This window comes from Nocardioides bruguierae (assembly GCF_023554635.1).
Taxonomy (GTDB): domain Bacteria; phylum Actinomycetota; class Actinomycetes; order Propionibacteriales; family Nocardioidaceae; genus Nocardioides; species Nocardioides bruguierae.
In genome coordinates, this window is the sequence record NZ_JAMJPH010000009.1 from 1 (window position 1) to 53,918 (window position 53,918).

At 73.5% G+C, this 53,918-nt stretch carries 47 protein-coding genes and 1 riboswitch; of the genes, 24 read left to right on the forward strand and 23 right to left on the reverse strand.

Features of this window, described 5'->3' with window-relative positions; genetic code table 11:
- Positions 1-185: 185 nt before the first annotated feature.
- The 4 genes from M8316_RS06300 to M8316_RS06315 all read right to left on the reverse strand — a co-directional run bounded on the left by M8316_RS06300 (position 186) and on the right by M8316_RS06315 (position 3,691).
- On the reverse strand, positions 186-1,079 hold the full coding sequence (locus M8316_RS06300) for an amino acid ABC transporter permease (protein ID WP_250053005.1): 894 nt from the start codon (positions 1,077-1,079) through the stop codon (positions 186-188).
- Positions 1,076-1,726 carry an amino acid ABC transporter permease gene (locus tag M8316_RS06305; RefSeq protein ID WP_250053007.1) on the reverse strand — a complete coding sequence of 217 codons (651 nt, stop codon included), beginning with the start codon at positions 1,724-1,726 and terminating at the stop codon, positions 1,076-1,078. The genes M8316_RS06300 and M8316_RS06305 overlap by 4 nt, the downstream gene beginning before the upstream one ends.
- A 217-nt stretch (positions 1,727-1,943) precedes the next feature.
- On the reverse strand, positions 1,944-2,822 hold the full coding sequence (locus tag M8316_RS06310) for a glutamate ABC transporter substrate-binding protein (protein ID WP_250053009.1): 879 nt from the start codon (positions 2,820-2,822) through the stop codon (positions 1,944-1,946).
- 89 nt (positions 2,823-2,911) lie between these two features.
- Complete coding sequence (locus M8316_RS06315) at positions 2,912-3,691, reverse strand: amino acid ABC transporter ATP-binding protein (protein WP_250053011.1); 780 nt, start codon at positions 3,689-3,691, stop codon at positions 2,912-2,914.
- A gap of 235 nt (positions 3,692-3,926) precedes the next feature.
- Between M8316_RS06315 and M8316_RS06320 the strand changes: the two genes are divergently transcribed.
- From M8316_RS06320 to M8316_RS06330, 3 genes are all read left to right on the forward strand, one after another.
- A complete protein-coding gene (locus M8316_RS06320) occupies positions 3,927-4,313 on the forward strand; it encodes a hypothetical protein (RefSeq protein WP_250053013.1) in 387 nt (128 codons plus the stop codon).
- Between the two features lie 49 nt (positions 4,314-4,362).
- Positions 4,363-5,862, forward strand: coding sequence for a tRNA (N6-isopentenyl adenosine(37)-C2)-methylthiotransferase MiaB (gene miaB / locus M8316_RS06325; RefSeq protein WP_250053015.1), 1,500 nt, complete (start codon positions 4,363-4,365; stop codon positions 5,860-5,862).
- Between the two features lie 156 nt (positions 5,863-6,018).
- On the forward strand, positions 6,019-6,744 hold the full coding sequence (locus M8316_RS06330) for a Type 1 glutamine amidotransferase-like domain-containing protein (protein WP_250053017.1): 726 nt from the start codon (positions 6,019-6,021) through the stop codon (positions 6,742-6,744).
- Between the two features lie 914 nt (positions 6,745-7,658).
- Here the strand turns inward: M8316_RS06330 and M8316_RS06335 are convergent.
- Genes M8316_RS06335 through M8316_RS06350 form a run of 4 tightly spaced genes read right to left on the reverse strand, consistent with a single transcriptional unit; the run spans position 7,659 to position 8,900 of the window.
- Entirely contained in the window at positions 7,659-7,931 is a 273-nt protein-coding gene (locus tag M8316_RS06335; protein ID WP_250053018.1) for a hypothetical protein, read from the reverse strand.
- 5 nt (positions 7,932-7,936) lie between these two features.
- Positions 7,937-8,434 (reverse strand): NUDIX domain-containing protein, encoded by a 498-nt coding sequence (locus M8316_RS06340; protein WP_250053020.1) that lies wholly within the window; start codon positions 8,432-8,434, stop codon positions 7,937-7,939.
- Entirely contained in the window at positions 8,431-8,610 is a 180-nt protein-coding gene (locus M8316_RS06345) for a hypothetical protein (RefSeq protein ID WP_250053023.1), read from the reverse strand. The genes M8316_RS06340 and M8316_RS06345 overlap by 4 nt, the downstream gene beginning before the upstream one ends.
- Entirely contained in the window at positions 8,607-8,900 is a 294-nt protein-coding gene (locus M8316_RS06350; protein ID WP_250053025.1) for an antitoxin, read from the reverse strand. Before M8316_RS06350 ends, M8316_RS06345 begins: the two co-directional genes overlap by 4 nt.
- Before the next feature lie 47 nt (positions 8,901-8,947).
- On the opposite strand from M8316_RS06350, the gene miaA reads away from it, so the two are divergent.
- Positions 8,948-9,913, forward strand: coding sequence for a tRNA (adenosine(37)-N6)-dimethylallyltransferase MiaA (gene miaA, locus M8316_RS06355; protein ID WP_250053027.1), 966 nt, complete (start codon positions 8,948-8,950; stop codon positions 9,911-9,913).
- 104 nt (positions 9,914-10,017) lie between these two features.
- Here miaA and M8316_RS20470 read toward each other — a convergent pair whose 3' ends face one another.
- Entirely contained in the window at positions 10,018-12,735 is a 2,718-nt protein-coding gene (locus M8316_RS20470; RefSeq protein WP_272494832.1) for a hypothetical protein, read from the reverse strand.
- 266 nt (positions 12,736-13,001) lie between these two features.
- Between M8316_RS20470 and dapF the strand changes: the two genes are divergently transcribed.
- Positions 13,002-13,853 carry a diaminopimelate epimerase gene (dapF, locus tag M8316_RS06370; protein ID WP_250053028.1) on the forward strand — a complete coding sequence of 284 codons (852 nt, stop codon included), beginning with the start codon at positions 13,002-13,004 and terminating at the stop codon, positions 13,851-13,853.
- A gap of 27 nt (positions 13,854-13,880) precedes the next feature.
- Here the strand turns inward: dapF and M8316_RS06375 are convergent, their stop codons facing one another.
- The 3 genes from M8316_RS06375 to mprF form a co-directional block, all read right to left on the reverse strand.
- On the reverse strand, positions 13,881-14,249 hold the full coding sequence (locus M8316_RS06375) for a DUF202 domain-containing protein (protein WP_250053029.1): 369 nt from the start codon (positions 14,247-14,249) through the stop codon (positions 13,881-13,883).
- An 8-nt stretch (positions 14,250-14,257) separates the two neighbouring features.
- Positions 14,258-14,617 (reverse strand): YidH family protein, encoded by a 360-nt coding sequence (locus M8316_RS06380; protein WP_250053030.1) that lies wholly within the window; start codon positions 14,615-14,617, stop codon positions 14,258-14,260.
- 91 nt (positions 14,618-14,708) lie between these two features.
- Complete coding sequence (gene mprF / locus M8316_RS06385) at positions 14,709-17,258, reverse strand: bifunctional lysylphosphatidylglycerol flippase/synthetase MprF (RefSeq protein ID WP_250053031.1); 2,550 nt, start codon at positions 17,256-17,258, stop codon at positions 14,709-14,711.
- Positions 17,259-17,526: 268 nt separating this feature from the next.
- Between mprF and hflX the strand changes: the two genes are divergently transcribed.
- Together hflX and M8316_RS06395 are read left to right on the forward strand one after the other, a co-directional pair.
- A complete protein-coding gene (gene hflX, locus M8316_RS06390) occupies positions 17,527-19,104 on the forward strand; it encodes a GTPase HflX (protein WP_250053032.1) in 1,578 nt (525 codons plus the stop codon).
- Positions 19,105-19,269: 165 nt separating this feature from the next.
- Positions 19,270-20,025, forward strand: coding sequence for an SGNH/GDSL hydrolase family protein (locus M8316_RS06395; protein ID WP_250053033.1), 756 nt, complete (start codon positions 19,270-19,272; stop codon positions 20,023-20,025).
- A gap of 86 nt (positions 20,026-20,111) precedes the next feature.
- On the opposite strand, the gene M8316_RS06400 is transcribed toward M8316_RS06395, so the two are convergent.
- From M8316_RS06400 to M8316_RS06420, 5 genes are read right to left on the reverse strand one after another with little or no spacing between them, the layout of a single operon-like run.
- Positions 20,112-20,363 carry a ferredoxin gene (locus M8316_RS06400; protein WP_250053034.1) on the reverse strand — a complete coding sequence of 84 codons (252 nt, stop codon included), beginning with the start codon at positions 20,361-20,363 and terminating at the stop codon, positions 20,112-20,114.
- On the reverse strand, positions 20,351-21,739 hold the full coding sequence (locus M8316_RS06405; protein WP_250053035.1) for an NADH-ubiquinone oxidoreductase-F iron-sulfur binding region domain-containing protein: 1,389 nt from the start codon (positions 21,737-21,739) through the stop codon (positions 20,351-20,353). The genes M8316_RS06400 and M8316_RS06405 overlap by 13 nt, the downstream gene beginning before the upstream one ends.
- Complete coding sequence (locus M8316_RS06410; RefSeq protein WP_250053036.1) at positions 21,736-22,626, reverse strand: hypothetical protein; 891 nt, start codon at positions 22,624-22,626, stop codon at positions 21,736-21,738. Before M8316_RS06410 ends, M8316_RS06405 begins: the two co-directional genes overlap by 4 nt.
- Positions 22,623-23,630 (reverse strand): FAD:protein FMN transferase, encoded by a 1,008-nt coding sequence (locus tag M8316_RS06415; RefSeq protein ID WP_250053038.1) that lies wholly within the window; start codon positions 23,628-23,630, stop codon positions 22,623-22,625. Before M8316_RS06415 ends, M8316_RS06410 begins: the two co-directional genes overlap by 4 nt.
- Entirely contained in the window at positions 23,627-24,265 is a 639-nt protein-coding gene (locus tag M8316_RS06420; protein ID WP_250053039.1) for a hypothetical protein, read from the reverse strand. The genes M8316_RS06415 and M8316_RS06420 overlap by 4 nt, the downstream gene beginning before the upstream one ends.
- Before the next feature lie 120 nt (positions 24,266-24,385).
- On the opposite strand from M8316_RS06420, the gene M8316_RS06425 reads away from it, so the two are divergent.
- Together M8316_RS06425 and M8316_RS06430 are read left to right on the forward strand one after the other, a co-directional pair.
- On the forward strand, positions 24,386-25,027 hold the full coding sequence (locus M8316_RS06425) for a hypothetical protein (protein ID WP_250053040.1): 642 nt from the start codon (positions 24,386-24,388) through the stop codon (positions 25,025-25,027).
- A gap of 235 nt (positions 25,028-25,262) precedes the next feature.
- Positions 25,263-27,167, forward strand: a complete 1,905-nt coding sequence (locus M8316_RS06430; RefSeq protein ID WP_250053067.1) for an ATP-dependent DNA helicase — start codon at positions 25,263-25,265, stop codon at positions 27,165-27,167.
- Between the two features lie 124 nt (positions 27,168-27,291).
- Here the strand turns inward: M8316_RS06430 and M8316_RS06435 are convergent, their stop codons facing one another.
- The 3 genes from M8316_RS06435 to lexA form a co-directional block, all read right to left on the reverse strand.
- Positions 27,292-28,623: an alkaline phosphatase family protein gene (locus M8316_RS06435; protein ID WP_250053041.1), complete on the reverse strand. Its 1,332-nt coding sequence runs from the start codon at positions 28,621-28,623 to the stop codon at positions 27,292-27,294.
- Positions 28,623-30,392 (reverse strand): alkaline phosphatase D family protein, encoded by a 1,770-nt coding sequence (locus M8316_RS06440; protein WP_250053042.1) that lies wholly within the window; start codon positions 30,390-30,392, stop codon positions 28,623-28,625. The genes M8316_RS06435 and M8316_RS06440 overlap by 1 nt, the downstream gene beginning before the upstream one ends.
- Positions 30,393-31,104: 712 nt before the next feature.
- Positions 31,105-31,845, reverse strand: a complete 741-nt coding sequence (gene lexA / locus M8316_RS06445; RefSeq protein WP_250053044.1) for a transcriptional repressor LexA — start codon at positions 31,843-31,845, stop codon at positions 31,105-31,107.
- Between the two features lie 371 nt (positions 31,846-32,216).
- On the opposite strand from lexA, the gene M8316_RS06450 reads away from it, so the two are divergent.
- Positions 32,217-32,570 carry a LysM peptidoglycan-binding domain-containing protein gene (locus M8316_RS06450; protein WP_250053045.1) on the forward strand — a complete coding sequence of 118 codons (354 nt, stop codon included), beginning with the start codon at positions 32,217-32,219 and terminating at the stop codon, positions 32,568-32,570.
- A 147-nt stretch (positions 32,571-32,717) separates the two neighbouring features.
- On the opposite strand, the gene M8316_RS06455 is transcribed toward M8316_RS06450, so the two are convergent.
- Positions 32,718-33,044 (reverse strand): hypothetical protein, encoded by a 327-nt coding sequence (locus tag M8316_RS06455; RefSeq protein WP_250053046.1) that lies wholly within the window; start codon positions 33,042-33,044, stop codon positions 32,718-32,720.
- 271 nt (positions 33,045-33,315) lie between these two features.
- Between M8316_RS06455 and M8316_RS06460 the strand changes: the two genes are divergently transcribed.
- The 5 genes from M8316_RS06460 to M8316_RS06480 all read left to right on the forward strand — a co-directional run bounded on the left by M8316_RS06460 (position 33,316) and on the right by M8316_RS06480 (position 39,487).
- Entirely contained in the window at positions 33,316-34,314 is a 999-nt protein-coding gene (locus tag M8316_RS06460) for an ATP-binding protein (RefSeq protein WP_250053047.1), read from the forward strand.
- A gap of 408 nt (positions 34,315-34,722) precedes the next feature.
- Positions 34,723-35,211, forward strand: coding sequence for a transcriptional regulator NrdR (gene nrdR, locus M8316_RS06465; protein WP_250053048.1), 489 nt, complete (start codon positions 34,723-34,725; stop codon positions 35,209-35,211).
- Between the two features lie 177 nt (positions 35,212-35,388).
- A complete protein-coding gene (locus tag M8316_RS06470; protein ID WP_250053050.1) occupies positions 35,389-38,292 on the forward strand; it encodes a vitamin B12-dependent ribonucleotide reductase in 2,904 nt (967 codons plus the stop codon).
- A gap of 89 nt (positions 38,293-38,381) precedes the next feature.
- Positions 38,382-39,059, forward strand: coding sequence for a DNA cytosine methyltransferase (locus M8316_RS06475; RefSeq protein WP_250053051.1), 678 nt, complete (start codon positions 38,382-38,384; stop codon positions 39,057-39,059).
- On the forward strand, positions 39,056-39,487 hold the full coding sequence (locus M8316_RS06480) for an ATP-binding domain-containing protein (protein WP_250053052.1): 432 nt from the start codon (positions 39,056-39,058) through the stop codon (positions 39,485-39,487). Before M8316_RS06475 ends, M8316_RS06480 begins: the two co-directional genes overlap by 4 nt.
- A gap of 18 nt (positions 39,488-39,505) precedes the next feature.
- Here M8316_RS06480 and M8316_RS06485 read toward each other — a convergent pair whose 3' ends face one another.
- Positions 39,506-41,593 carry a nuclease-related domain-containing DEAD/DEAH box helicase gene (locus M8316_RS06485; protein ID WP_250053053.1) on the reverse strand — a complete coding sequence of 696 codons (2,088 nt, stop codon included), beginning with the start codon at positions 41,591-41,593 and terminating at the stop codon, positions 39,506-39,508.
- Between the two features lie 108 nt (positions 41,594-41,701).
- Here M8316_RS06485 and M8316_RS06490 point away from each other — a divergent pair, with 108 nt between their 5' ends.
- From M8316_RS06490 to M8316_RS06500, 3 genes are all read left to right on the forward strand, one after another.
- Entirely contained in the window at positions 41,702-42,742 is a 1,041-nt protein-coding gene (locus M8316_RS06490) for a zinc-dependent alcohol dehydrogenase (protein WP_250053054.1), read from the forward strand.
- Between the two features lie 81 nt (positions 42,743-42,823).
- A riboswitch (SAM riboswitch) is annotated at positions 42,824-42,937 on the forward strand.
- A 36-nt stretch (positions 42,938-42,973) separates the two neighbouring features.
- Positions 42,974-43,384, forward strand: coding sequence for a hypothetical protein (locus tag M8316_RS06495; RefSeq protein WP_250053055.1), 411 nt, complete (start codon positions 42,974-42,976; stop codon positions 43,382-43,384).
- Between the two features lie 118 nt (positions 43,385-43,502).
- The gene (locus M8316_RS06500; RefSeq protein WP_250053057.1) at positions 43,503-44,867 is read left to right on the forward strand and encodes a T3SS (YopN, CesT) and YbjN peptide-binding chaperone 1; all 1,365 of its coding nucleotides are present in this window, start codon (positions 43,503-43,505) and stop codon (positions 44,865-44,867) included.
- An 83-nt stretch (positions 44,868-44,950) separates the two neighbouring features.
- Here M8316_RS06500 and M8316_RS06505 read toward each other — a convergent pair whose 3' ends face one another.
- A complete protein-coding gene (locus M8316_RS06505) occupies positions 44,951-45,484 on the reverse strand; it encodes a hypothetical protein (protein WP_250053058.1) in 534 nt (177 codons plus the stop codon).
- A 226-nt stretch (positions 45,485-45,710) separates the two neighbouring features.
- Between M8316_RS06505 and M8316_RS06510 the strand changes: the two genes are divergently transcribed.
- From M8316_RS06510 to M8316_RS06535, 6 genes are all read left to right on the forward strand, one after another.
- Positions 45,711-46,763, forward strand: a complete 1,053-nt coding sequence (locus tag M8316_RS06510) for a LacI family DNA-binding transcriptional regulator (protein ID WP_250053059.1) — start codon at positions 45,711-45,713, stop codon at positions 46,761-46,763.
- Positions 46,760-48,052: a sugar ABC transporter substrate-binding protein gene (locus M8316_RS06515; protein WP_250053060.1), complete on the forward strand. Its 1,293-nt coding sequence runs from the start codon at positions 46,760-46,762 to the stop codon at positions 48,050-48,052. Before M8316_RS06510 ends, M8316_RS06515 begins: the two co-directional genes overlap by 4 nt.
- 48 nt (positions 48,053-48,100) lie before the next feature.
- A complete protein-coding gene (locus M8316_RS06520; protein WP_250053061.1) occupies positions 48,101-49,132 on the forward strand; it encodes a carbohydrate ABC transporter permease in 1,032 nt (343 codons plus the stop codon).
- A 5-nt stretch (positions 49,133-49,137) separates the two neighbouring features.
- Positions 49,138-50,043, forward strand: a complete 906-nt coding sequence (locus tag M8316_RS06525; protein ID WP_250053063.1) for a carbohydrate ABC transporter permease — start codon at positions 49,138-49,140, stop codon at positions 50,041-50,043.
- 21 nt (positions 50,044-50,064) lie between these two features.
- The gene (locus M8316_RS06530; protein ID WP_250053064.1) at positions 50,065-51,672 is read left to right on the forward strand and encodes a glucoamylase family protein; all 1,608 of its coding nucleotides are present in this window, start codon (positions 50,065-50,067) and stop codon (positions 51,670-51,672) included.
- Between the two features lie 160 nt (positions 51,673-51,832).
- Positions 51,833-53,746 (forward strand): GH39 family glycosyl hydrolase, encoded by a 1,914-nt coding sequence (locus M8316_RS06535; RefSeq protein WP_250053065.1) that lies wholly within the window; start codon positions 51,833-51,835, stop codon positions 53,744-53,746.
- Positions 53,747-53,918: the final 172 nt, after the last annotated feature.

The window sequence follows — 53,918 nt, forward strand, 5'->3', positions numbered from 1 at the left end:
GGGGGGGCGGGGCCGGGGGGGGGGGGGGCCCCCCCCCCCCCCCCGACGGCACCGTCGTCATCGAGGGCGTCATCCATCTCTGGGTGACGCCGCGCAAGAAGGACTGACCGCGCACGCAGCAGCGCCCGCCACCTCGACCGAGGTGGCGGGCGCTGCTTGCGTCGGGGCGCGTCGGGGCCGGGTGCTCAGGCGCCCGCTGTGGCGGGCTCGGGCTCCGGCTCGTCGGCGGACGACGACGCCCGGCTGAGCCGTCGCTCGAGCCAGATCGCGATCCGCGACAGCGTGTAGTTGATGACGACGTAGATCGCGCCCACGATGAACAGCGACTGGATCGGGTTGTCCAGGAACTGCGCGATCTGGTTGCCGCGGTCGAGCAGCTCCCGGTAGCCCAGACCGATGACGGCGACCAGGGACGTGTCCTTCAGGATCACGACCAGCTGGCTGACCAGGGCGGGCAGCATCGTGCGGAACGCCTGCGGCAGCTGGATGCTCCGCATCGTCTGCCACGGCGTCATGCCGATGGCCAGGCCCGCCTCGCGCTGGCCGCGGGGGAGGGAGGCGACGCCGGCACGGAGGATCTCGGCGATGATCACGGAGTTGTAGAGCGTGAGGCCGATGACCAGGTACCACAGCGCGTCGTCCCCGGGCAGCCAGTCGATCGGGACCTCGGTCTCGACGATCGCCCGCCAGACGTAGACGATCGTGATGACCACCGGCAGGCCACGGAACAGCTCGATGAACGCGACGACGGGGATCCGCAGGATCGGCGTGAACATCATGCGCGCCACGCCGACCGCGATGCCGACGACGAGCGACAGCGCGATCGCCAGGGCCGCCGCGATCACCGTGGCGAGCAGGCCCTCGCCGACGAGCCGCCAGACCTGGGCGAAGTTCTCGTCCGTGGGGTTGATCCACGGGCTCCACAGCTCGGCGTCGAACTGCCCGCGCTCGGCGAGGCGCATGCCCGCGAGCGCGACGAGGGCGAGGATCGCGAGGCCACCGACGACGGTGAGCACCTGGGCCCGGCGACGTGCCTTGGGGCCGGGGACGTCGAAGAGGACGCTGGAGGAGTCCGTCATCGGACGATCGCCACCTTCCGCTCGAGGAGGGTCAGCAGTGCCGCGGCCGTCAGGGTGATGATCAGGTAGCCGATGGCTACGCCGGTCAGCACCGGGACGTAGTCGTAGCCGCGAGCGCTGGTGAGGGTCTTGCCCACGCTGTAGAGGTCACCGCCGATGCCGAAGGCGCCGGCCACGGCCGAGTTCTTGAACATCGCGATCTGGACGCTGCCCAGCGGCGGGATCGCGCTGCGGAACGCCTGCGGCAGGATCACCTGGCGCATCGACTGTGTGAACGTGAGGCCCAGGGCGCGGGCCGCCTCGGCCTGACCGGCCGGGACCGCGTTCACGCCCGAGCGGAGCGCCTCGCACACGAACGCGCCGGTGTAGAGGATCAGGCCGAGCGCCGCGAAGAAGAAGTAGCTCTGGTTGATGCCGAGCTCGGGCAGGCCGAACGCCATGAAGAACAGCACGATGGTGAGCGGCGTGTTGCGGAAGACGTTGACGTAGGCCACCGCCAGCGCCCGCAGCGACGGCACGGGCGAGACCCGGAAGGCCGCCATCACGGTCCCCACCAGCAGGGAGCCCACCAGGCACCACAGGATGAACTCCAGCGACTGGAGGAATCCCGACCAGTACAGGTCGAGGTTGTCGATCACCGGTCCCACGGCGCGGCTCCTTCACTCGGTCCGGGACGGGGGACGGGGGGGGGGGGGGGGGGCCCCCCCCCCCCGCGGGGGGGGCCCCCCCCCCGGGGCCCGGGGGGGGGGGGGGGGGCGCGGCCCCCCCCCCGGGGGGGGGGCGGGGGGCGGGGGGGGGGGGGGGCCCCCGCCCCCGTCCTGCTGCGCGGCCCCTCGCCGGGCCGCGCGTGGTGCCTGTCGAGGCTCAGACGCACTCGTCGGGCTCGGGGAGGGTGGGGGCCTCGGTGCCCTCGACCTCGCCGGCCGTCGAGGCCCAGGCCTCGTTGTAGGCGTCCTCGTTCTCCTGCAGCGTGGTGTTGATGAACTCGCAGAACTCGGTGTCGCCCTTGGCGATGCCGATGCCGTAGGGCTCCTCGGTGAACTGCTCGCCGACGAGCTTGAACTCGCCGTCGGCCTCGGAGGAGAGGCCCAGCAGGATGACGTTGTCGGTGGTGACGACGTCGACCTGGCCGGTGCTCAGGGCGTCCGCGCACTTCTCGTAGACGTCGAACAGCACGAGCTGGTCGTCGCTGGCCAGGTACTCCTTGATCTGGTCGGCCGGGGTCGAGCCGGTGACCGAGCAGACCTTGGCGTCCGGGTTGCTCGCGAGGTCGTCGGGGCCGGTGATGGTGTCGTTGTCCGAGGCGACCATGAGCTGCTGGCCGGCGGTGTAGTACGGGCCGGCGAACGTGATGCGCTGCTTGCGCTCGTCGTTGATCGTGTACGTGGCCACGACCATGTCGACGTCGCCGTCCTCGATGACCTGCTCGCGGATGTCGGAGGGGGTCTCCGTCCACTCGATGTCCTCGGGGGCGATGCCCATGGCGCCGGCGATGATCTTGGCGACCTCGACGTCGAAGCCCTCGGGGACGTCCTCGAGGTTGGCCAGGCCGAAGCCGGGCTGGTCGAACTTCGTGCCCACGGTCATGGTGCCGGCGTCGGCGATCTCGGCCATGGTGGAGCCGGCGGGGAAGTCGGTGTCGCTCGCGACCTCGACGTCGGAACCGGAGTCGGAGCCGCACGCGGTGAGGGCGAGGGCGAGGCCTGCCGCAGCGGCGCCGGCCTTGAGTCGGTTGAGTCGCACGGGGGTCTCCTTCGATGGATGTGCGGTGCTTCCCCGCCGGTGGTCGGCGGGGAGAGGTGTGAGGGGCCGAGGGATCGGCCGGGTGCGCCTCAGTGCTTGAGGATCTTCCCGAGGAAGTCCTGCGCACGAGCGCTCTGCGGGTTGGTGAAGAACTCCTCGGGGGTGTTCTCCTCGACGATGGCGCCGTCGGCCATGAACACGACGCGATCGGCGGCGGTGCGTGCGAAGCCCATCTCGTGGGTCACCACGACCATGGTCATGCCCTGCTGCGCGAGGTCGACCATGACGTCGAGGACCTCCTTGATCATCTCGGGGTCCAGCGCCGAGGTGGGCTCGTCGAAGAGCATCACCTTCGGCTGCATCGCCAGCGCGCGGGCGATGGCGACGCGCTGCTGCTGGCCGCCGGAGAGCTGGGCGGGGTACTTGTCGGCCTGGTGCCCGACGCCCACGCGGTCCAGGAGCTCCTTGGCCAGCTTGTCGGCCTCGGACTTCTTCATCCCGCGGACCTTGATCGGGCCCAGCGTGACGTTCTCGAGGATCGTCTTGTGCGCGAACAGGTTGAAGGACTGGAAGACCATGCCGACCTCGGCGCGCAGGCGGGCGAGCGCCTTGCCCTCGGCGGGCAGCGGCTCGCCGTCGAGGGTGATGGAGCCGTCGTCGATCGTCTCGAGGCGGTTGATCGTCCGGCAGAGCGTGGACTTGCCCGAGCCGGAGGGGCCGATGACCACGACGACCTCGCCACGGTTGACCGTGAGCTCGATGTCCTGGAGCACGTGGAGGGAGCCGAAGTGCTTGTCCACGTGGTCGAGCACCACGAGGGGCTCGCCGGGGCGGGCGGCGGTCTCGGCCGCAGTCGCTTCTGCCGTCATGCGTCGGCACCCTAACCAAGTTCTCAGGTTCGGAGCCATCCCCCCCTGGCCCTGACGGGTCACGAAACAGGCCCAGTGGTGCCACGCGAGGGTCACGGCGCTGGCCGGACCGGGTCAGTCGGCGATGCCTGACAGGTGTCGGAACGAGTGGGCCAGGACGAGGCGGGGTCGGTGGTTCTCCACAGGCTGCGGCGGCGTCGGGTTCGCCGTCCCGGCCGCGGGCAGCCTCTCGGGCATGACCACCTCGCACCGCACCGACCTCCCGTCCACCCACACCCGCCCGGGGTCCGAGCGCGCCGGTCGCGCGGCCTCGGCCGGGGCGCGCCTGCGCTCCGTCCTGCTGTCCGGCTGGACCCGAGTCGCGGTCATGAGCCTGCTCGCCGGATCGTTCATGCTCTGGTTCACCGGCCTCCACCTCGTCCTGGCCCCGCTCACGGTGCTGCCGGCAGTGCTCACGTTCGGCGGCTGCTTCGTGGTGATCGAGCACGGGTGGTCGCACGCTCGGCCCATCTCGTCCTGGGTCCGGGACAGCGCCGACGGATTCGTGTTCGCGCACCCTCTCCTCGTCGAGGTGCCGACGGTGGCGATCATGCACGGGACTGCCGCGTGGGTCGTGCTCTGAGCGCTCACGATTCCCGCTCGTCACGGGAGGCTCCTACCCTGGTGAGGCCATGACCGAGACCGCCGCCCCGCTCGCGCAGCCCCGCACCTACGAGGTCAAGACCTACGGGTGCCAGATGAACGTCCACGACTCCGAGCGCCTCACAGGCCTCCTGGAGGACGCGGGCTACACGGCTGCGCCGTCGGGCGAGCAGGCGGACGTCGTCGTGTTCAACACCTGCGCCGTGCGGGAGAACGCCGACAACAAGCTCTACGGCAACCTCGGCCACCTCGCGCCGGTGAAGGCGGCCAAGCCGGGCATGCAGATCGCCGTCGGCGGCTGCCTCGCGCAGAAGGACCGCGACACCATCACGGCCAAGGCGCCGTACGTGGACGTCGTCTTCGGCACCCACAACATCGGCTCTCTGCCCGCTCTGCTGGAGCGCGCCCGGGCCAACGAGGAGGCCCAGGTCGAGATCCTGGAGAGCCTCGAGGTCTTCCCGTCGACGCTGCCCACCAAGCGCGACTCGGCCTACGCGGCCTGGGTCTCGATCAGCGTCGGCTGCAACAACACCTGCACGTTCTGCATCGTCCCGAGCCTGCGCGGCAAGGAGAAGGACCGCCGCCCCGGCGAGATCCTCGCCGAGATCGAGGCGCTGGTCGCCGAGGGCGTCACCGAGGTGACCCTGCTCGGCCAGAACGTGAACGCCTACGGCGTCGAGTTCGGCGACCGCCAGGCCTTCTCCAAGCTGCTGCGCGCCTGCGGCGACATCGAGGGCCTCGAGCGGGTGCGCTTCACCAGCCCGCACCCGGCCGAGTTCACCGACGACGTCATCGACGCGATGGCCGAGACCCCGAACGTGATGCCCAGCCTGCACATGCCGCTGCAGTCCGGCTCCGACCGCGTCCTCAAGGCGATGCGCCGCTCGTACCGCTCGTCGAAGTTCCTGGGCATCATCGAGCGCGTCCGCGAGCAGATCCCGCACGCCGCGATCACCACCGACATCATCGTCGGCTTCCCCGGCGAGACCGAGGAGGACTTCGCCGAGACGCTGCGCGTGGTCGCGGAGTCGAAGTTCTCCAGCGCCTTCACCTTCCAGTACTCCATCCGCCCCGGCACGCCGGCGGCCACGATGGACGACCAGGTGCCGGCGTCCGTCGTGAAGGACCGCTACCAGCGCCTCGTCGCGCTCCAGGAGGAGATCTCCTGGGAGCAGAACAAGCTCCAGGTCGGCCGCACCTTCGAGGTGATGGTCGCCGAGGGGGAGGGGCGCAAGGACGCCGAGACCCGCCGGCTCTCCGGCCGCGCTCCCGACAACCGGCTCGTGCACTTCGCCGTGCCAGACGCCTCGCTCGGCGAGCCGCGCCCGGGCGACATGGTCACCGTCGAGGTCACCTACGCCGCCCCGCACCACCTCGTCGCCGACACCGTGCACGCGGTGCGCCGCACCCGCTCGGGCGACGCCTGGGAGCGCCGCCACGCCGCCCCGCCGGCACCGGCGGGTGTCGGCCTGGGCATGCCCACCGTCGGCGTCCCGGCCCCGCTGCCGGACGCCCCGGCCTGCCGCTGACGCACCGACGCTCGCCCCGGTGCAGCGCGCGGCCGGGCCGAGGTGGCAGCATCGGGGCACCCCCCGGCCCCTCGCGGGCGCGCCCCGCGCATCGTCGCGCGCGGACGCTCCGCTACGGTCAGGGATCCTTGACGAACCTCTCTCGGAAGGTCCGCCGTGCCCGCTGACGCCCCCACCATCCTCGCGACCTCTGGCGGTGCCGTCATGGGCACCCGCACGAGGTTCGAGCCCGGCCCGCTCACCGAGCTGGCCGTCGACCTGGCCGGGGTCACCGGCCGTGCTCCCAAGGTCTGCTTCCTCGGCACCGCCTGCGGCGACTCGCCGGGCCTGATCCGCGACTTCTACGACGCGGTGCAGACCCGCGGCTGGACCGGCTCGCACCTGCAGCTGTTCACGATGCCCAACGTCGAGGACGTGACCGCCCACCTCCTCGACGCCGACGTGGTGTGGGTCTGGGGCGGCTCCGTGGCCGGCCTGCTCGCCATGTGGCGCCTGCACGGCGTGGACGAGGCGATGCGCTCCGCCTGGGAGGCCGGCGTCGTGCTCACCGGTGTCTCGGCCGGCTCCATCTGCTGGCACACCGGCGGCACCACCGACTCCTTCGGCCCCGAGCTGCGCCCGGTCACCAACGGCCTCGGCCTGGTGCCCTTCAGCAACGGCGTCCACTACGACAGCGAGCCGCAGCGGCGCCCGCTGTTCCAGTCGCTGGTGGCCGACGGCACCCTGCCCGCCGGGTACGCCACCGACGACGGCGCCGGGGTGCTCTACCGCGGCACCGAGATGGTGGGCGCGTACGCCGAGACCGACGCCGCCGGCGCCTACTTCGTCGAGGCCGGTGCGGACGGCGTCGTCGAGACCCCGCTGGACGTCACCCGGCTCTGAGCTTGTCGGATTTCTCGTCGGCGGACCGGAAGAACGGTCGGCCCCTGGTGGTGACGACGCGCTGACCGGCGGGTTCGCACAGCCACCGGCCTGCGGTCGTGCGTCGTTCCGGTCCCGCGACGTCCCTGTGGAGAGCCGCGTGCACGTGCGGCCCGGCCGCGCCCGCGCCGAGGCCGCTCGGGACAGCGGCGCGGTCGTCCGCGTCGCCCGCGGCCGCTACGCGCTGCCCGGGGCCGACCGCGCGAGGACGGAGGCGGCCCGCCTCTCCGGGACTGCCTCGCACCTCAGCGCGGCCCTGCTGCACGGACTGGCCGTCCAGTGGGCGCCCGATCGTCCGATCGTCCGATCGTCCGGTCGTCACCGTCCCGCGGCACCGCCGCCTCGCCGCCGGGCAGGCGGACGGGGCCGACGTCCGGTGGTCGCCCGTGACCCGGGCCGAGCAGCAGGCCGGGGTGACCTCGATCGACCGGACCGTGGTCGACTGCCTGCGGTCGCTGCCCTTCGCCGAGTCGCTCTGCGTGGCCGACTCGGCCCTGCGCGACGGCCTGGCGCGCCGGGACCTCCTCGACCTGGTCGCCGGCCTGAGGGGTCCGGGGAGTGCCCGGGCTCGCACGATGGCCGGGCCGACCTCGCCAGGGACGCCGCCCGCTACCACGCCCTGGTCGTCCACGGCTGGACGGTGCTGAGGTTCAGCTGGGAAGAGGTGATGCTCCACCCGCGCCGGGTCGAGCAGACCCTGCGGGACGCGGTGCGGCTCAGGGCCGCCGCATGACGGCGACGGACCGGAACGACGCCGAGCCGTCGTCCGCGGCACGCCGCTGACCTGCGGGTTCGCTGCACGGACCAGCGCGTTCGCGCGGTTGTTCCGGTCGGCCCACGTCTGCGTCCAGGCCGGACGGACGAGGCCCGTGGGCTCAGGCGGGGGACTCCGGCGCCGCCGGGGCCTTCTCGCCGCGGGTGGCCTGGGTGGAGGTGTCCTCCCCGGAGCGGTTCGCCTCGGGCGTGGCGGCGGTGGCCGGGTTGGCCTCGGCAGCGACGTCCGGCACCACCGGGCTGCGCTGCGCCTCGAGCACCGCGTCGGGCCCGCCCGGCACGAGCTGGGGCCTGGTGGCCTCGGGCTGGGGCATCGGCCCCAGGTCGCTGCCGGTGGAGGCGGTGGAGTCGCTGGTCGTGCTGGTCTCGGACATGCTGGTCACCCCGTGACGAAGCCGTGCGTGCTGTACGGCTCCAGCGTGCGCGTGCGCAGCGCCTCGAGCACCACCCTCTCGTGGGGGACGACCGGCCCCGGGAGGGTGTCGAGCCCGTCGAGAGGGCACCACCGCAGGTCGGCGGCCTTGCCCTCCTGGAGGGTGGGTTCTCCCGACCACGAGCGCGCGGCGAAGAAGAAGTCGACCCGCTCGTCGATCGGCTCCCCGCCCCGGGTGCGCTGCATGGTGGTGAGGAACTCCAGGACGAGGTCGGACACGCCGATCTCCTCGGCCGCCTCGCGGTGGGCGGCCTCCACGGCGGTCTCGCCGCGCTCGACGTGCCCGGCCGCGCCGGCGGCCCAGTGGCCGTCCATGAAGCCGGTGTTGGTGCGCAGCTGGAGCAGCACCTCGAGGCCGGCCACCCCGTCGCGGAGCAGGAAGACGTAGGAGGCGGGGACGACGACGAAGCGGCCGCCCACCTCCGGGACGTGCGTGTCGGTCACTGGCTGGGCTCGCCGGCGTCCGACTCCTCGGCGTTCGACTCCTGCTCGGCGGCCGCGGCGGACGCCCCGTCCTTGCCGTCGGGCAGGTCCTCGCCGTGCTCGCCGGGCGGCCGGATGCCGTCCATCGAGTCCTCCAGCGGCGCGGCGTCGCGCTCCTCGGGGATGGGTGCGGTCATCGGGTGCCTCCCGTGCTGTCGTCGGTGGTACCGGGCCCGCCATCAGCGCTGCCGGGCTTGCGGCCCAGGTAGGACACGCCCTTCTTGGCGCCGGCGACGCCCTGCGTGATGCGTGCGTGGTGCTTGCCCTTGGTGCGCTGGTCGACGGCCGCGGCGGCCTTGTCCAGGCCCTGGCCGATCTTCGTCTCGTTCTTCGCGACCGTGTCGGCCACCCTGCCCCGCAGCCCCGTGAGCCGCTGGCGGTTGGCAGGGGTGTCCAGCTGGCGGCGGGCCTTGTCCAGGAAGCCCATCGGCTCCTCCTTCAGGTCTGCTCCTCGGGTCTTGCCACACTAGCCACATGACGAGTGCTCCTGACTCGCCCGCCCGGGTGCCGGTCGGCCTGCCCGTGGTCGCGGTGGTCGGGGCCACCGCGTCCGGCAAGACGGCGCTCTCCCTCGACCTGGCCGAGGCGTTCACCGCCGCCGGCACGCCCGGCGAGGTGCTCAACACCGACGCCATGCAGCTCTACCGCGGCATGGACGTCGGCACCGCCAAGCTCCCGCCCGCCGAGCGCCGCGGCGTCGTCCACCACCTGCTCGACGTCCTCGACGTCACCGAGCCCGCCAGCGTCGCCGAGTTCCAGGCCTGGGCCCGCGGGCTGGTCGCCGACCTCCGCGGACGAGGCCGGGTGCCCGTCCTGGTCGGCGGCTCGGCCCTCTACACCCGGGCGGTGCTGGACGAGTTCGAGTTCCCCGGCACCGACCCGGCGCTGCGCGAGCGGCTGGAGGCCGAGCTGGCACAGGTGGGCAGCGGCGCCCTGCACGCGCGGCTGGCCGCGGTCGACCCGGCCGCGGCGGCGAGCATCCTGCCCGAGAACGGTCGGCGCATCGTCCGGGCGCTGGAGGTCGTGGAGCTGACCGGGAGGTCGTTCACCGCGACGCTGCCCCGGCTGGAGTACGCCCTGCCCGGCGCGGTGCAGGTGGGCGTCGACATCGACCGGCCGACCCTGGACGCACGCATCGAGCAGCGCGTGGAGCAGATGTTCGCCGACGGGTTCGTGGACGAGGTGGAGCGGCTGCTCGGCGAGGGACTGGCCGAGGGCCGCACCGCCGGCCGCGCGATCGGGTACCGCGAGGTGGCCGACCACCTGGCCGGCGTCCTCAGCCTGGAGGAGGCCAAGGAGCGCACGGTGGTCGCGACCCGGCGGTTCGCCCGGCGCCAGGACTCCTGGTTCCGCAAGGACCCGCGGATCACGTGGGTCCGGTTCGACGACCCCGACCGGCTGACCCGTGCGCTCGCGGCGGTGCGGGCGGCCACGGCGTAGCAGCGCCCGCCGCCGTCCGCCCGCCCCGGGTGGGGACGGAGGACGACGACGGGCGCCGGGATGGAGCGGGTCGAGCCGGTCGAGCCGGGGTGGAGGCCGGGGGTTCAGCCCAGGCGGGCCGAGGCCCGCTGCGAGGGCGTGGTCCGGTCGGGGTTCCTCGGCCCCGAGTAGACGTTGTTCGGGTCCGAGCCGGCACGGATCTCGGCGCGGTCGGTGCGACCGCCCCGGTCGGTGTCCGCACGGGTCGGGTCGGTGGCCTTGCGGCCCCACGCGGTGTTGCGGGCACCGGTGACCTCGACGCGGTCGGAGAGGCCGTCGCCGTCGGTGTCGCGGACCAGCGGGTTGGTCTTGCGGGCGCCGATGCGGATGGTGCCGCTGCGCAGCACGACCCGGATGCCGAGCCGCGAGCCGCGGACCTCGCGGCGGTCGGTGAGCTTGTCGCCGTCGGTGTCGACCCGGCACGGGCTCGTGCGGACCTTCTTCACCGTCAGCTTCTTGTTCGGGCGGACCACCATCAGGTTCATCGTGATGCCGCGGACCTCGGCGCCGTCGGTGAGGCCGTCGCCGTCGGAGTCGGTCGCGAGCGGGTCGGTGGTGCACCGCGGGTAGCGGCTGATCGGCCCGGCCACCTCGCGGCCGTCCTTGATCCGGTCGTCGTCGGTGTCGGCGTCGAGCGGGTCGGTGCCGTAGGTGTTGACCTCCTCGCCGTCGGTCAGCCCGTCGGAGTCGGAGTCCGGGTCGTCGGGGTCGGTGCCCAGGGAGAGCTCCTCGCCGTCGGTGAGTCCGTCGCCGTCACGGTCGGGGTCGGTGGGGCCGGCCGCGACGTCGTCGGTGCCGTCCAGCGGGTCGGTGCCGCGGGAGACCTCGGCGCCGTCGAGGACGCCGCCGTCGTCGGTGTCGGCGTCGAGCGGGTCGGTGCCGTAGGTGTTGACCTCGGCGCCGTCGGTGAGGCCGTCGTCGTCGGAGTCGGCGTCCGCCGGGTCGGTGCCCAGGCCGGCCTCCGCCTCGTCGCTGAGGCCGTCGCCGTCCGCGTCGTCGACCTCGACGTCGTCGGTGCCGTCGAGCGGGTCGGTGCCCGCCGAGACCTCGGCGCCGTCGGACACGCCGCCGTCGTCGGTGTCGAAGTCCAGCGGGTCGGTGCCGACCATGTTGACCTCGGCGCCGTCGGTGAGCCCGTCACCGTCGGTGTCGGCGTCCGCCGGGTCGGTGCCGAGCGCGACCTCCTCGGTGTCGGTGAGCCCGTCGCCGTCCATGTCGTCGACGAGCACGTCGTCGGTGCCGTCGTTCGGGTCGGTGCCGTTGGCAACCTCGGCCCCGTCGGAGACGCCGCCGTCGTCGCTGTCGGCGTCGAGCGGGTCGGTGCCGACCATGTTGATCTCGGCGCCGTCGGTGAGCCCGTCGCCGTCGGTGTCGGGGTTGTCGGGGTCGGTCCCGAGGACGTCCTCGGCCGCGTCCGAGAGGCCGTCGCCGTCGGTGTCGGTGCCGCTGGGGCCGCCGCTGCCGTCGTCGCTGCCGTCGAGCGGGTCGGTGCCCACGGCGTTCTCGTCGCCGTCGTCCACGCCGCCGTCGTCGGTGTCCGCGTCGAGCGGGTCGGTGCCGGTGCTGTTGACCTCGTCGCCGTCGGTGAGGCCGTCGTCGTCGGAGTCGGCGTCGAGCGGGTCGGTGCCGTAGGTGTCGACCTCCTCGCCGTCGGTGAGGCCGTCGTCGTCGGTGTCGGGGTCGGCCGGGTCGGTGCCCAGCGTCCCCTCCACCGCGTCGGTGAGGCCGTCGCCGTCGGCGTCGGCCTCCGACGTGCAGGTCACGCCTCCGACCGGTGCGGTCGCGTCGGCCTCCAGGCGGCCGACGCCGAGGTGCACGTTCGCGACCTCCAGGATGAGCGTGTCGACCGTGAGGTCGATGGCGAGCACGTCGTCCACGGACCCGGAGGCGGCGGCCGCGCTGGAGGCGTCGACGCCGTCGTTGAGGGTGAGGGAGACGTCCGCGGAGAGCAGGCCCAGGTCCAGCGGGATGTCGGTGGTGCCGGCCTCGAGGGTGATCGGCTGCGACTGTCCGGCGACCGTCACGGTGACCACGGGCGCGGTGTACTCCACGGTGCCGGTGGTGCCGTCCGAGGTGGCCGTGAGCACGGCCGGGCTGCCCACGTGCACCTGCACCGCCCCGTCCAGCAGGGAGATGTCGCCGATCCGCGCGGTGGTGGTGGAGACGACGTCGTGCCGGTCGCCGAACGTCGGCACGAGGTCGGTGGTGGAGGTGACGCGCGAGGCGCCGACGTCGACCAGGGTGGCGAGCCCCTCGACGCCGACGAGGCTCAGCTCGGCCAGCCGGGTGTCGGCACCGCCGAGGGTGCGCACGCCGTCGACCTCCTTGACGCAGGTGCCGTCGGCGTTCCACGAGGCCTCGGTGTCGCCGGTGATCACGCCCAGGGTGAGCAGGGGCGCGAGGTCGAGCGGGAGCAGGGTCTCCGACGCCGGGTCGGTGCTCGGCGGGGCCGTGGCGACCTGGCCGTCGGTCGGCAGCGCCATCCCGAGCAGCGCCGTGTCCACGTTGGAGGAGGTCGCGGTGACGACCGGGTCGCCCGCGGTGTCGACCTCGGCGAGCGAGTGCCCCACGACCACGTCGGTGAGGCTCTGGCCCAGCAGCGAGGCGCTGAGGTCCACCACGTCGCTGTGCGCGCTCGCGGTCCAGTCGGGGTCGGCGGCCGCGGCGGGCAGGGCCGGCAGCACCGCGAACGCGGCGATCCCGGTGCCGACCGTCGCGGTCGCGGCCGTGAGCCGGCGCAGCCTGCTGCGCCGGGTGGGAGGCGTGGGGGGTCGGGGACTCATGGGCGGAGGCTCCTTCGCTGGGGGCCACCTCCGCGCGCGCTCGGCAGGCCGACGGGGAACGTCGGCGGACGGGGGCGGGGGGAGGGGAGCGGGATCGAGAGAGGGGGGAGGGGGAGCAGTAGCGGAGCGGCCCGGGATCCGGCGGGTCGCCCTTGTCCGAAACTTTACGTTCGGCGGGCGGGCCGCGTCAGGAGTGAACGGGTGCACTCGGATGGCCCGTTCGGACTAGGTCCGTCTGGTCCCCGCGTGGCCGGTACCGTGGAGCGGTGACCTACCCGTTCCTCAAGGGCCACGGCACCGAGAACGACTTCGTCCTCCTGCCGGACCCCGACCTGCACCTGCACGGCGAGCTGCCCGCGTCCCGCGTGGCGGCCCTGTGCGACCGCCGTGCCGGCCTCGGCGGCGATGGCGTGCTGCGGGTCGTGCGGGCCCGGTACGTGGACGAGCCCGGCACCGGCGCCGAGCAGGCCGAGTGGTTCATGGACTACCGCAACGCCGACGGGTCGGTCGCCGAGATGTGCGGCAACGGCATCCGCGTCTTCGCCCGCCACCTCGTCACCGAGGGCCTGGCCGACGCCTCCGCCCCGCTGCCGGTGGCCACCCGCGACGGCCTCAAGACGATCACCTTCGCCGACGGCGCGGCCGACGGCGAGATCAGCGTCGACATGGGCGTCCCGCGGCTGATGGGCGACACCACCGTCGCGGTCGGCGAGGCCTCGTGGGGCGCCGTCGGCGTCGACATGGGCAACCCGCACGCGGTGGCGTTCGTCGAGAGCGTGGACGCCGGCGGCCCGGTCGGTCCGCTGCTGGCCGAGCCCACCTTCGACCGGTCGTTCTACCCCGCGGGCGTCAACGTCGAGTTCGTCGAGGACGTCGCCCCGGGCCACGTGCGGATGCGGGTGCACGAGCGTGGCTCGGGCGAGACCCGCTCCTGCGGCACCGGCGCCTGCGCGGTGGCGGTGGCCAGCGCGCTGCGCGACGGCCGCGCCGAGGGGGAGGCCGTCACCCGCGTCGTGGACCTGCCCGGCGGCACGCTCACCGTCGACTGGACGGCCGAGGGGCGCATCGTGATGACCGGCCCCGCCGTGCTCGTCGCCCGGGGCGAGACCGACCTCTGAGGCCGGCCCGGGCTACCGCAGGGTTTCTCAGCCCGCCGCGGCCCGGAGCACCGCGACCAGCTCGACGGCACCCAGCACCACCACGGCGCCCGCGACCAGCGCCGGGCCCACGGCCGGTGCGGCGGGCACGCCCGCCTGCCGTCGTCCGTGCCGACGGCGGGACTCGCGGACGAACCACCCCATCAGGCTCAGCGCCACCACGACGTCGACGAGCGCCAGCGGACCCACCTCGAGCCAGGCGAACCGCGCTGCGGCCAGGGCCGCGACGGCGACCGACAGACCGGTGCGCTGCCAGGCCAGCGCCGTGCGCTCGTGCTGGGCGGCCCGCTCGGGCGCGGTGCCGACGGTGGGGTCGCGCCAGGGCCCCGTCGTCCCCGAGCCGGTTCCATCAGTCATGCCCGGGGTCATGCCACCGCGACGAGCACGACGACGACCACGGCCGCGACCAGCACCACGCCTCCGGTGAGGCCGAGGCCGGCGCGGTTGTCGGGCAGGGGCGCGTTGCTGCGCATGGCCCGCTCGCCGCGCGCCCAGCGCAACCAGGCGACCACGCCGCCGGCCATGCCGAGCACGGCCAGGACGCCGGCCAGCGCCTGCGTCGCCCAGCCGGGCAGGCCGAGGTCGAGGGCGCGGACCGCCACGGCACCGGCGATCAGCGCCAGCGCGGTGCGGATCCAGGCCAGGAACGTGCGCTCGTTGGCGAGGGTGAACCGGTAGTCCGGGTCCTCGCCCTCGCCGTAGACCCACCGCGGCCAGCGCTGCATGCGGCCACCCTAGTGGTGGCCTCGGGGCCGCTGGTCGAGGAAGGACGAAGTCCGGGCGCGAGACCGGGGCCCGGACGAACGGCCGTCGGCCTCAGCGGGAGACGAGCCCCCGCACGCCGCCGCCGACGAGCGTGGCGACGTTGACCATGGCGGTCGGGAACGCGAGGCCCTTGGGGGTCACCACGTAGCGCGACTCCCAGGTGGGGTGGAAGCAGTCCTTGAAGTGCCGCACGCCCTGGAAGTTGTAGTACTTCTCGCCGCGGGCGAAGACGAGGGCGCCGATCCGGTCCCACGTGGTGGCGTCCTCGCCGGTGGCCAGGCCGGAGAGCGGGGCCATGCCGAGGCTGAAGGAGCGCATGCCCTGCTCCTGGCCCCACTGCATGATGCGGACGAAGAGGAAGTTCATGACGTTCGCCGGGCCGCCGGAGCGCTGGCGCATGAGGTCGACGGCCACGGAGCCGTCCTCCTGGCCCACCCAGAGGGTGGCGAAGGCGAGCAGCCGGCCCTCGAAGCGCACGGTGGCCACCGGGAAGCGGCGCACGTACTCGTCGTCGAACGGGCCGAGGGAGAACCGCTTCTCCTTCGCGTTGCGCTCGGCCAGCCACTCGTCGGAGACCTCGCGCATCTCGGCCATGAGGGCGTCGGTGACCTGCTCGGGGGCGAGGATCTCGACCTCGGAGCCGGCGGTGACGTTGATGTTCACCCAGCGGCGCATCTTGGCGTAGCGCTTGCCGGTCATCGCGAAGGTGGTGAGGTCGACGACGGCCTCCTCGCCGAGCTTGGTCAGGCTCAGGCCCAGCTCGCGGTAGAGGTCGGCGTGCTCCTCGCCGACGCTGTAGAGCACCGGGCGGCCGTCGTGCCGCTCGGCCAGCGCCACGAAGTCGCGCAGCAGCGCGGCGAAGGTGCCGGGGTCGCCGACGGGGGCGCCCATGGTGATCCAGGAGCGGCCCTCGACCTGGTACATCAGGAACGAGGCGCCGTCGGCGGAGAACAGCAGGCGCTTGTCGCCGGTGAAGGCGAGGTGGGACGTGGCGCGCCCCCGCGTCGAGACGATCTCCTCGGCCTTCGCCAGCTCCTCGGGGCAGCGGGTGGTGCGGGGGCCGGGCACGAGCGGGCGCAGGAGGCGCAGGCCGAGCACGAGCACGCCGACGACGCCCAGCAGGGCCGCGACGCGGACGCTGGCCGGGTGCTGGTCGCTCACGCTGAGCAGCACGGTGCCGTCGGTGCCCCACGCGGCGCTCTGGTGCCAGTAGAGGGCGGCGCCGACGATGCCGGTCGCCGCGAGGGTCCAGGACAGGCCGCGGGGGTGGTGGAAGGAGCCGGAGCGGCGGTGGAAGACCCCGCGCGCCGGGGCGAGGAGCGCCAGCACGCCGAGGCCGGCCAGGCCCGGCACCGTGGCGCCGAGCAGCAGCGAGAGCCCCACCTGGGCGAAGAGCAGGGCGCGGGTCACGACCCAGGCCTCGCGCAGGCGACGGTGCAGGCCGCGGGCCAGCAGCAGCAGCGTGATGCCCACGAGGCTGACCGCGAAGGCGGAGCCCTCGGGCAGGTGCGCGCGCAGGCCGGGCACCTCGCCGGTCGCGAGCATCACCACGCCCAGGCCGGCCACGATGAGGGCCAGCACGGACGGGGTCAGCACGCCGACCAGCTCGACGGTCTGGGAGCGGGAGGCGCCGGTCTCGGCGTCGCGTCCGCGGCGGGCCTCGAGGGCCACCAGCAGGACGGCGGCCACCAGCAGCGGCAGCAGGAAGTAGACGACCCGGAACGCCACGAGCGCCGGGGCCAGGGCGACCGGGTCCACGGCCGAGGAGAGCAGCACCAGCAGCACGGACTCGAACACCCCCACGCCGCCGGGCACGTTGCTGACCAGCCCGACCACCGTGGCGATCGCGAACGCGGCCACGAACGGCACGAACGCCACGTCCAGGCCCACGGGCAGCAGGAACCACAGCGCCGCGGCCATGAGCGCGACCTCCACGGTGGACAGCGCCACCTGGGTCACCGCGAGGCCGTAGCCCGGCCGGGCCAGCTCGTGGCCCTTGACGGTGAGGGGCCGGCGTCCGAGCCGCGACCACAGGAGGTAGCCGACCACCGGTGCGAGCACGGCGACCGCGAGGCCGGTGACCACCGGCTCGGGCAGGTGCAGCGCCGCCGACGCGCGCTCGGGGTGGGCGAGCACGCCGCCGCCGGAGAGCACCGCGAAGCCGAGGCCGAGGGTGAGCAGGTTGAAGCCGATGATCCGCTGGATCGCCGCGGTCGGGATCTGCCAGGCCGAGTAGACCCGGGCCCGCAGCGCGGCGCCGACGATGGCCGAGGCGCCGAGGCTGTTGCCGAACGCGGTGGCCACCAGGGACGCCGAGGCGTAGCGCCGCCACGGCAGCCGCTGCGGCACCAGGTCGGCGACGTAGCGCAGCGCGAGGGCGTCGTACCCGGTCATCGCCAGGTAGCTCAGCGCCGTCGCGGCCAGCGCGCCCGCGACCGGCACCGGGCCGATCGCGCCGAGGTCGGCCGGCAGCGCGTGCCAGTCGTACCCGCCCAGCGAGCGGTGGAGGAACAGCAGGGCGAGGGCGAGGACGCCGAGGACGCCGAGGGGCGCGAGCCACCGTCGGACGGGCCGGGACGTCAGGATCTGCAGCGTGTTCATGGCACCCGTGCCATCGGCACGGGTGCGCCCGGTCACAAGCGTTTGCCGTCGGCCTTGACCAGACCTTGCTCCTCTTCTCGGCCGCGCTGCTCTCTCGGCCGCGCAGCGTCATACCTCTGAGGGACTGTGCCTCCGCTCCGTATGACGTCCCGCCCGTCGGGAGCCCCAGCACCGGGTCGGGTGGGGTTGACGTCGGGATGAAACTGCTTCGCGCCCGCGTTGAACCGGACCTACCCTGGACGCAGGACACCGACCGCCACGGAGGCACATGAGCAACGCACGCGACTTCTCGCTCGACACCGAGCTGGCCGAGACCGCCGGCTGGGAGGACGCCCTCGACCCCACGGACGCGGACGCCGCGTCGACGCGGGCGAGCGCCGAGGACGACGACTTCGAGTCGGGCTACGCCGACGACGAGCCGCACGACCTCGTGGACGCCTCGGGCGAGGACCCCGAGGAGGTCGACCCGACCACCGGCGCGATGGAGCTCGCCGAGCGCCACCAGCTGCGCCGCGTCGCCTCGCTGCGCACCGAGCTCGAGGACATCACCGAGGTCGAGTACCGCCAGCTGCGGCTGGAGCGGGTCGTCCTCGTCGGCGTCTGGACCTCCGGGTCCGCCCAGGACGCGGAGAACTCCATGGCCGAGCTGGCCCTGCTCGCCGAGACCGCGGGCTCCGAGGTACTCGAGGCGCTCTACCAGCGCCGCACCTCGCCCGACCCGGCCACCTACATCGGCCGCGGCAAGACCGACGCCCTCAAGGAGATCGTGGCCGTCACCGGCGCCGACACCGTGATCTGCGACGGCGAGCTCGCCCCGAGCCAGCTGCGCAACCTGGAGGACCGGCTCAAGGTCAAGGTCGTCGACCGGACCGCGCTGATCCTCGACATCTTCGCCCAGCACGCGAAGTCCCGGGAGGGCCAGGCCCAGGTCGAGCTCGCGCAGCTGCAGTACATGAAGCAGCGCCTGCGCGGCTGGGGCGGCAACCTGTCGCGCCAGGCCGGTGGCCGGGTCGCCGGCGGCGCCGGCATCGGTGGCCGTGGCCCCGGTGAGACCAAGATCGAGACCGACCGTCGGCGCATCAACACCAAGATCGCCAAGCTGCACCGCGACCTGCGCCAGATGAAGGTCACCCGCGACGCCAAGCGCTCCGAGCGCCGCCGCCGCGAGGTGCCCAGCGTCGCGATCGCGGGCTACACCAACGCCGGCAAGTCGAGCCTGCTCAACCGGCTCACCTCCGCCGGCGTCCTGGTCGAGGACGCGCTGTTCGCCACCCTGGACCCGACCACCCGGCGCACCACCACCGCTGATGGCCGCGTCTACACGATGAGCGACACGGTCGGCTTCGTCCGGCACCTGCCGCACCAGCTGATCGAGGCGTTCCGCTCGACGCTGGAGGAGGTCGCGGACGCCGACCTCATCCTGCACGTGGTCGACGGCTCCCACCCCGACCCCGAGGGCCAGCTCTCCGCGGTCCGGGCGGTGCTGGCCGACGTCGACGCCTCCGACGTCCCCGAGCTCGTCGTGGTGAACAAGGCGGACGCGGCGGACCCGCTGGTCCTCGCCCGGCTCCAGGCCAACGAGCCGCACCTGGTGGTCGTCTCGGCCAAGACCGGCCAGGGCATCGCCGAGGCGCTCGCGGTGATCGAGTCCGAGCTGCCGCGTCCCGCGGTGCAGTTCAAGGTGCTGCTGCCCTACGAGCGGGGCGACCTGCTCAACAAGCTGCACCAGGGCGGCGAGATCGACTCCCTCGAGCACACCGCCGAGGGGTCCGTGGTCGTCGGCCGCGCCACCGAGCAGCTCGCCGGCGAGCTCGCGCCCTACGCCCTGGACGCGGCCCCCGCCTGAGCACCCCCACCCGCCGAGTCGGCAGCAGCTTTCTGCCGACTCGGCGAGAGGGGCCGGACGGCGGGGTCGCACTGGTCTGGTCCACGATCCGGTCACACGACGTCAACGATTCGTGCACTCCGGCCCCGCGTCCGCTCCTCCTGACTGATCCTTGGAACCGTGCCGATGCCCACCTCCCCCCTGCGGCTGCCCACCGGGCCCGCCCGCACCCGCCTGCGCCTCGCCGTGCTGGCGGCGCTGGTGCTGCTCGTCGCGGGTGTGGTGGTGCTGGCCGACGGCGTGACCGGCGGCACGGCCACCGGCTCGCGGCCCAGCCGCTGCGACGTCTACGTCGCCGGCTCGCAGGCGCGGGCGGCGGCGGTGACCGGCTCCGGGGCGGACGTGCTGGTGGTCGGTGACTCCTGGTCGGCCGGCCTGGGCCTGGACGACCCGTCGCAGTCGTGGGCACGCCAGCTGCCCGGCACGGTGCACGTGGCCGCGTTCTCCGGGTCCGGCTTCGGCGCGCTCGCCAGCCCCTGCGGGCCGCGGTTCTCCTTCGCCGCGCGGATGCACGACGCGCTGCTCACCGTCGACGAGGACGCCCCCGTCGTCGTGATGGGCGGCCTCAACGACTGGGACCTGCCCGACGCGGCCGTCGCGGCCGGGTTCGCCCGCGTCGTCCGCGCCGTGGGCTCCGTCGGGGAGCACGACCTCGTGGTCGTCGGCCCCGCCCCGGCGCCCTCGCGGGCCGTGCAGGCCCAGCACGTCGACGGCCTGCTCTCCCGGCTGGCCGCGGACGCCGGCGTCACCTACGTCTCCGTCATCGACGTGACCGGGCTGAACTACCTCTCCGACGACTTGCACCTCTCCGCCGCCTCGCACCGGACGTTCGGTCGGCTCGTCGCCGGGCGGCTCGCGGACGCGGGCGTCGCGCTGGGCTGATCCGGCTGGGCTGATCCGGCTGGGCTGAGTCGGCTGGGCTGAGTCGGCTGGGCTGAACCGGCTGGGCTGAACGGCTTCAGGCGGGCTCAGCCGGCGGGGGCCTCGACGACCCGCAGCGCGAACCGGGGGCAGGCCCGGGCGGCGGCGCGGGCGTCCCGCACCTGCTCGGCCGGCAGCGGACCGTCCTCGACGACGGGGTAGCCCCAGGGGTCCAGGGAGACGACCTCGGGCAGCAGCTCGTGGCAGAGGCCGGCGGCGTGGCAGGCGTTCCAGTCCACGCGCAGCTGCGGCCGGGCGTGCAGCGGCGTGGCCGCGCGCGACCCTCTCAGGAGGCCCATCGCTGCTGCTCCTCCCGGCCGCGCAGGGCGGTGCAGGTGCCCGCGGCGTGCGCGCGGACCTCGTCGGCGAGCGCGTCGAGGGCGGAGGCGACGAGCCTGCCGGTGCCGTCGGGGTGCCGGCAGGCGCCGCGTCCCGGCAGCAGCCCGGCGACCTCCGCGGCCTCCTCGGCCGCGCCGTCGCGGCCCCGGGCGAGGGCGTCGACGGCGTCGGCGAGCGCGGGCAGCCCGTGCACGCAGGGGCCGCAGCGGCCGGCCGACTCGGCGGCCAGGTAGGCCACCACGGTGCGGGTCAGCGACAGGGGGCAGGTGCGGGCGCTCGGCGCGATCAGGACGCCGGCGCCCAGCGCGGCTCCGCGGCGGGCGAGGTCGGCGGGGCTGACCTTGGCGCGCGCGACCTGCGCCGGCGGCAGCCAGGCACCGTGGAACCCGCCGACCAGCACCGGCAGCGTGTACCCGTCGTGGCCCGGCGGCAGCACGGCGGCCACCGACGTGCCGAACGCGACCTCGCGCACCACCGCGTCGGTGGTGGGGTAGCCGGGCACCGTCGGCTGCACGGTGGTGACCAGGGTCGTCCCGGGCTCCTCGTCGGTGCCGTGCGCCAGCAGCGGCCCGGGGCCGTGCAGCGCCAGCACGCCCAGGTGGGCGAACGTCTCGGCGTTGGAGAGCAGCGTGGGTCGCCCTCGCAGGCCGCGCGCCGCGGCCGGGGCGTCGGCGGTGACGGGGAGGTTCTCGCGCCCGGCCAGCAGCTGGAGCACGGCGGTCTCCTGCCCGGCCACGAACCGCGGCGCGGTCACGTGGACGTGCCAGGTGAGCCGCTCGCCGCGGCGGTCGCGGTCGCTGAGGTCGCGGCGGTCGCGACGCTCGGCCAGCGCCGCCTCGACGGCCTCGCGCACGCGCGGCCGCTCGCCGGGCACGACCACGTGCACCTCGTGGGTGCGCAGCGCGTGGGCGGCGGCCGCGGCGCCGTCGAGCACCAGGTGCGGCACGTGCCGCAGCAGGGCGGAGTCCTTGTGGCTGGCCGGCTCGCCCTCGGCGCCGTTCACGACCACCACGGGACGCCGGCGGGCGGCCGTGCCGGGCAGGCCCGGCCGGTCCCGCACGGCCGCGACGCGGCGCAGCTTCTCGGCGAGGGGGAAGCCGGCCCCGCCGCGTCCACGCAGCCGGACCTTCGCGGCCCGGGCCGCGAGGCCGGCGGCGTCGGGGAACGTGGGGTCCGCGGCGTCCAGCGCGCCGTGCCGGGCGCGGTGGGCCAGCAGCGAGGGGCCGTCGCCCATGCCGGCGAGCAGCACCGGGCCGGGCAGCACGACGACGTCCTCGCCCAGCGGCACGCCACGGGCCGCCACGGCCGCGCGGCGCGGGAACGGGGTGGTGCTCATCGGTGGCCCTCCAGGTGGTCGGTGCCTGTGTGGGGTCCTGTGTGGGGGCCCGTGTGGGGGCCGGTGCCGTAGACGGCCTCGTGGTCGGCGCGGGTGCCGGCGAGCCCGGCGTGGGTGTCGGCCGGGGTGCCGGCCTGGGCGCCGGCCGGGCTCTCGGGGACGGCGGGAGCGTGGGCGCGACCGGTGTGCGGGTCGACGACCTGGAAGGTCGGCCGGCCCAGCGGCGGCAGCCCGGCGCGTCGGCCGGGACCGCTGTCGGCGCTGCCCGCGCGGGCTCGGACCGGCCGTGCGAGCGGCGACCGGCGGGCACGCAGGAGCAGGCCGAGGCGGCCGAGCGCGGCGAGGCCCACCAGCAGCACCGAGGCGAGGGTGGCGACCTCGGCCCAGCCCAGCGAGGGCTGGAGGGTCCGCAGCCCGGCGAGGTCGGTGCCGACGAGCACGCCGTGCAGGGTGCCGGCGGCCCAGGCGAGCCAGGCGGTCAGGTGCACCGCCACCCAGGCGCGGCGGCCGAGGCGGGCACGCAGCGCCGTGGTGAGCAGCACCAGCAGCACGAGGTCGGTGGCGAGGGTGCCGAGCGCGACGCCGAGGCGCTGCCAGGAGGCGAGCCCGGGCACGACGACGTCGATCCAGCGCAGCCCGACCCAGTCGTGCAGCACCGAGGTGACGACGTGGCCGGCGAGGGCCAGCACGCTGAGCAGCGCGAGGTTGCGGTGCAGGGCGCGGACCACGAACCGGGGCAGTCGCGCGCCGCCGTCCCCACCGGCGGGTCGCCCGCCGCGGGGGTCGCCCACGGTGAGCACGCCGAGGGCGGTGGTGAGGCTGAGCAGCACCACGAGCGTGACGCCGGTGCCGCGCTCGAGGAACCACGTCAGCGGGCCGTCGATCATGCGTGCGGGTCTCCGTCGGGGCTCGGGTCGGTGAGGAGGGTGGTGGGCCAGCCGTTGACGGCGGTGACCCGTCCGGAGTGGTCGACGAGGCGGGCGGCCAGGCCGGTGGCGTGCAGGTGCGCGAGGGCGTCGTGGCCCAGCACCAGCGCCTGCGTGGCGGCGACGTTGGCGAGCACCGTGGTGGGGGCGGCCACGGTGGCGGTGCGCCAGGGTCCGGTCAGCGGCTGTCCGGTGCGGGGGTCGAGCAGGTGGTGCCGCTCGGTGCCCGCGGTGCGCCAGCGCCGCTCGAGCACCGAGGACGTGGCGAGCGCGCCGGTGGCGTCGACGAGCTGGGTGCGGCCCGCCTCGGGGCCGTCACCGGGGCGCTCGGCGACCCGGACCGTCCAGGCTCCGGGGCCGTGGGTGCGCAGGTCGCCGCCGGAGGAGACGAGGGCGCGGTGCAGGCCCGCGGCCCGGAACGCAGCCAGTGCGAGGTCGGTGCACCACGCCTTGGCGGTGGCGCCCAGGTCGAGCGCGGTGCCGGCGGGGATGCGCACCGCTTCCTCGCGCAGCGCCACGTCCTCCCACGCGTCGACGGCCGGGGCCGGGGCGGGCGTGTGGGGGAGCGGGGTCAGCTCGCCGCGGCGGCGCACCTGGGTGAGGTCGGCGTCGTAGCCGAGCTCGATCATCGGGCGCCCCAGGAGCGGGTGGACGAGGCCGTCGGTCGCGGCCGCGGCGTCCAGCGCGACCCGCACGGCCGAGACGAGCAGCGGGTCGACCTCGACCCAGTGGCCGGCCGCGGCGTTGACGCGGGAGAGGTCGGAGTCGGGGTCGAAGCGGCTGGCGACCTCGGCGACGTCGGTGAGCACCTGACCCAGCAGCGTGGTGGCGCACTCGATCTCGTCGGGGCGCTCGGTGCGCACCTCGACCGTGGTGCCGAGCGCACGCCAGGACGCGGCGGCGCCGGCCACGACCGGAGCGGGCTGCGTGGCCGCGGCGACCGGGCGCTGGAGGAGCGTGCTCACGACGCGCTCGTCGTCGGCGGGGGCGGCGGTGGGGTGGGGCTCGCCGGCGGTGGCGTGGGTGCGGCCGAGGGGGCCGGGGTGGCGGGGGTGCTGCTGCCCTGGTTCCCGGTCTGGCTGCCGGTCTGGCTCTGGCTCCCGGTCTGGGCGGTGCTGGTCTGGCCGGTCGAGGTCTGGGTGCTGGTCTGGCCGGTCGACTGGCCGGCCGTGCCCGCCGCCGCCCCGCTCGCCGTCACCTGGGACGGGCCCGCCTCGGCCGCGGCCGTCACGTGCACGGTGGTCGTGCGGGTGGCCGTGGGGCGCTGGCGCAGGACGACGCGGCGCCCCGCCGCGTCCGTGCCCGCCTGTCCGGTCCCGGCCTCGCCCGGCTCGGCCTGGGCGGCGACCGCGGCCTCGTAGGCGGCCAGGTCGCGCTCGTACTGTCGCTGGGCCTGTCGCTGGGCCTGCCGCTGCTCCCGGAGCTGGGCGCGGCTCTGCGCGGTGTCGGCGGAGGTGCTCTCGACCTGCTGCTCGTCGTGCTCGCGGGCGGCGACGCCCGCCGCCGCGGCGGTGCCCACGAGCGCACCGGCCGCCCCCAGCCCGGTGAGGGCGGAGACGAGCAGGCGGAAGCGGTCCCGCGTCGCGGACGAGTAGGTCATGTCGCCTCCATCGGCCCGTGGCGGTCCGGTCCGCGTCCGCGCCGGACAAGTTTGGGTGAAGATGCCCGGGCCGGTCGTCCTCCGGCTGTTCCGGTCGCCCTGTCGGACGATGAGGGGTTCGTGCCTGCTCCCCGTCCCACGCCCTCCGCGCCCGCCCCCGCACGTGCGCGCGCACGCCGGTGGACCGTGCCCGCCTGCGCCGGGCTCACCGCCCTGCTGGCCGGCGGGGGAGCGCTCGCGGCCGTGGCCGCCTTCGGTGCCGCGCGCGGGGAGCCCGTCGGCGCGCCCGCGGTGACTCCCGCCGCAGCGACCTCGGGTGCCGCGACCTCGGTGGCCGCCCTCGCGGAACCTGCGACCGCACCGACGGCCGCCCGGCCCACCCGGGTGCTCCGCTGGGCCCCCTGCGTCGCCCCCGCCGTGCTGGAGCAGGGCGTCTGCGTCACCGACGTGACCGTCACCGTCGTGCTCCCCGCACGGCAGGACGAGGCCCCGGACCGGTCCTCGCAGCCCGACCTGGCCTGGGCCACCCCCGAGCCCGTCGGGGTGATCGAGGCCGCGGACGCCCGCGAGCCGGACCTGGCGTGGGGGAGCGACCCCACACCCAGCCCGACAGCCAGCACCACGCCCGGCCCGACACCCGGCCCCACGCCGAGCCCGACGCCCACGGCCTCCGCGAGCCCCTCGGCCTCGCCGACGGAGTCCCCGACCGAGAGCCCCACCGTTGCCCCGACCGAGTCGGCGTCGGTGACCTCGACGCCCTGAGCCCGGCGGGGCGCCGGCCCGGTCCCGGCCCCCGATCGTCCACAGCCCCGCCGCACCGGTGCCGCGGACGGTCGGTGCCGCGTTCTAGGGTTCTCGGGTGCCTGAGGACCCCGACGAGCAGCAGGCCGAGCAGTCGGCCGAGCAGACCCTCCCGACCACGCGCGACAACGTGGCCGCGCTGCTCTCGCGCGCCGTCGAGCAGCTGGGCGGCTCCGAGCGCGCCGGCCAGGTGGCCATGGCGCAGGCCGTCGGCGAGGCGCTGGTCAACGAGGAGCACCTCGTCGTCCAGGCGGGCACCGGCACCGGCAAGTCGTTGGGCTACCTCGTCCCGAGCCTCCTCCACGACGACCGGGTGGTCGTCGCGACCGCGACCCTCGCGCTCCAGCACCAGCTCGTGGAGCGCGACCTGCCCCGCCTCGTCGAGGCCGTGAAGGACGTCCCGGGCCTCGACACCTCCTACGCCGTGCTCAAGGGCCGCTCGAACTACGCCTGCCTGCACCGGGTGCGCGAGGGCGTGCCGGACGACCAGGGTGCGCTCGTGCAGCTGCCCGAGGGGTCGATGGGCGCCAAGATCCTCGAGCTGCGCGGCTGGGCCGAGAAGCAGGCCGAGGAGGGCGGGACCGGCGAGAAGGACGCCGCCCCCCGGCACACCGACCGCGAGTGGCGCCAGATCTCGGTCAACCACCGCGACTGCCTCGGCGCCACGCGCTGCCCGTTCGGCCAGGAGTGCTTCGCCGAGGTGGCGAAGGAGAAGGCCCAGAAGAGCCACCTCATCGTCACCAACCACTCCCTCCTCGCGATCGACGCGATCGAGGGCGTGCCGATGATCCCCGAGTACGACGCGGTGGTGATCGACGAGGCGCACGAGCTGGTCGCCCGCGTCACCCAGGCGGCCACCGACGAGCTCACCGCCCCCGAGGTCGACCGGGCCGCCAAGCGCGCCCAGCGGTACGTCGAGGGCGACCAGGCCGACGACCTCGCGGACGCCGGAGACGCGCTGCGCGACGCGATCGCCGCCGCGCCGACCGGCCGGTTCGAGGCGCTGCCGGAGCAGATGGCGGACGCGCTCCAGCTGGTCCGCGACGCTGCCCGCGCCTGCGTGAGCGCGTTCCCCAAGGAGCAGAACAGCGACGGCGGGGACGGTGACCCCGGCCGGCAGCAGGCCAAGGGCGGGGTCCAGGAGGTGTTCGCGACCGCCGAGCGGATGGCGGCCGGGTCGGACGCCGACGTCCTCTGGCTCACCGACGGCGGCGACCGCGGGCCCCAGCGGCTCTGCGTCGCGCCGCTGCAGGTCTGGGGGCAGATGCGGGACAAGCTGCTCACCGAGAAGACGGTCGTGTTCACCTCGGCCACCCTCATGCTCGGCGGGGACTTCTCCTCCGTCGCCACGAGCGTCGGCCTCAAGCCCAGCGAGCGCGTGGAGGTCGGCTCGGGCGGCCACGACGTGCCCGACCACGTGCTGCCGTGGCGCGGACTCGATGTCGGAAGCCCGTTCGACTACGGCCAGCAGGGCATCCTCTACGTCGCCCGGCACCTGCCGCAGCCGGGCCGCGACGGCCTCGGCAAGGCCCAGCTGGACGAGATCGTCGAGCTCATCGACGCCGCCGACGGCCGCGCGCTCGGGCTGTTCTCCTCCCGGCGCGCCGCGGAGACCGCCGCGGAGGAGGTCCGCAAGCGGCTGCCGCACCTGACCACGCTCGCGCAGGGCGACGCCCAGCTGCCCGAGCTGTCGGCGCAGTTCGTGGCCGACCCGCACACCGTCCTGTTCGGCACGCTGAGCCTGTGGCAGGGCCTCGACGTGCCCGGCGACACCTGCCAGCTGGTGCTGATCGACCGCATCCCGTTCCCGCGCCCTGACGACCCGCTGATGTCGGCGCGGCAGAAGGCGGCCGACAACGCCGGCGGCAACGGCTTCATGCAGGTCGCCGCCACCCACGCCGCGCTGCTGATGGCCCAGGGCGCCGGTCGCCTCATCCGCACCACGTCCGACAAGGGCGTGGTCGCCGTCCTCGACCCCCGCCTGGCCACCGCCCGCTACGGCAGCTTCCTCAAGGCCAGCCTCCCGCCCATGTGGACCACCACCGACGGCGGCATCGTCCGCCAGGCCCTCAAGCGACTCTCCGCGGCCGCCACCTCCTGACCCGGTCACCCGATCCCTCAGCCCCCGGGCCCGCGGATAGTGCGTGACGTTCTGCAGGCGACACGCCGTGATCCGGCTGCAGAACGTCACGGACTATCGGGGCGCCCCGCCGCAGGGGTCCGGCTCAGATCCGCGCCCGCCCCTCGTAGACCCGCGACCCGTGCCGCAGGCCGAAGAACGTCGCGACGGTGGGCGCCACGTCCATGGTCGAGGCCTGGGCCGAGCTGACCTGCCCCGACGGCACGACGCCCGCGCCGCCGGAGAGGAAGAACGGGATCGGCCGGGTGGCGGGGTGGCCGTGGTTGCCGGGGATCGGGTTGGACCACGGGTCGGGGTCGGAGAAGCGGCGCCCGGCCCGGCAGAAGGCCACGACGTCGCCCGCCTCGTCCCCCAGCCGGTAGCGGGCCCGCTCGCGGGCCGGGCTGAAGGCCCGCAGCACGCCGTCGGTCGAGCGGGCGATGGCGAGCATCCGGTCGACAGCCTCGTGCCGCTGGGCGTCGGGGCCGGTCCAGTACAGGAGGTCGGCACCGCCGTTGTCGGCGATGGCGACCTGGCCGGCCAGCAGGTCGTCGGCCTCCAGGAGCGGGGAGAGGGTGATGTGGTCGGACCCGTCGGACCAGTCCATGGAGTGGTCGGCCAGCACGATCACCAGCGAGCGCTCCCACGTCCCGGCGTCCTTCAGCGCCTGGACGAACCGGCCGACCTGGTGGTCGGTGTCGACCAGGGCGGTGGTGCGCAGCGCCTTGAGCGTGCCGCCGGTGACGTCGGCGTGCCCGAAGCGGTCGATGTCGCCGAGGTTGACGAACATCAGGTGCGGGTCGGCCTCGAGCATGTCGAGCGCGGCCTGCATGGTGAACACGTCGGGCGCGTGCCCGGTGACCGGCAACGTCGGCGTCGGCTCCCAGCGGTAGGTCGCCCGCTCGCCGAAGACGCCGTAGAGGTACTCCTTGGAGAGCACGGTGCCGGTGGTGAAACCGCGGGCGTTCAACCGCTCGATCACGGTCGGCACCCGGATGTCGGACTCCTGGTCGAGGTCGCGGACCTCGCCGAGCGCCCGGTCGTAGACGGCGTTCGCGGGCACGCCGGTGCGGTCGGGGCGCACCCCGGTCATCATCATCACGTGGTTCGGGATGGTCTCCATGACCGGCATCGACCGCGCGTTCGGCCACCAGGCGCCGCCCTGGCGCAGCGCCCACAGGTGCGGGGTGAGGGTGCGGGTGATCTCGTCGGGGCGGCACCCGTCGATCACGAGCACGTAGGCGCGGCGCCGCGTGTCGGTCGGGACGACGGCGGAGGCCGGCCGGGACGCCGCGACCGAGATGGCTGCGGCGCCGGCGGCCGCGGTGGCGCCGGTGAGCAGGGTGCGCCGCCCCGTCCGCAGGGCCTGGGCCCCGCGCTCGAAGGGGCGGACGTGCCGGTGGGCCGGGTCGGTGCAGGCCCGGGTCGTGCCGCACATCAGCGGACCTCCTCAGGCGTGCCGGCCAGGGGAGCGGCGGCGCGGGTCACGCGGTTGCTGGAGGCCTGCGTGGTCCACGAGACCGACCAGGTGATCGGGGTGTCGACCTCGGCGCGGTCGCCGATGACGAACCAGTCGCACTGGGCGCGCTCCGGGGTGAGCTCGAGGACGCAGAAGCCGTGGTTGTCGAAGTCGAGGTGCTTCACGTGCGGGTTGTTGGCCAGGATCGCGGCCTCGACCGCCGGGGTGGCCTCCGGGGCACCGGTGATGTCCTTGAGGTTGCCCGAGGTGACTGACGCACAGACGAGCTCGACGCCGACGGACTCGCGGGTCACCGCGTAGTCGCCCGCCTCGACCGGCAGCTCGCACGCCCAGCCGGAGTGGATGTCGCCGGTGAGGAAGAGGACGTCGGTGACCCCCTCGTCCTGGAGGTGGGCGAAGACCTCGCGGCGGTCGGCGGTGTAGCCGTCCCACTGGTCGACGTTGTAGGGCTGGCCGTCGTCGGGCAGCAGGCCGGTGACGTCGTCGACGGCGCGGGTGACGCGGCTGGGCAGCCCGGCGAACGTGACCGGCGCGATCATCACCGGGTTGCCCACCACCTTCCACTGCGGGGTGCCCGGGTCGTTGGTGAGGCTGTCCTTGAGCCAGGCCATCTGCTGCGCGCCGGTGATCGTGCGCTCGGGGTCGTCGATGGCGGCGCCGTCGGTGAGGCCGGGCTGCTGGGAGCGGTAGGTGCGCAGGTCGAGCATGTTGAGCTGGGCGAGCGTGCCGAACCGGAGCCGGCGGAAGAGCCGGGAGCCGTCGCGCAGGTCGGCCGTGCCCGCCATCCGCACCGGCATCCACTCGTCGTAGGCGCGGTGTGCCCGGGCCCGGCGGGTGGGCCAGTCGCCCTCGGTGTCGGGCTGGTGGTTCTCGGCGCCGTCGTCGTAGGCGTCGTTGGTGGTCTCGTGGTCGTCCCAGGTGACCACCCACGGGTGGCGGGCGTGGGCGCGCTGGAGGTCGCGGTCGGTCTTGTACTGGCCGTGCCGGCGGCGGTAGTCGGCGAGGCCGACCATCTCGTGGGCGGGCTCGTGGCTGCGGATGTCGACGTCGTCGGGGCCGTAGCCGTACTCACCGGGCCCGTACTCGTAGAGGTAGTCGCCCAGGTGCAGCACCAGGTCCAGGTCGTCGCGGTCGGCGAGGCCGCGGTAGGCGGCGAAGTAGCCGGCCTGCCAGTTGCCGCAGGACACCATGCCCACGCGCAGGCTCGCCAGGGCGGCGTCGTGGGACGGGGCGGTGCGGGTGCGGCCGGTCCGGGAGGTCTGCCCCAGGGCGGTGAAGCGGTAGTAGTAGGTGGTGGCCGGAGCCAGGCCGGCGACGTCGATCTTCACCGTGTGGTCGCGACCGCGGCCGGTGGTGAACCGGCCGCGGCGCACGACCCGGGTGAAGGCGCGGTCGGCGGCCACCTGCCAGCCCACCGTGGTGCGCGGCCCGATCCCGGAGCCGGGGGAGGCGTCCCTCGTCGGGGTCACGCGGGTCCAGAGGACGACGGCGTCGGGCAGCGGGTCGCCCGAGGCGACGCCGTGCCGGAAGACGCGGTGCCCGGCCCGGCGCGCCGCTGCCTCGTCGGCGTCCTGGGTCTGGTGGGTGCTGCCGGCCGCGGCGGCCGGGCCGGTGCCCGTGGACGCGGTGAGAGCGCTCGCGGTGAGGCCCGTGGCAGCGGCGCCCGAGAGCACCGTGCGGCGCGAGGGTCGGGCCGGCTGGGACTGGTCGTCAGCGGAAGTGGTCACGACTCTCGAACGAGGCACCCACGCGGACGTGACGCCAGGTTCCGCGATGCCACCGTCCGTTCACGCGGACGTCACCGCCGGGACCGAGGTTTGAGATCGTTCCGGTCGTCGAGGTGCCTGGCCGTCCACGGCTCCACCGGTCGTCGAGGTGCGAGGCCGTCCACGGCTCCACTGGTCGTCGAGGTGCGAGGCCGTCCACGGCTCCACCGGTCGTCGGGGTGCGAGGGCGTCCACGGCTCCACCGGTCGTCGGGGTGCGAGGGCGTCCACAGCTCCACTGGTCGTCGAGGTGCGAGGGCGTCCACGGCTCCACTGGTCGTCGGGGTGCGAGGGCGTCCACGGCTCCACTGGTCGTCGGGGTGCGAGGGCGTCCACGGCTCCACTGGTCGTCGGGGTGCGAGGCCGTCCACGGCTCCACCGGTCGTCGGGGTGCGAGGCCGTCCACGGCTCCACCGGTCGTCGGGGTGCGAGGCCGTCCACGGCTCCACCGGTCGTCGAGGTGCGAGGCCGTCCACGGCTCCACCGGTCGTCGGGGTGCGAGGCCGTCCACGGCTCCACCGGTCGTCGGGGTGCGAGGCCGTCCACGGCCGAGCCACGAGACGCCCGCACCCGAAGCCGACGCCGACCCCCGGCAACCCCAGACAGCACGACGCCGGCGGAGCCACCCCTGCCAGAGGGGTCGCGCCGCCGGCGTCCCGGGTCGTGCGTGTCCGTCAGAGGCGGCGGAGCACCGCGCTGACGACGCCGAGGATCGAGGCGTGCGTGCCGTCGATGGGCTCGTAGGCCTCGTTGTGGGGGAGGAGCCAGACCTGGCCGTTCTTGCGCGAGAGCGTCTTGACGGTGGCCTCGCCGTCGATCATCGCGGCCACGATCTGCCCGTTCTCGGCGGTGTTGGCCTGGCGGATCACGACGTAGTCGCCGTCGCAGATGGCGGCGTCGATCATCGAGTCGCCGCGCACCTCGAGGAGGAAGAGCTGGCCGTCGCCCACGAGCTGCTTGGGCAGCGGGAAGACCTCCTCGACCTGCTCCTCGGCCAGGATCGGCGCGCCGGCGGCGATCCGGCCGAGCATCGGCACGTAGGTCGCGGTCGGCATGGAGTCGCCGACGTCGGTCTCGTCGAAGTCCGACTCGTCGGCCGAGGAGATGGCCCGCGGCCTGGCGTTCTCCTGCGGCAGGAAGATCTCCATCGCGCGGGGGCGGTGCGGGTCGCGCTTGATGAAGCCCTTCTCCTCCAGCACCTTCAGCTGGTGGGCCACGCTCGAGGTGCTGGTGAGCCCGACGGCGTCACCGATCTCGCGCATGCTCGGCGGGAAGCCCCGGGCCTCGACCGCCTTCTTGATCGTCGCGAGCACCTTGAGCTGGCGCTGGGTCAGCCCCGCGGTCGACGTGGGGCGGTCCGGCAGCTCGGTGACCTTGCCGCGGCGTCCGCCGGCCTTGCCTGTCTCGTCGGCCATCTGCTGCCTTCCTCTGGCGTGGTTCCCGCTGGATGTGGGTCAACCGTAGTGCCTGGGAACGCCTGACCTCAAACGTCTGTTCGAACGGCGTGTCGCCCACCGTTCCGGGTGAGTGCGCAGGTGGATGCCGCTCAATCGAACGCGACTCCGTCGAAAATTCGTTCGGTCGGGCCCTTGCGGTCGTTCGAACACCTGATCTACCTTCGTACCTGTGTTCGATCGAACGCACGATCGAGCGGGACGCCGGCAGCGCCGGTCCGGCCGGGCGAGAGCACGGTCGGGGCCGACTGTCGGAGGTCGCGAGTAGACCTACCTCCCGCAAGGACGAGCACCCAACCGACACACCACTCCGACTTCCCCAGGAGACACCCATGAGCACCATGACGATCCACCCGCAGCTGGCCCGCACCGCTCCCGTCCGGTCCGCCCGGCCCGGCGAGCTCAGGCTCACCCGCCGCGGCCGCGTCGTGGTCGTGCTGCTCGGTCTGGCCCTGGCCGGCCTGGTCGCCGTGATCGGCGCGTCGATGGCCGCCGGCACCGACAGTGCCGTGCAGACCCACGACATCGTCGTCGGCACGGGCGACACGCTCTGGGGCATCTCCGGCGAGATCGCCGAGGAGACGGGCTCCGACCTGCGCTCCACCATGACCCTCATCTCCGAGCTCAACGACCTGGACGGCGGCATGCTCGTCGCCGGTCAGACGCTCGAGGTCCCGGTCGGCTGAGCCGACCGCCACAGACGTCGCCGGTCGCTTCGACCCCGGCCGGCGACACCGGGGAACGCCGAGGGGCGGGCCGCGTCACTCACCCGACGCTGCCCGCCCCTCTGCTCTTTTCTGTCTGCTCGTTCCTCGGCTCACCGTGCCGGGGCGCTACTTCTTCCGCCTGCCCCCGGGCTTCGTGTGGTGCACGGGGTTGGGAGCGGGGTTCGGCGGCGGGTCGGGGGAGTCCGTCGACGGCACCTCGTACGGGTTCTCCAGGGGAGCGTCGTCCGCCGGGGGAGGAGCCTCGTCGCCCGTGCCGGACAGCGTCCGCACGATCCGGGCCAGCAGCATCAGCCCGATGAACAGGCAGGCGACCGCGCCGACGCACGCGAGCAGGAAGAAGGCGAGCACGCCCTGCTCCCCGTCCCGCAGGCCGCGGCCGAAGTCGATCGCGGCCCACACCAGGTAGCCCCAGGCACCGACCGCCGCGGTCATGCCGATGGCGGGGAGCGCGAGTCGACGTGCGGTGCCGGACGACCCGCCCGGCTGCCGGGGTCCACGCGCTGGGCGAGGTGGCCTGGGCTGCTTCGGCGCGGGGGCGGCCCGACGCGCGCCGCCGTGTCGCCCGCCTCGTCCGGTACCGCCCTCTGCCACGCCCACAGTGTGACGGACGGGGCCAGAGTGTCGCCGACGCCGCACCCGTCCCGGACCAGAAAGGGTGACGAGGAAGCGTGCACAGGTGTCGGACACGCGTTAGTTTGCTGTCGTGCCGGAGGTCGACTGGGAGGCGTCGCCGCGTGGGACCGCAGGTCCGCGCGCCCCGTTGGGACGCCTCTCGCAGCTCGACGAGGCCCTCGCGGCCGCCGAGCACGTCGACGACGTGGCCCGCGCGATGGTCCGCGACCTCGGTGCGCTCCCGGGGGTCCGACGGGTCGGCTTCGGGCTGACCGAGGGCGGTGGGCGCCGCATCCGGTTCCTGCCCCAGGAGGCGCTGCCGCCCGACGGCGAGCCGCTGCCCTGGTGCCACATCGACGCCTTCGAGGACGTGCCGATCACCGCCGTCGTCCGCTCCGGGGAGCCGCTCCTGGCCCGGCTGGCCGACGTGCGCCGCAGCTTCGAGCACCTGGTCGAGCGCGAGCTGGCCGCCGGCTCCACGTCCCTGGCGGCGCTGCCGCTGCCCGGCACCGGGTCGCCCATCGGCGCCGTGGTGCTGTTCTTCGAGGCCGACGTCGAGTTCTCCACCCGCTACCGGGCCCTGCTGGACGCGGTGGCGCTGACCGCCTCCGACGCGGTGCAGCGCATCCGCGCCGGGCTCGCCCGCGAGCAGGCCGTCGAGCTGGCCGAGGCGGAGGAGGAGTCCGACTCCGAGGCGCTACGTGCCGCGGTGTCGCTGCCCGAGACGGCGAAGGCCCCCGGGGTGGCGCGCAGCTTCCTGCGCGAGGAGCTGGACCGCTGGGGCCTGGACGACGAGGTGGTCGAGAGCGCGCTGCTCTGCGTCTCCGAGGTCGTCACCAACGCGGTCAACCACGCCCACTCGCGCTCGCTGCTCCGGGTCAGCCTGCTGGACGGCGTCCTCACCGTGCTGGTGCGCGACCGGGGCGGCTCCGGTGAGGTGCAGCCTCCCGACCCCGACGAGGTCGACGACCCGCTGGCCGTGTGGGGTCGCGGGCTGATGCTGGTCGAGGCGATCGCCGACCGGTGGGGCTCCGAGCGCGACGCCGCCGGCACCACCGTCTGGTTCTCCCTGGACGCCGCCGCCTCCTGAGCGGTCACCGCCGGGCGGATCCGCCCGGGGTGGCCGGAAACGGCGCGGTGCGTCGTCCACACCCCTGGTTCCTCACCCCCCAGGGGTGGTGGGAGGCGTTCTTCACACCCCCACATGTGGTGATCTCGCCCCGATCAGGCCCCACCCCAACGGGCGTTCTTCCGTCGCGACCTGCGCATTCGAAATCAGTGGCGCGGGTTCCCGGGATCAGGTTGCGGGCGTGGTGGTGCGGAACTAGGCTTCCCACAACATCTAGTACTTACACGGATGTAGTTATCCACATCTTGTTGCACAGCAACCGGCGGATAGCCCACAGGAGCGGCTCGTTTCTCCACATGCGGAGGCGAGTTCTCCACACCCCACCAGCACACCTCAGCACGCGAGCAGTCCAGGAGAGGGAGGTCCGCCATGCAGTGTCCGTACTGCCGGGCCGGCGACACCCGCGTCGTGGACAGCCGCGTCACCGAGGACGGCTCCGCGATCCGCCGGCGCCGCACCTGCTCGTCCTGCTCGAAGCGGTTCACCACCGTGGAGCAGATGCAGCTCTCGATCGTGAAGCGCTCCGGTGCCACCGAGCCGTTCGAGCGCAGCAAGGCGATCGTGGGCGTGCGCAAGGCCTGCAAGGGCCGCCCGGTGGACGAGGACCAGCTGGCGTGCCTGGGCCAGGACGTCGAGGACGTGCTGCGGGCCTCCGGCTCCGCCGAGATCCAGGCCCACGAGGTCGGCCTCGCCATCCTCGGTCCACTGCGCGACCTCGACGAGGTCGCCTACCTCCGCTTCGCCTCCGTGTACCGGGCCTTCACCTCGGCCGCGGACTTCGAGGAGGAGATCGCGCTGATGCGCCGCGACGGAGCGGCCCAGCCGGCGCCCACCCCTCAGCCTGCACCGACCGGCTGACCCAGTACCGCCCGGCCGGGAGTGGGGAAGCTGCCGGCCGGGCGCACCACCACGCTTCCTCCCCCCACGCTGTCGGAGCCTCCGTGTACGACGGAGACAGCCAGGCTCCCCAGCCAGCACGAGCAACGCACGAACCCCCACCATCGCGGGACATCGCGGGACACAGGAGAACCAGGAATGACGGAGACGCAGAGCGGCCGCGCGAAGACGGGCGCACGGTCGCGCAAGGCGGCAGGCGGCCTCACGATCCAGCGGGTGTTCAGCACCGAGGGCGTGCACCCCTACGACGAGCTCGAGTGGGAGCGTCGCGACGTCGTCCAGACCAACTGGAAGACCGGCGTGACCGTGTTCCAGCAGAAGGGCGTCGAGTACCCGACGACCTGGTCGCTCAACGCCTCCACGATCGTCACCACCAAGTACTTCCGCGGCGCCGTCGGCTCCGACGTGCGCGAGTGGAGCCTCAAGCAGCTCGTCGACCGCGTCGTCCTCACCTACGTGAAGGCCGGCAAGGACAACGGCTACTTCAAGACGGACGCCGACGCCGAGGTCTTCGAGCACGAGCTGACCTGGCTGCTGGTCAACCAGTACTTCTCCTTCAACAGCCCCGTCTGGTTCAACGTGGGCACGCAGTCCCCCCAGCAGGTCTCCGCCTGCTTCATCCTCTCCGTGGATGACTCGATGGACTCGATCCTGAACTGGTACAAGGAGGAGGGCTTCATCTTCAAGGGCGGCTCCGGTGCCGGCCTGAACCTCTCCCGCATCCGCTCCTCCAAGGAGCTGCTGTCCTCCGGCGGCACCGCCTCCGGCCCCGTCTCCTTCATGCGCGGTGCCGACGCCTCCGCGGGCACCATCAAGTCCGGTGGCGCCACCCGTCGTGCCGCGAAGATGGTCGTCCTGGACGTCGACCACCCGGACATCGAGGAGTTCGTCGAGACCAAGGCGAAGGAGGAGGACAAGATCCGCGTCCTCCGTGACGCCGGCTTCGACATGGACCTCGGTGGCGACGACATCACCTCCGTGCAGTACCAGAACGCCAACAACTCGGTGCGCGTCACCGACGAGTTCATGCGCGCCGTCGAGGAGGGCACCGACTTCGCCCTGCGCGGCCGCATGACCGGCGAGGTCATCGAGCACGTCGACGCCCGCACCCTGTGGCGCAAGATCGCCGAGGCCGCGTGGGCCTGCGCCGACCCGGGCCTGCAGTACGACGACACGATCAACGACTGGCACACCAACCCCGAGACCGGCCGCATCACCGCGTCCAACCCGTGCTCGGAGTACATGTCGCTGGACAACTCCTCCTGCAACCTGGCGTCGCTGAACCTGCTGAAGTTCCTCAAGGACGACGACACCTTCGACGCCGGGCGCTTCGCCCAGGCCGTCGAGCTGATCATCACCGCGATGGACATCTCGATCTGCTTCGCGGACTTCCCGACCGAGTCCATCGGCCAGACCACCGTCGACTACCGCCAGCTCGGCATCGGCTACGCCAACCTCGGCGCGCTGCTGATGGCGATGGGTCTCGGCTACGACTCCGAGGGTGGCCGCACCATGGCCGCCACCATCACCTCGCTGATGACCGGCACCTCCTACAAGCGCTCCGCCGAGCTCGCGGCCGTCGTCGGCCCGTACAACGGCTACGCCCGCAACGCCGAGGCCCACAACCGCGTGATGCGCAAGCACCAGGCGGCCAACGACTCGGTGCGCCCGATGCACGTCTCCGACTCCGGCGTCCACAAGCTCGCGACCCAGATGTGGGCCGACGTGGTGAAGCTGGGCGAGAAGAACGGCTTCCGCAACGCGCAGGCCTCGGTGCTCGCGCCCACCGGCACCATCGGCTTCATGATGGACTGCGACACCACCGGCATCGAGCCCGACTTCTCCCTGGTGAAGTTCAAGAAGCTCGTCGGCGGCGGCTCCATGCAGATCGTCAACCAGACCATCCCGCGGGCCCTGGTGAAGCTGGGCTACCAGGACGAGCAGGTCGAGGCGATCGTCGACTACATCGCCGAGAACGGCCACGTCGTGGACGCCCCCGGTCTGAAGACCGAGCACTACGAGGTCTTCGACACCGCGATGGGCCAGCGTGCGCTCAAGCCCATGGGCCACGTGCGGATGATGGCGGCCTGCCAGCCGTTCCTGTCCGGTGCCATCTCCAAGACGGTCAACCTGCCGGAGTCCGCGACCGTCGAGGAGATCGAGGACGTCTACTTCCAGTCGTGGAAGCTCGGCCTCAAGGCCACCGCGATCTACCGCGACAACTGCAAGGTGGGCCAGCCGCTCGCCGACGCGAAGGCCAAGAAGGCCGAGTCGACCACCGAGGCCCCCGCGGCCGAGGTCGTCGAGAAGGTCGTGGAGAAGGTCGTCTACGCCCCGACCCGCAAGCGCCTGCCGAAGTCCCGCATCGCCCGCACCACCTCCTTCACCGTGGGTGGCGCCGAGGGTTACCTGACCTCGGGTGCGCACGAGGACGGCCAGCTCGGCGAGCTGTTCCTCAAGCTCGGCAAGCAGGGCTCGACCCTGGCCGGCGTGATGGACGCGTTCTCGATCGCGGTCAGCATCGGCCTGCAGTACGGCGTGCCGCTGGAGACCTACGTCTCGAAGTTCACCAACCTGCGCTTCGAGCCCGCCGGCCTCACCGACGACCCGGACGTGCGGATGGCCCAGTCCCTCATGGACTACGTCTTCCGTCGCCTCGCCCTCGACTACCTGCCGTTCGACGAGCGCCAGGCCATGGGCATCTACTCGGCCGAGGAGCGCCAGCGCTACCTCGAGACCGGCTCCTACGAGCCCGCCGAGGAGACCGGCTCCGCCGCTGAGCTCGTCAGCACCCCGCCCGTCGCCGCCGCCCCGGCGCCGGTCGAGGAGGCCGCCACCGAGGAGTCCGAGACCCACGCCGTCCACGGCGAGAAGGCGCCGGAGGGCGCGGCCAAGAAGGCCCACACCTCCGCCGAGCTCCTCGAGGCCATCACCGGCACTGCGGTCGACAGCCCGCTGTGCTTCACCTGCGGCACCAAGATGCGCCCCGCTGGCTCCTGCTACGTCTGCGAGGGCTGCGGCAGCACCTCCGGCTGCAGCTGATGCAGTGACGGCGGCGGCGCTCGGATTCGTCCGGGCGCCGCCGTCGTGTTCTCCCACGAATCACCCTGCGAACGAAGAGAATGATGTCCGTGAACGCGCGTCCCACACTGCTTGACGTTTTTGCCGGCTGTGGCGGGATGACCAGGGGCTTCAAGGACGCCGGGTTCGACCCGATCTTCGCGGTCGAGTTCGACAGGGCAGCGGCCGCTACCTATGCCGCCAACTTCGGTGACCACATCCACGCCGGCGATATTGCCGACGTTTCGCCTGAGCAGATCCCTCCCGTGGACGTCATGGTCGGCGGTCCTCCGTGCCAAGGGTTCTCTGCTCTTGGCCTGCGCAACGTGGACGACCCTCGCAATGATCTCTGGCGCGAGTACCTGCGATTCGTCGGCACGGCGCATCCGAAGGTTTTCGTCCTCGAGAACGTTCAGCGCTTCCGCAGGAGTCCGCAGCACCAGATGCTGCTCGACGAAGCGCAGGGCGGATCTCTCCAGGAGTACACCCTGACGTCTGCGGTGGTCGTCGCCTCGGACTACGGAGTGGCGCAGAAACGCCCGCGCACCATCGTCATCGGGTCGCGTATCGGGAGAATTGACGTGCCGGCCCCGACCCACTCCCGTGAGCCTGGCCTGGGAACGGTGCGATGGGAGGGCGTGCGGAGTCGCATCGAACCGCTGATGGACACCCCCACGCGTGCAGAGCTTCCCTCCGCAACACCAAGCAGATCGCCGGCTCGTTCGGCCCGCTCGCCCCCTCACGGATGAAGGCGCTCGGCGGCGAGGGCCGCGACGTGCGGTTCATCCCCGCCGCGGCCGAGCACGCCCTCGAGGTGGCCGACGACGCCGTCGAGGAGCTGCTGGAGGAGGGCTGGGACCCGGCCCGCATCTGCCTGCTCACCACCGGCTCGCGCCACCCCGAGCAGAAGGCGACCGTCGACCGGCACGGCAAGGCCGCGTACTGGAGCGGCTTCTGGGAGGGCGAGGACGTCTTCTACGGCCACGTGCTCGGCTCCAAGGGGCTCGAGCGGTCCTGCGTCGTGCTCTGCCTCAACGAGGACGGCACCCGTGACCGCGCCCGCGAGCGCCTCTACGTGGGCATGTCGCGCGCCACCGACGTCCTGGTCGTCGTCGGCGACCCCGCCGTCGTGCGGGAGATCGGCGGCGCGGACGTGGCCAAGCGGCTCGGCTGCTGACCGCCACCGGGGGAGTGCTCAGCCCTCGACGTACCCCAGCCACAGCCCGTCCCGGGCCCGGGTCATGCCGACGTACATCTCGCGCCGCCAGCGGTCGACCCGCTCGGTGTGGCTCTCCTCGGGCTCGCCGTCGCCCCGCGCGGGCGGGGTGAGGCTGAGGTAGGGGAGCAGCACGTACGGGAACTCCAGCCCCTTGGCCCGCTTGATGGTGCCCACCTTCACCTTGTCGCTCGGCACGCCCCGGTACGAGGTGAGCTGGAGGCTTGGGACGTCGTGCTCCCGCAGCAGCCGGGTGATCCGCTCGGCGTCGGCGGAGCGCTCGGTGAGCACGGCGTAGCGGTCCCACCCGCGGGGGTCGCGCTCGTGGGAGGTGCGGAGCAGGCTGATCAGGGCGGCGTCGACGTCGTCTCGCCCGGCGCCCTGCACCACCAGCGGCGCCGGCCCGGTGCGCAGCACCTCGACCTCGTGGCTCGCCGGCGCCTCGCCGAGGTCCTCGACGTCGTGGTCGCCCAGCACCGACTGGGCGCAGGCCAGCACCTGCCGCGTGTTGCGGTAGTTGGTGCTGAGCACGGCACCCCGCCCGGCCACCGACACCCCGGCCTCCGCCAGCGAGAACCCGCCCGGGTAGACCGACTGGCGGCCGTCGCCCACGAGCAGCAGCGACCCCGGCGTCCCCTCGGCCAGCGCCGCGAGGAGACGGAGGCCGGCCAGGTTCAGGTCCTGCACCTCGTCCACCACCACCGCCGCGTAGCCGAACGCCTCGGGAAACCGCTCGACGGCGTCCCCGGCCTGCAGCAGGAGGTCGTTGAAGTCCTGGACGCCGGCCTGCGCCAGCTCCGCCTCGTAGGCCAGGTACAGCTCCCACGCGGCCTCCCGGCCCGCACCTCGCAGCGGCGTCACCCGCCCGTGCCGACGCAGCTCGCGGTAGGCGTCGAGGTCGGCGAGGCGCCGTGGCTTGATGATGTGGTCGATCTCCTCCTGCCAGTACGTGGGTCGAGGGTCGATGCCGTGCAGCACCTCCTGCTGCGGGCAGGCGCGCCAGGCACGCCGGAAGGCCGCGAACGCCCGGCGCGGGTCCGGCGCGGGCTGGCCGCCCAGGTCCTGCAGGACGCGGTAGGCCAGCGCGTGGACGCCGGTGAACTCGATGTTCTCGCCGATGCCGGGCCGCAGCCTCTCGGCCAGTCCCTCGAAGACCTGCGGCAGCGTCTTCACGAAGCTCACGAACAGCACCGGCTCGTCGTGCCGCTCGGCCAGGTGCACGGCCCGGTGCAGCGCCACCACCGTCTTGCCGGTGCCCGCCGGGCCGCGCACCCGGCCGGGCCCGGTCCACCCCACCTGCACGAGCCGGTTCTGCGCCGGGTGCAGGAACGTCATCCAGTCCTCCAGCGGACCGTCCAGCGCCCGCTCGACCAGAGCCTCGGTCAGGTCCTCGAGGCCCTCCAGCGGCTCCTGCGCCACGGGCACCTCGGCGGCCGCGGCACCGCGTCGGGTCGACGCCCCCACCCGGGCGGACGCCGGCGGGGCAGCCGGCATCGGCGGGCTCGCCTCCTCGACGGCCGCGAGCACCTCGGCCACCCGCGAGTCCTCCACGCGCAGCGGCAACCGGGCCAGCCAGCCCGCCACGTCCCGCGGGCCGAGGGCTGCGACCCCGTCGACCTCCGCGCTCACGGCGTGCCGGGTGAACACCATGGCCGCGCGGACCGCGGCGCGGGTGACGCCGGTCGGCGCGAGGTGCTCGCCCAGCGTGTCGCACAGGGCGCGCAGCTTGGCGACCTCCTCGTCCTCCCGCGCCTCGCCCCGGTGCAGGGCGCCGTCACGGAGGCTGAGCTCGGCCCAGTCCTTGGCGTCGAGCACCACCACGCCGCCCGGCCCGACGAGCAGGAAGTCCACGTTGGCCCGCCGCGACCCGGGCCACTGCCGGTCCTCGAGGACGTGCCAGCCGAGCTCGGCCAGGGGAGCGAGGACACCACCCAGCTCGGCCTCGGACGCGCTCGCCCGCAGGTAGCGCCGCGCCTCCTCGCGCTTGAGCTCGCTGAGGGAGAAGAGCGCCTCCGCGTCCTCCTCCAGCTCACGGCTGCGCCGCAGCGCCGACCCGCCAGCAGCCACACCGATCTCCTCACCTCGACGACAGCCTGACCCTGACGGGTGTCGGCATCCGCCTCCCTCCACTTGAGAGCGCGCCACTCGACGGCGTCGACTCGCTATGTTTGACACATGTCGAACTATGCGCGCGTGACGGGTGTGTCCGAGGTCGAGCTGGTGACGGAGGAGAAGCCGACGACGCTCCCGCCCGGCGCGGTGGAGGTCGCGATCACCTACTGCGGCGTCTGCGCCACCGACACCCACAACTACACCTCGGGCGGCAAGGTGCCGCCCGCCGTGTTCGGCCACGAGTGGACCGGCACGATCGCCCGGGTCGCCGAGGACGTCACCACCGTCGAGGTGGGTCAGCGCGTCGTCGCCTGCGTCGGTCCCGCCTGTGGTGCCTGCGCCATGTGCGTGGGTGGGCACTCCGAGCACTGCGACCTCGCGTTCGCGGAGGCCAACGGTGTCGACCCGCACGCCCCCGTCCACGGCGGCTTCGCCGAGTCCGTCGTCGTGCAGGCCCGCCGGGTCCTCCCGCTCCCCGACCAGGTGGACGATGTCGCCGCCGCCCTGGTCGAGCCGACCGCGGTCACCTTCCACGCCGTGCGCCGCACCGCGCAGGAGCTCGGCGCGCTCGTCGTCGTCCAGGGCGCCGGGCCGATCGGGCTGCTCGCGGCCCAGCACGCCCGGCACGCCGGTGCCGGCCACGTCCTGGTGATCGAGCCGAACCCCGAGCGGCGTGCAGCCGCCGAGGCATTGGGCTTCACGGACGTCCGAGAGCCGGGCGAGGCCACCCAGGAGCACCTGCTGGCCCTGACCGACGGCCGTGGTGCCGACGTCCTCTACGAGTGCACCGGCGCGGCCGCGCTGCTCCAGCCCTCGGCCGAGCTGGTGCGCCGCGGCGGAACCCTCTCCCTCCTGGGGTTCCCGATGACCGACTCCACCGTCAGCTACGGCGACTGGCAGGTCCGCGAGCTGCGCGTCGTCAGCTCCCTGGCCTACCTGCACGAGGACTTCGTCGGGGCCGTGCGCTCCATCGCCGACGGCTCGGTCGCCGTCGCCGGTCTCCACACCGGCACCATCGGGCTCTCGGAGCTGGCCGCGACCATGGACGAGCTCGACTCCGGCCGCACCAGCCACGCCAAGGTGCTGGTCGACCCCCGCCGCTGACCCGGGCCCGACCTCGGGTCGAGCGCCACCGACGGCCGTGCCGAGCACGGCTGTCGGTGGCGTCCTCTACGTTCACGACTGGCTCACGAGCAGCGACCACAAGCCCTCCGGCTGGTCGCTCGGCTACCTGCCCCCGCGCAAGGTGCCCCCGGAGGAAGAGCCGGCGTCCGCCGACCGGCGGAGGCAACGCGGGGCCTCGTCGAGGTCCCCTGACCTCGTAGGAGGACCGTCATGGGCTGCTGCCCGCTGTACCCCGAGCCCGGCACCCCGGTGTCGATGGAGCCGGGCCACTTCCCCGACCTGCGCCAGCAGGTCCTGGCCGTCGTCGACACCGACGAGTGGGTCGACGTGCTCGTCGAGCAGGTCGACGGCCACGTGGTCGTCGTCGCCGCCCTGAGCGGCGAGCGCACCGCGCTCTGGCACCACCACCCGTTCACCGGGTCGGTCGAGCCGGGCCACGCCGCGCGCCTGCACCGGACCGCGCTGCTGCTCGGCTGGCCCGGCTTCGCGCTGAACGTCCGGGTCGTCGGTGGGGAGGTGCCGGTGGCTCAGGAACCCTCGCCGGGGCCGCCCGCACGGGTCCGCGGCACGTGGATGCCCGCCCTGACGCTGCCGCCGGGCGTGACGGCAGAGGACCTCTGACCTGGCCCCTGACCTGCGACGACAGCGGTGGTCTCGACCAGTGGGGCCACCGCTGTCGGTGGGGCTGTCTACGTTCCCTGACGTCGGGTGGAGGGTCCGCCCGAGGAGTGAGGTGCGGGTGACCGACCGGGTCGAGAACGAGGGGGCGTGGCCTGAGCTGCGCCGCCGGCTGGCGCTGACGCTGGCCACGCTGGGTGAGAACGGCACACGTGTGCTGCTGGAGGTCGAGCTCGGGGCGCCGGGCACCGACGAGGTCGGGCCCGTGGTCCAGGTCGGCCCGTCGCCGCAGGAGGGCCTGCGCTGCGAGGTGGGGCTCCCGCCCACCCGCTCCCTGGACGAGGCGGGGCAGCGCGTCCTCGCCGAGCTCGGCTACGGGCTGCCGGCCGACGGCACGCGCAGCCTCGACCTCGGGCCGGACGAGGCCGACCGTGCCGCCGACGTGGTGGTGACGACCCTGCGCGACGCGCTGGGCGTGCTCGACCCCGCGTTCCTGGTCAGCGAGGAGATCGACCTCGAGGGCCTGCGCAGCGACGTCGCCGAGCCGGCCGCCGGCCCCGTGCCGCCGCCGCTGACGATCCCGGCCGGGCCGGAGCACCTCCAGCAGCTGGTCGACGCGACCCTGGCCGCGCACTTCGGCTCCGCCCCGCCGCGCGACCCCGACGGCGACAGCCCCGTCCCCGCCGGCAGCGGCGTGGTGTTCGTCCGCCCCGACGACGAGCGGCCGCTGCTCCACCTCACCGCCCACCTGGTCGTCGAGCTGCCCCGGCCCGACGCGGTCCAGCGGGCGCTGCCCCGGATCGCGGCCCGGGTGCCGTTCCTGTCCCTCGCGGTCGTGGAGGACGAGCTCGTCGCCCGCAGCCAGCTGCCCGCCGCCCCGTTCGTGGCGGAGCACCTGATGTCCTGGGTCGCCCGGTTCGCCGTCGAGGCCGAGCTGCTCGCCGACGAGGTGGCCGCCGAGCACGGCGGCCGGCTCTTCCTCGAGCCCCCGGGTGGGTCGCCGGGGGAGTCCCCGGGAGCCTCACCGCCCCGGACCGGCCACCCGGAGGGCCGCTCGAGCGAGGCCGCGGACCAGCGCCGCCTCCCCGCCGAGCGGGTGGACCAGGCCCTGGTGGGCGTGGTCGAGCTGCTGCACGACGGGCCCGTGCCCGCGCGTCACGTGGCCACCCTCTTCGACGACGACCGGGTGCGGATGATCCGCGCGATCGTCGCCGTCCGCAACGGTCGGGTCGCCCTCGGCGAGACCGACGCGGACACCCTCGCCGAGACCGTGCGGCGCGGCCTGCACGACGCGCTCGACCGCCACGTCCGGCCCTCGGCCGACGGGCCCGCGGCGGGCCGGCGGGGAGCTCGGGGGAGGGGTCGCTCCCACCAGCTGTCGCTGCTCGGTGACGACCAGGACGAGCAGCCGCTCTTCGCCGACCCGAGCAGCGACCCGGAGGCCGGGGAGCCTGGCGGGGCAGAAGGCACTACTGCCGCTGGCTGACTCCCCCTCGCGCGGCCTCGGGTGAGCGAGACGGGAAAGCTGTCGATTGGCCTTGCCGCGTCGGACCCTCCCGAGCTCGGTCGTCAGTAGCCGAACACGTGGACACTCACTACATCGACCTCCCGCCTGATATCGCCGAAGAAGGCCCCCAGCCGCCTCGCGACGATCGGAAAGGGCTTCTCCCGGCTGGTTCCGTCTTCCCGCCAGTTGTTGTTGGGGACCATGAGGAAGAGGTGGTGGGCGTCGGGCGACATATGCGCTTTCCACAAGTCCTTGAGGTCGTGGTTGTTCGTGACGGCGCCGCCTCGCTCCACCTCGGCCAGAATGCCTCTGTGGCTGTCGAACCGGTAGAAGAAGTCGGGTCGCGCTCGCGAGACCAGCCCATCCTCCGGCGTGATCACGACTTCCTCGTCGAAGCCGAGTTCATCGTGAAGCAGCAGTGAGAAGTGATCTTGGATCTTCTTGCTCTGAGCTCCGTGCACATGTAGCTCTGAGATGACTTTCGACGTCATGTCGATATGAGCCACGAGTTTCTCTGCCAACTCGTCTACAAGTGCGATCTCGGTTGCTTCTTCTGCTGAGGGCTGGGCTTTGATCCAGCGTTGGTAGCTCGCCATGGGGACAGCTTGTCTCACGTGCCATGGCCCCACTTGCCACAGTCGGTCTCGATCTGCCTAGAGGCGTGGAACTGAGGGTTATGGCGTCCGGCCAGCGGGCAGGAGTGTCCGTACTTCAGGCGATGTGACGGTTGACACGTCGGCAAAGGGTGAGGCAGGGTCTGGTCCAGACAGCCGCTGATACCGGTTACAGAAACCGGTCACATTCGCAGTGAGGAGAACCGGGATGACCACCATCCGCGACGTGGCCCGCGAGGCCGGTGTCTCGATCGCCACGGTCAGCCGCGCCCTCCGCGACCCGGCGATCGTCAAGCCGGACACCCGCGCCAAGGTCCTCGAGACCGCCGAGCGGCTCCAGTTCCGCCCCAGCCACCTCGGCCGCCAGCTGGCCGAGCGCCGGCACGCGGCGGCGGGGGTCGTCTTCCCCGACCTGTCGGGCCCCTACTACGCCGACGTCGTGATGGGGTACGAGTCCGTCGCCGCCGAGGTGGGCCGCTCCGTGCTGATCAGCAGCACCCGCGGCCGGGCCGACGTCGAGAAGCAGGTCACCGACATGGCCGGACGCTGCGACGGCCTGGTCATCCTGGGGCCCGCCGTCCCGGAGCCGCTCGTCCAGCACCTCAAGGCCACCGGCACCCACCTCGTCCTCGTGGCCCGCCCGGCCGACGCCGGCATCGACTCCGTCAGCACCGCGGCCACCAGCAGCGCCACCGCGCTGGTGCGCCACCTGCTCGACGACGGCGCCCGCACCTTCGTCTTCGTCGGCGACCCCGCCGCCGGCCCGGACGTCGCCGACCGCCACGCCGCCGTCAGCCAGGCGCTGGCCGCGAGCGGCGAGCAGACACGGATGAGCATCCTGCCCGTCGACGACCTGGACGAGACGAACGGCCGCCGGGCGGCCGACGCACTCCTGCACGACACCACGCAGGACCCGACGCACGACACGACAGGCACGAGAACCCCCCACGGCGACCCGTCGAGCACCCTGCCCGACGCCGTCGTCTGCGCCAACGACGAGCTGGCCCTCGGCCTCCTCGCCCGCCTCACCGAGGCCGGGCAGGAGCACAGGGTCCGCGTCACCGGCTGGGACGACGTGATGGCGGCCCGCTGGGCCGGCCTCACGACGGTCCGCCAGCCGATGCGCGAGCTCGGCGCCACCGCCGCCCGGCTGCTCGAGGAGCAGCTCGACGGCACCCGCACCGCTCCCCGCCACGAGCTGCTCGACACCGAGCTCGTCGTGCGCACCAGCAGCACCCTCCTCGGGAAGGAACCCGCATGAAGACGAACCGGACGATGAAGACCGGGACGAAGACGCTCGCCGCCCTCGCCATCGCCGGCCTGGCGCTCAGCGCCTGCGGCCGCGACGCCACCAGCGCCGGAGGCGAGGCCCAGAGCGACGCCATCGACGACAGCCCCGCCTCGGGCACGATCGAGGTCTGGGCGATGGGCGCCGAGGGCGAGGCCCTCGACGAGTTCACCCAGGCCTTCGAGGAGGAGAACCCCGACGCCGAGGTGGAGGTCACCGCGATCCCGTGGGACTCCGCCCACGACAAGATCCAGGGCGCCATCACCTCCGGCGAGGGCCCCGACGTCACGCTCGTCGGCTCCACGTGGATGGGCGAGTTCGGCGCGGCCGGCGGCCTCATGCCGACCCCCGAGGACCTCGTGGACGGCGACGACTTCTTCCCCGGCGCGTGGGAGGGCAACCAGGTCGGCGGCACCCAGTACGGCATCCCCTGGTACGTCGAGACCCGCGTCCTCTACTACCGCACCGACCTCGCCCAGCAGGCCGGCTGGGACGCCGCGCCCCAGGACTGGGACGAGCTCACCCAGTTCGCCACCGACCTGCAGAGCAAGGCCGGCGCCGAGTACGGCATCAACCTCCAGCCCGGCCAGACCGGCTCCTGGCAGACCTTCCTGCCCTTCGCCTGGTCCGACGGCGCCGAGCTGGCCAACGCCGACGGCACCGAGTGGTCCATCGCCAGCGACCCGATGAAGGAGTCGCTGCAGTACTACTCCGACTTCTTCACCGAGGGCCTCGCGCAGACCCGCGTCATGGACGCCGGCGAGCTCGAGTCCGGCTTCACCGACGGCCGCTACGGCTCGTTCATCTCCGGCCCGTGGCACGCCGCCCTCATCGAGGACGCCGGCACCGACCCGTCCGAGTACTCCGTCGCCCCCATCCCCGGCCCCGACGGCCCCGGCGCCAGCTTCATCGGCGGCGGCAACCTCGCCGTGCTGACCGACGCCGAGAACCCCGACGGCGCCTGGAAGCTGGTGCAGTGGCTCTCCGAGCCCGAGACCCAGCAGGACTTCTACGAGACCGTGGGCGACCTGCCCGCCAACAGCACCGCCTGGGACTCCGGCACGCTGGCCGACGACGAGCAGCTCGCCGTCTTCGGCGACCAGCTCGACCGGGCGGTCTCCCCGCCGGCCGTGCCCACCTGGGAGCAGGTCGCCGACATCATCGACGCCCGCGTCGAGCGCACCGCCAAGGGCGTCCAGGACGTCGACGAGGCAGTCGACGAGATGCAGTCGCAGGCCTCGAGCGTCGGGACGGGTCTCTGAGGCTCGCGCCTCAGGCCCCCACCCGACCAGCAGAGGAGATGAACGCGCATGTCCTCCACGCACGCACCCCATCCCTCGCGGGAGACGGGGGAGAAGCAGGACGCGGGGCTCGACCTGCCCCGCGCCACCGGTAGCCGCACGCCCTCGCAGCCGCCGACCCGCAGCAGGACGCTGCGGCACCCGTTCGGCGGGCGGTCGAACGACCCGACCGCCCGCTCCCAGGCCGTGGCCGCGTGGATCCTCGCGGTCCCGTTCATGGCGGTGTTCCTCGTGTTCACCGCCGGCCCGGTGCTGGCCAGCCTCGGGATGAGCTTCACCGACATCCGCTCCACCGACGTGCGCAACCCGCTCTCGGTGCAGTTCGTCGGCCTGGAGAACTACACCCGGCTGCTGGGCGACGAGCTGTTCCGCAAGGTCGCGCTCAACACGCTGCTCTACCTGCTGCTCGGCGTCCCGCTGACCCTCGGCGTCGCGATGGCGGTGGCGGTGGGCCTCAACCGGGTCACCCGGTTCAAGGGCTTCTTCCGCGTCGGCTTCTACCTGCCGGTCGTCACCTCGATCGTGGCGGTCTCGGTGGTGTGGAAGTACCTGCTGCGGGAGAACGGCGGCCTGCTGAACTCCGCCCTCGAGCTCGTCGGCCTCCCCGGCCAGGCGTGGCTCGACTCCACCCACCTCGCGCTGCCGTCGCTGGTCGTCATGGCCGTGTGGCGCAACTTCGGCACCATGACCGTCATCTTCCTGGCGGCCCTGCAGTCGGTGCCGACCGAGGTGCTGGAGGCGGCGGAGTCCGACGGCGCGTCCGCCTGGTCCCGCTTCCGCCACGTCACGGTCCCGATGCTGCGTCCGACCATCCTGTTCGGCGCCGTCATCACCGGCATCGGCTACCTGCAGTTCTTCGAGGAGGCCTTCGTGATGACCTCCGGCGGCCCGCTCGACTCGACCCGGTCGATCAGCTTCTACACCTACGACCAGTTCGGGTTCGGCAACTACGGCCTCGCCGCCGCCGCGAGCTACCTGCTCTTCCTCGCCATCGTGCTCCTCACCATGCTGCAGTTCCGGCTGCTGCGCTCGAAGGACTGATCCCCATGGCCACGCTCGAAGCGCCCACGCACGAGAACACCATGACCCCGGAGAAGAACAAGAAGGGACGCCGGCGGGGCGGCCGCGACGACGGACGCCTGCGCACCCCCGCCTGGCTCTACGCCGTCATGGTCGCCGGCCTGTTCCTGGTGGTCATCCCGTTCATCTGGATGGTCGTCAGCTCGGTCAAGCCCAACGCCGAGCTGCGCCAGGTGCCGCCGACGCTGCTGCCCGAGGGCATCACGTTCAGCCACTACGAGGCGCTCTTCACCGACCTCGACTTCCCGCAGTTCTTCCTGAACTCGGCGATCGTCAGCCTCGGCACGATGGTCGGCAACATGATCTTCTGCTCGATGCTGGGCTACGCCCTGGCGAAGCTGCAGTTCCCGGGCCGCCGCATCATGTTCGCCCTGGTCGTCGGCACCCTCATGGTGCCCGGCGTGGTGACGTTCGTGCCGCTGTTCGTGCTCACCACGAACCTCGGCCTCACCAACACGCTGCCCGCGATGATCCTGCCGTTCATGGCCGGCCCGTTCGGGGTCTTCCTGATGCGCCAGTTCATCCTGTCCATCCCCGACGAGCTGATCCAGGCCGCCCGCGTCGACGGCGCCGGCGAGCTGCGGATCTTCGCCCGCGTCGTCCTGCCGCTGTGCGGGCCGGCCCTGGCCACGCTCGGCGTGCTCACGTTCCTGTCCAGCTGGAACAACTTCCTCTGGCCGCTGGTGGTCGCCACCAGCGAGGACAAGTACACGCTCCCCGTCGCCCTCGCGCTCTACGCCGTGGGCCAGAACGCCACCGACTACGGCCTGCTCATCGCCGGTGCCGTCGTCGTCGTCCTGCCCGTGCTCGCCGTCTTCCTCGTCCTGCAGCGCCACATCATGCAGGGCGTCGCGAGCACCGGCATCAAGTAACCCCCACCCCTAGGAGTCACCATGCGCAGCTCGGTGCGCACACCGATCCTGGGCGCCCTCACGGCGCTCGCCCTCACCGTCCCGATCCACGCCGCGGCCACCGCCGCCACGACCAGCACCACCGACCGGCAGCCCTCCACGGCGGGGGAGAAGACCACACAGAAGACGTCGGACGACGGCTTCCCGACCGGCCGCAAGGCCCAGCTCGAGAAGTACGTGGCCGACACCTGGCACTCGTTCGAGGCGATGGTCGACCCGGCCACCGGCCTGCCGACCGACAACATCGGCGGCGACCTCACGGCCGCGTCCCGCGCCGGCTACACCTCGCCCACCAACATCGGCGCCTACCTGTGGTCCACGGTCGTCGCCCGCGACACCGGCCTCATCACCGCCGACGAGGCCCGTGAACGGATGAGCCAGACGCTCGAGACCGTCGAGGGCCTGCAGCGGCACGAGCCGTCCGGCCAGTTCTACAACTGGTACGACCCCGCCACCGGCGACCGCGTCGACGTCTGGCCCGACGACGGCAACGAGGTCAAGCACTTCCTCTCCTCGGTCGACAACGGCTGGCTCGCCACCGGCCTGCTCGTCACCGAGGAGGCCGTCCCGGCGCTCGCCGAGGAGGCGCACGACCTGCGCACCTCGATGGACTTCGGCTGCTACTACAACCCGGCCGAGAACCAGATCCGCGGCGGCTTCTGGGACGAGGACCCCGACAACGACGCGGCCGTCCTCGACGACTACTGCGACATGGGCACCGACGTCTACTACACCGGCCACCACTACGGCGCGCTGAACACCGAGCCGCGGATGGCGTCCTACCTGGGCATCGCCGCCGGCCAGATCCCCGCGCGCCACTACTGGGGCATGTACCGCACGTTCCCCAACGACACCTGCGACTGGTCCTGGACCGAGACCAAGCCGGTGGGCGAGTGGAAGACCTACGACGGCGAGCGCGTCTTCGAGGGCGCCCTGCCCTACCGCGGCATGGACATCGTGCCCACCTGGGGCGGCTCCATGTTCGAGGCGCTGATGGTGCCGCTGTTCGTGCCCGAGGACGAGTGGGGCCCGCGGTCCTGGGGCGTGAACCACCCGCTCTACGTGCAGGGCCAGATGGAGCACGGCCTGGACGAGGCCGGCTACGGCTACTGGGGCTTCAGCCCCTCGAACAACCCGGCCGGCGGCTACCGCGAGTACGGCGTCGACCAGCTCGGCCTCGACGGCCCCGGCTACACCTCCGACCAGGAGCGCACCGACGTCGACCAGCCCTTCGAGGGCTGCCGCGAGGGCTCCGAGGCCCCGACCGAGTACGGCGACGGCGTCGTCACCCCGCACGCCTCGTTCCTCGCGCTGCGCTACAAGCCCGGTGCCGCGCTGGCCAACCTGCGCAAGATCCGCACCGACTTCGACGCCTACGGCGCCGGCGGCTTCTACGACGCGATCGCCACGCAGTCCGGCCAGGTCAGCCACGAGTACCTCTCCCTGGACCAGGGCATGATCATGGCCGCCCTCGGCAACGCGCTGACCGGCGACGACCTGCGCCACGACGTCGCGACCGACGAGATGCGCAGCGCGCTGAAGCCGCTCATGGCCCAGGAGGTGTTCGCCTCCGCGCCCCGCGAGGACTGACCCCACCCCGCTCTCCCCGTCGCGGGGGGGGGGGGCCCCGGGGGGGGGGGGCGGGGGCCCCCCCCCCCCCCCCCCCGCTCTCCCCGTCGCCGAGTCGGCAGCACGTTGCTGCCGACTCGGCGGCCACCCCTGACCCTCCTCGGAACAGGAGCAGCTCCCCATGACCAGCACCCAGCACGACCAGGACCAGCACAACCCCAGCGGGTCCACCCGCACCGACGGCACCCCGGAGGCCCGCGCCGACTGGGAGGCCCGGATCGGCACCGCCTCGGGCACCGCGTTCGGCGGCAACGCCCCGCTGCTCGACCCGCCCACCGCCCTCGCGGCCACGCCCGGCGGCCACCAGGTCACCCTCACCTGGGAGACCGTGCCCGGCGCGATCGGCTACCAGGTGCACGTCGCCGACAGCCCCGACGGTCCGTGGGGCGCGCTCGACCACGCCGGTCGCGACGTGCTCGCCGTGCCGCACCCGCCCTACACCGACACCACCGGCACCCCGGGACTCACCCGCTACTACGCGGTGGCCAGCCTCTCCGACGTCCACGTCGAGGGGCCCCGCAGCGAGGCCGTGGCCGCCGCCCCGCTCGCGGCACCCGCGGAGACCACGACCATCACGGTGGACGCCGGCGGCGACGCCGGTCCGCTGGCCCGGCCGTGGCGCCCGATGATCGGCTCCGAGCACCTCTCCCACGCGCTGCTGACCGACACCACCGGCGGCCAGTCCATCGGTGCCGAGCTGTCGTCCGCGCTCAAGGCCGCCCACGACGAGCTGGGCGTGGCCACCGTGCGCGCCCACGGCATCCTCTGCGACGACAACGCCGTCTACCGCGAGGTCGACGGGCGGCCGGTGCACGACTTCACCGGCGTCGACAGGGTCTACGACCACGTCCTCTCCCTCGGCCTGAAGCCGTGCGTCGAGATCAGCTTCATGCCGCACGACCTGGCCTCCGACCCCACCAAGACGGTCTTCGAGTACGAGGCGATCATCAGCCCGCCGAAGGACTGGGACCGCTGGTACGCCCTCGTCCGCGACCTCACCGCGCACCTGCTCGAGCGCTACGGCGAGGAGGTCGTGACCGAGTGGAGCTTCGAGGTCTGGAACGAGGCCAACCTGGAGGTCTTCTGGTCCGGGACGCCGGAGGAGTACCTGCGCCTCTACGACGTCACCGCGGCCGCGGTGCGCGACGTCGACCCCCGCCTCGTGGTCGGCGGGCCGTCGTCCGCCGCCGCCGGGTGGGTCGAGGAGCTGCTGGCCCACGCGGAGCGCACCGGCTCGCCGGTGGACTTCATCTCCACCCACACCTACGGCAGCCCGCCGCTGGACTTCCGCCCGATGCTCGAGCGCTACGACAGGGCCGGCACCCCGATCTGGTGGACCGAGTGGGGCGTGACCCCCACCCACTTCAACGAGGTCTCCGACGCCGTCTTCGCCGGCACGTTCCTGCTCACCGGCATGTACTCGGCGATGGACCGGATCGAGGCGCTGTCCTACTGGGTCGTCTCCGACCACTTCGAGGAGCTCGGCCGCCCGCAGGAGCTGACCCACGGCGGCTTCGGCCTGCGCACCGTCGGCGAGCTCCGCAAGCCCCGCTGGTGGGCGCTGGCCATGCTCGAGCGGCTCGGCGGCACCCGCCTGCCGCTGGTCGCCGGCGGCGACGGCGGCGGGTCGCTCGTCGAGGCGGTCTCCGCCCGCACGGTCGGGGGCGAGGACGACGGCACCGTCGGTGTCCTGGCCTGGAACTTCACCCTCGACCAGACCAAGGCCTCCGGCTGCGCCGAGCTGGCCCGCGACGTGTCGGTGTCGGTCACCGGGCTGACCCCCGGCGGCACCTACACGCTCACCCACGAGCGCGTCGACGCCGACCACTCCGACGTCACCGGCCGCTGGGGCGCGATGAAGGACGCCGACCAGGCCTGGCCGACCGAGCCGCAGTGGGCGGAGCTGCGCGCCCACGACCACCTCGAGCACCTCGAGCCCGCCCGCACCGTCACCGCCGACGCCACCGGCGCCGTGACGGTCGACTTCGAGCTGCCCAACCCGGCGATGTCGCTGCTGACGCTGACCCCGGCCTGACCCGCCAGGAGCAGCACCGGACCCGCGAGGCCCGGCCCACCGTCTCGGGGTGGGCCGGGCCTCGTGCTGTCACCCCGCGGCGGTCGAGCAGTTCGGTGGTCGAGGTGCGAGGCCGTCCACGGCCGAGCCACGAGACCCGTGCACGTGGTGGGTGGCGTTTGTAGACGCCCGC

What these genes read in the sequence shown, in the direction of transcription:
- M8316_RS06420 (WP_250053039.1), bottom strand. Translation starts at nt 24,265, where the DNA reads ATGACCTACTCGTCCGCGACGCGGGACCGCTTCCGCCTGCTCGTCTCC.
- M8316_RS06455 (WP_250053046.1), bottom strand. Translation starts at nt 33,044, where the DNA reads ATGACCGCGGCGGTCGGTGCCTGGGGCTACCTGGTGTGGGCCGCGATC.
- M8316_RS06515 (WP_250053060.1), top strand. Translation starts at nt 46,760, where the DNA reads ATGAAGACGAACCGGACGATGAAGACCGGGACGAAGACGCTCGCCGCC.
- M8316_RS06530 (WP_250053064.1), top strand. Translation starts at nt 50,065, where the DNA reads ATGCGCAGCTCGGTGCGCACACCGATCCTGGGCGCCCTCACGGCGCTC.
- M8316_RS06505 (WP_250053058.1), bottom strand. Translation starts at nt 45,484, where the DNA reads ATGGCGAGCTACCAACGCTGGATCAAAGCCCAGCCCTCAGCAGAAGAA.
- M8316_RS06350 (WP_250053025.1), bottom strand. Translation starts at nt 8,900, where the DNA reads ATGGGCTTCCTGGACAAGGCCCGCCGCCAGCTGGACACCCCTGCCAAC.
- M8316_RS06435 (WP_250053041.1), bottom strand. Translation starts at nt 28,623, where the DNA reads ATGTGCGGCACGACCCGGGCCTGCACCGACCCGGCCCACCGGCACGTC.
- lexA (WP_250053044.1), bottom strand. Translation starts at nt 31,845, where the DNA reads ATGGCCGACGAGACAGGCAAGGCCGGCGGACGCCGCGGCAAGGTCACC.
- M8316_RS06375 (WP_250053029.1), bottom strand. Translation starts at nt 14,249, where the DNA reads ATGACTGATGGAACCGGCTCGGGGACGACGGGGCCCTGGCGCGACCCC.
- M8316_RS06470 (WP_250053050.1), top strand. Translation starts at nt 35,389, where the DNA reads ATGACGGAGACGCAGAGCGGCCGCGCGAAGACGGGCGCACGGTCGCGC.
- M8316_RS06405 (WP_250053035.1), bottom strand. Translation starts at nt 21,739, where the DNA reads ATGAGCACCACCCCGTTCCCGCGCCGCGCGGCCGTGGCGGCCCGTGGC.
- M8316_RS20470 (WP_272494832.1), bottom strand. Translation starts at nt 12,735, where the DNA reads ATGAGTCCCCGACCCCCCACGCCTCCCACCCGGCGCAGCAGGCTGCGC.
- hflX (WP_250053032.1), top strand. Translation starts at nt 17,527, where the DNA reads ATGAGCAACGCACGCGACTTCTCGCTCGACACCGAGCTGGCCGAGACC.
- M8316_RS06525 (WP_250053063.1), top strand. Translation starts at nt 49,138, where the DNA reads ATGGCCACGCTCGAAGCGCCCACGCACGAGAACACCATGACCCCGGAG.
- M8316_RS06380 (WP_250053030.1), bottom strand. Translation starts at nt 14,617, where the DNA reads ATGCAGCGCTGGCCGCGGTGGGTCTACGGCGAGGGCGAGGACCCGGAC.
- miaB (WP_250053015.1), top strand. Translation starts at nt 4,363, where the DNA reads ATGACCGAGACCGCCGCCCCGCTCGCGCAGCCCCGCACCTACGAGGTC.
- M8316_RS06315 (WP_250053011.1), bottom strand. Translation starts at nt 3,691, where the DNA reads ATGACGGCAGAAGCGACTGCGGCCGAGACCGCCGCCCGCCCCGGCGAG.
- miaA (WP_250053027.1), top strand. Translation starts at nt 8,948, where the DNA reads ATGACGAGTGCTCCTGACTCGCCCGCCCGGGTGCCGGTCGGCCTGCCC.
- M8316_RS06345 (WP_250053023.1), bottom strand. Translation starts at nt 8,610, where the DNA reads ATGACCGCACCCATCCCCGAGGAGCGCGACGCCGCGCCGCTGGAGGAC.
- nrdR (WP_250053048.1), top strand. Translation starts at nt 34,723, where the DNA reads ATGCAGTGTCCGTACTGCCGGGCCGGCGACACCCGCGTCGTGGACAGC.
- M8316_RS06480 (WP_250053052.1), top strand. Translation starts at nt 39,056, where the DNA reads ATGAAGGCGCTCGGCGGCGAGGGCCGCGACGTGCGGTTCATCCCCGCC.
- M8316_RS06430 (WP_250053067.1), top strand. Translation starts at nt 25,263, where the DNA reads ATGGCGCAGGCCGTCGGCGAGGCGCTGGTCAACGAGGAGCACCTCGTC.
- mprF (WP_250053031.1), bottom strand. Translation starts at nt 17,258, where the DNA reads ATGAACACGCTGCAGATCCTGACGTCCCGGCCCGTCCGACGGTGGCTC.
- M8316_RS06395 (WP_250053033.1), top strand. Translation starts at nt 19,270, where the DNA reads ATGCCCACCTCCCCCCTGCGGCTGCCCACCGGGCCCGCCCGCACCCGC.
- M8316_RS06335 (WP_250053018.1), bottom strand. Translation starts at nt 7,931, where the DNA reads ATGTCCGAGACCAGCACGACCAGCGACTCCACCGCCTCCACCGGCAGC.
- M8316_RS06450 (WP_250053045.1), top strand. Translation starts at nt 32,217, where the DNA reads ATGAGCACCATGACGATCCACCCGCAGCTGGCCCGCACCGCTCCCGTC.
- M8316_RS06535 (WP_250053065.1), top strand. Translation starts at nt 51,833, where the DNA reads ATGACCAGCACCCAGCACGACCAGGACCAGCACAACCCCAGCGGGTCC.
- M8316_RS06410 (WP_250053036.1), bottom strand. Translation starts at nt 22,626, where the DNA reads ATGATCGACGGCCCGCTGACGTGGTTCCTCGAGCGCGGCACCGGCGTC.
- M8316_RS06520 (WP_250053061.1), top strand. Translation starts at nt 48,101, where the DNA reads ATGTCCTCCACGCACGCACCCCATCCCTCGCGGGAGACGGGGGAGAAG.
- M8316_RS06490 (WP_250053054.1), top strand. Translation starts at nt 41,702, where the DNA reads ATGTCGAACTATGCGCGCGTGACGGGTGTGTCCGAGGTCGAGCTGGTG.
- M8316_RS06300 (WP_250053005.1), bottom strand. Translation starts at nt 1,079, where the DNA reads ATGACGGACTCCTCCAGCGTCCTCTTCGACGTCCCCGGCCCCAAGGCA.
- M8316_RS06495 (WP_250053055.1), top strand. Translation starts at nt 42,974, where the DNA reads ATGGGCTGCTGCCCGCTGTACCCCGAGCCCGGCACCCCGGTGTCGATG.
- M8316_RS06320 (WP_250053013.1), top strand. Translation starts at nt 3,927, where the DNA reads ATGACCACCTCGCACCGCACCGACCTCCCGTCCACCCACACCCGCCCG.
- M8316_RS06510 (WP_250053059.1), top strand. Translation starts at nt 45,711, where the DNA reads ATGACCACCATCCGCGACGTGGCCCGCGAGGCCGGTGTCTCGATCGCC.
- M8316_RS06400 (WP_250053034.1), bottom strand. Translation starts at nt 20,363, where the DNA reads ATGGGCCTCCTGAGAGGGTCGCGCGCGGCCACGCCGCTGCACGCCCGG.